This window comes from Bifidobacterium aquikefiri, assembly GCF_002259795.1.
In the GTDB taxonomy this organism is placed as follows: domain Bacteria; phylum Actinomycetota; class Actinomycetes; order Actinomycetales; family Bifidobacteriaceae; genus Bombiscardovia; species Bombiscardovia aquikefiri.
Genome location: NZ_MWXA01000001.1, coordinates 1 through 57,671 on the forward strand (window position 1 = coordinate 1; position 57,671 = coordinate 57,671).

Below are 57,671 nucleotides of genomic sequence, written 5' to 3' on the forward strand. Positions count from 1 at the left end.
GGAGGGCATGAAGGAGGATTCGGCGAGCTGGAACAGCTTCGTCTCCTCGCTCATCTCGCGTGGGCTTACCGGCGTGCGCCTGGTGACCGGCGACCGGTGCGCCGGACTGGTGAACACCGTCAGTGAACTCCTGCCACAGGCCCGCTACCAGCGGTGCATGGTGCACTTCATGCGCAACGTGCTCTCGAAAGTCTCCCCTCGTCACACCCGATGGGCCGGGGACGCGCTCAAGGCCGTGTTCGCGATGGAATCACGCGAATCGGCGTTGGCCAAGGCCGAGCAGGTCGCCACCGAGATGGAGGAGCGGAAACTCAGGGAGGCCGCCAAGTGCCTGCGCGAGGGCATCGACGAGACCACCACGTACCTGCTCAAGGATTACCCGGTCGAGCATCGCCGGCGCATCCGAACGAACAACATGATCGAACGGTTGAACCGGGAGATCCGCAGGAGAACCCGCGTGGTGGGCGCTTTCCCGGATGGTAGATCGGCATTGATGCTCATCACTGCGAGAATCCGCTACGTCACCGGCAACCAGTGGTCGACCCGCCGCTACCTGGACATGTCCCGACTCCACGACACCATACAGGAAGCGAACTGACAACGCACACAGGAAACAAAAACCAAAGTGCGCAAGAACCCGGGCACTACCTGCACGCCATAGGCAAAGGTAATCAGGGGAATTGCCGTCACAATACCCGCTCCCATGAGGAGAATAATGACACCAAGGTCTTGATGAACGATTCCAAACCCCGGCTGCCATAGGATCCAGAGGAACGCCAATGGTGTGACGACCGCCGTTTCGAAGGTGATGGATTGCCATGAGTCGAGAGGCACGACCCGTTTGAGCAGACCATATCCGCAGAAGCTCAGTGCCATGATCAGACCCAGCCAGGGGACGCCACCACTGCCAGCGATGAAGATGCACACGCCAACTGCAGCCAACACCAAGGATGCCCAGCCATAGACATTGGTCCGCTCTCGTAGCACAATCAGGGCAATAAGCATGTTCATCACGGGCATCAGAAAGTAAGAGGCCGATGCCTCCAAGGTCTTGCCAACACTCACAAGAATGATGTAAAGCAACCAGTTCGCGCTGATGAGCAGTGCAGCGATAACGGCCAATATGAAGAGCCTCGTATTACTCCACAGTTTCGGGATGGTGGCGAAGAAGTGCCGGTGCCTGCGCAACACCACCAACAGCAGCGCCATCGTGACCACCGTGGTAATGATGCGATAGGCGAGGACCGTATTGGGCTGCACACTGTGCAGAGCATTCCAATAGATGGGGAGCAACCCCCAGGTAACGCTGGAGATGGTTATGGCAATCAGACCGCGAGGTGTCTGCGCGACAGGAGGAGCCGTAGGCATAGCTGCAATATTACCTGCGGTGTGTGAGCAACACTTTTCCACGGCAGGCTTTGCATCGATGATTCTTCGCTCCAGATCTGCTTCAGCATTGCTGCTTATCTTGAGTTTTCAAAGTCTTCAACGTGGAAGGTGAACAGCCGCCAGAGAATCGCAGTGAGATATATGCCCTGCTGTTTCTTGAAGATTCGTTGCGCCCCACCCGTTGCAAACTCAATTACAAGCTCAACCTGCACAGTGCACCATCACACTGCGAGCTGAATCAATCTGCCTGCATGGAGTCTGAGTTGCATTCACAATATTCCGACTCTTCTGGCACACCCCGTTCGTATTTCTAGAGATGTGCTGGTATGCTGTTCGATTGTTGCCTCCTTAGCTCAGTTGGCCAGAGCAGCCGCCTTGTAAGCGGCAGGTCGTCAGTTCGAATCTGACAGGAGGCTCGAATATCTTGAAGAAAGAGCGTTCAGCCCCTCTCAGGCAACCACTTTCGGCTTCAATCCCCTTGAATTTTCTACAGCACTCGTTTGGCCACAGATTGCAAGGAAGTTCGCCAACATTCGATATCCACCCTCAGTCATCACCGATTCAGGATGGAATTGAACCGCATACAACGGCAGTGTGCGATGCTTCAAACCTTGAATGATGTGATCGTCCTGTGTCCATGCAGTGACTTCGAGCTCGTCAGGGACGGTGTCGCTCTGCACGGCAAGCGAATGATATCGTGTAGCCACCATGGGGTTGGCTATGCCAGCAAAGACCAAGTCATCAATGTGCTCGATACGGCTGGTTTTTCCGTGCATGATCTTGGGCGCGTGCCCAACCTTGCAGCCATATACCTCGGCAAGCGCCTGAAGCCCCAGACAGACACCGAACATGGGTGTCGAAGTGCGAGCGCACATGCGGATCGTGTCTTCGCTCATTCCTGAGTCGGCCGGAGCACCCGGTCCTGGAGAAATCAAGACACCATCAACGCCGTCAAAGGCATGTTCGCTACTGAGATCCACATCGTCGTTTCGACGCACGGTTACCGTTGCGCCAAGCGTCTTTAGATAGCCGACGATGGTATAAACAAAGGAATCATAATTATCGACTACCAGGATGCGTGCAGAATCGCTCATTTCCCCTCCAGAGATCGTACGAATATTGTGCCATAAAAGTTCATTGAATATGCAACGATCAGTTATAGGCGCTGATTGTTGCATTGTGAAAAGCCGCTTAATCGTGAATGTTGTTGAGTTATTGAGTTATTGAACCGAAACGTAATTTGACATCAGCTGCAGATACGGCACATTGCTTGCCATCCACGGAAACAGCCATTCAAACATGGCAGTTGCCGCCGCCACTGCGAGAATAAGCAGGAGCAGCCACCGGATTGGAGCTATGCCTGACTGATGCCGATAGAGCGATCCATAGAAGCTGAAATCGGGGCGAGGTCGAGAACCATGGTGAATTGCCCTCAACGCCGGATAGCGCCACACTGCGAGTGCTGCACAATATATGACTGCGTACGCAAGCAGCAGCACAATCACAACCGGACGCAATGAATTGAGACGAGCCAGGACAGATCCCTGATTTTGCTCCTTGAAGGTGACTGCGCTGGTTCCGCTTGAATTGGCCAATTCCTTGGGAATGCCGTCAGAGACCTTTGCCCAGTAATCAAGTTCGCCCCAGCTGATCCAGCGGTGTGTGGCCTCCGTGTATCGAGGTTCACAGGTTGTCAACGTAATCATCCGCTTCACCGCAGCTGCAGATGGATCCACCGGGTTAGGCGCAATGACGCCAATATCGGTCGGGAGCACGATCTTCTTGGTTGTGTAATGATAGACATACCAGTAATCCTTGGTACGCACGATGATCGCATCGCCCTCTGTGAGCGTGTCGACATGTGCCAAAGGTTCGCCATATCCTGCCCGATGCCCAGCAACTGCAAAATTACCCACTTGGCCGGGCATCTGCGTATTCGTATAGTGGCCTACACCGTGACGCGCCAATTGTTCGTTTGTGGTTCCCTGAACCACGTTGCGTGACCATGCTGAGCCAAATCGTGGAATATACAGCTGCGCGATCAGATCTCCAACCTGTGCACTGGCTGGCTCCTCTGGTGGATTCCCCTTCTGAGCCTGGGCAATGGAAATCCTGCCGTTGGCATTGCCTGGATCCGTCCATGACGAACTTTGTCGGGTGGCGAGCTGTGTGTGCTCCGATTCGACTCCCGTCCACCACAATTGCCACGCAATGTACAATGCGCATACAACAGCCAGCGTGACGAGAATCTCTCCAACCAATCCCATGGCAACGAGCAGTGCATGCCTTGGTCTGCGCGGCATTGGCTCCTGTGCATCCTCAGCTTCCGACGAGTTGTCGTCAAAGTACGAGCTCGAATCCAGATCTTCAAGTGACTGGCTTATGGCATGCCGCCCAATATAAGAAGCGTTATGTCTACTCATTGGCTTTGGCCTTTTCATCTACTTTCGCATACTGCAGGGGTTGGAGCACAGCAGTTGCCTTCGGGAATGTCAGTGAAGCGGACGTTTCAACTTTCCATCCTAGACCAATGGAACTCACGTACTGCTGGTAAATCTGAATAGTTGGCGAATTGTCGAGTGCATCGATCATATCCTGTGTTGGCCCGATTGCAGAAACCGTATATGGAGGTGAGAATTTCTTGCCCTGAATGAGCAACACGTTGCCCACGCACCGCACGGCAGTGGTCGGCAATACACGCTGATTCTGAATCTCCATGGATTCCGCGCCGCCCGCCCAAAGTGCATTGATCACGCCTTCGAGGTCCTGCTGATGCACGACATAGTCATTGATGGTCGCTGACGATCCTGATTCATCGAGTTTCTGCTCCCACAATGGCGAATCATCAAGGGTCACCGTCACTCCCGGACCCTTGACAGCCGGAAGCACCGTACTTGATCCTGGATCATCGCTCTCTGCCTTGTTTGTCTCGCTCGTACTTGACTTCAGCGAATTGATCCGAGAACTCAGACGGCTCACCTGCGAACTCAGTGAATTGACCTTATCTACTCGCTCCTCAACCAAACCCGCTGTATCGGAGGTCACAGTGACGGAACGATTAACTCGGATGTTGGTAATCAACAGATAGCCTGTAAGGGCAAAAATGACCGCAACGGCAACCATTCCAGGCAACGAATGATGGATTTGATGCTTACCGGTGTGCTGTGCCATATCCGACCTTTCTTGACTGTCGAAGTGGTTACTTTAGAATCTAACCATTATTATGACTTATAGCCTATCGAAGGAGACTACACTCATGGCAGATCAAGAGCTGCACGAAACCGACGCTGACGCGTTGGATTCCGGGCAACAAGAGCCAGTTGAAGAACAGCTGACCACGGAATCACAGGTCTCGGAACACACTGAAAGCGAACATGACACAGCTCTGGACACTGATGACAGTGAAGATTCCGAAGATACCGATGCTACTGACAACAATGATTCAACCGAAGACACCGATGAAGATGAAAACTACGGCGTTTCCATGGACAAGGTTCAGGCCGTGCTCAACCAAACCGTTGACAAGGATGCGCTCACGCCTCAGATGAAGCGCATGATTCAGCGTCAGGAAGAGAACACGAAACGCGTTGAGGAATCGATCAAGGGAACGAAGGCGAATTCGAGCTGGTTCGTCCCAGTCATGTGCGCGTTCATGATCATCGGCGTGATCTGGTGCGTAGTGTATTACCTCAACAGCGGCTACCCGATCCCTTCGATTGGAGCATGGAATCTTGCCATCGGATTCGGCCTCATCATGATTGGATTCTTCATGACCATGGCTTGGCGCTGAGCTACCGATATTGCAGCCATTGGGCAGCATTGGGCAGAGCTCCACACCATACTTGCTCAGAGAGATGTCCCACGCCTACTGCGGCGTGGGATTTTTTGTGCCATATTCGATATGCGACACACCGATTTGTTTTATACAGTTTGTATATTAATATAAGAGTCTGTTGGAACTCATATTTTTTACTGGGTAAGTATCCAGAAGTCTTCCCCCCAACAATGACTTCTGGTCACCGATGGGTCGAGCTATCCCCCAACCTGCTCGTCCCGTTATGGGGGCGGGAGCATCCCCTTCATTCCCGCCCCTCATTCTTTTCTTGTGATCAATTCTCTTCCTTCATGGTTCTTGCATGTGCGCATGGTGTGCTCTTGGGCGGTTTGCGGAATTACAGGCACAAAAGGGGTTATAGGCAAAAAGCGTGTCCCGCCATCCCGAGTCCCATTGCTCCCCGTCATTTCGAGTGTCATTCCTCCCCGTCATTTCGAGTGTCATTCCTATCCCCGTCATCTCGAGCGGAGCGTAGCGGAGTCGAGAGATCTCACCTCAGCGATGCCGACAGATGAGATCCCTCGACTCCGCTCGGGATGACGAGGAGGAATGACACTCGGGATGACGGGGATAGGTCGGGATGACGGGAATAGGAATGAGGCTCGGGATGACGGGGATAAGAATGCCGGGTTATAGACATGAAGGGGTTTCGGATTGTTTTCTGGTTGACCTAGTGCGTTCGTGCTTGCTGACGTGGTTGCACTCAATGGGTGCAACCACCACTAGAAATTGTCTTTTCTACGACGCTGATTGGGAAAGATCGTAGATCGTCACACCATCCACGGTTGTTGCTTTGTAATGCGCGGCCACCCAAGATGCAATTTTCGATGCGGAGCCAGAGCCACCCATTTGCGTTCCGCCCATTGAGGAAGACGCGATGTAATAGTGAATCAACCCTTTCTTGACATACTGCTTGAACTGCTTGAGCGTTGGGGCAGGATCCGAGCCATTGAAGCCTCCGATCGCCATCACGGCCTTCTGTGAGGAGAGCTGGTAGCCTGCGGCATTTTGTGAGCCGGTAGTTGCAGCAGCCCAACGGTATGAACTTGATGACTTTTTCAACATCGACACAATCTTCGAGCTGGCAGAGCTTCCGCCCATGCCCATGCCTCCCCCCATACCTTCATTGGAAGAGCCTGCTTCCATGCCACCCATCGAGGCTGCTCCACCCTCTTGCGTGGAACCCTCATTCATGGCTTCGCCAGACCCAGAAGTACCGCCCGGCCCTGAACCTGAGCTCGGAGGCTGACCCATTGCACCATCACCCATTGCGCCACCGCCCATGGAACCTTGCTCCATTGAACCGCTGGGCATTTCGGGAGCTTCCCCCGAATTCTGCCCCGAAGCACCTGAAGGAGCTTCGGCGTTCGAAGCGGATTGTTGGTTGCTGTTCTCAGTTTCCATAGTTCCCGATGCTCCTGACGCACCGCCTTGACCACCGCCCTGATTACCTCCCGGGCCACCGCCCTGGCCGCCACCCATGCCTCCCATGCCGGTGGAAGAGGTCACATTGGGTCCGGCAAGAACGATCGACCCTGTGTGACCTGTGCTGATGGTGTAAGCCGTCCATGCGAAAGGACCGGAAAACAGCGACACCGCAGAAAGCGCGAAGCCCACCAGCGCAATGCGCTTGGACGACGACAGTGCTGCAACGATCAACACCACGGCGGCAAGAATTCCAACGCCGAGAATGCACCACTTCAACCAAGGCAGCCAGGTGCTTCTTCCGGCAAGCGTGAAAGCCCAGTATGCAGAGGCGAGCACCAACGCGGGCGAGACGATTTTCGCCCAAAGCGACTTGCGTGCAACCCACAAGCCCATGACCGCAACAGCTGCAAGCACGGCAATCGCAGGAGACAGAGCAACCGTGTAATACTGATGGAAAATTCCTGCCATGAAGCTGAAGGTCAGCCATGTCACGACGAGCCATCCGCCAAAGACGATCACGCTTGCACGTCGAAGATCCACACGGGAGGCACGTCCCAGCACGATGAATCCGATGATGATTCCGGCAAATGCAAGTGGCGCGAGCCAGGCGATCTGCGTGCCATATTCGCCATCGAACAACCGGGCCCAGCCTGTCTGCCCCCACATGCCACCGCCGGTTCCGCCAGTGGACGAGCCACCGGGCACGACCGATCCTTCCTCACTCCCTGTCAGACGGCCGAAACCGTTGTATCCAAAGGTAAGCTCCAGGAATGAATTATTCTGCGACCCACCGATGTAGGGACGTGAACCCGATGGGACGAAAACCGTCAGCAGAACCCACCAGCCTGCAGCGACGACGATGCCGACCATGGCGACAAGGCCGTCAACGATGCGACGCATAAAACCTGTTGGTGAAGCGATGAGGAACGCGATAGCGAATCCTGGCAACACCAGAAAAACCTGCATCTGCTTGGTGAGGAAGCCAAATCCGATCATCGCTCCAGCAGCGAGCATCCACCATGTGCGGCGGCGGTTTCCTGCCTTCGTCGCAGCGTATTCAAGCGAACGCAGAACAGCATGCGCCGCCCCCATCATCAGCAAGATAAGGAGTGCATCGGGGTTGTTGAATCGAAACATCAGAGCCGCCACTGGTGTGAGAACAAAGACGAGTCCTGAAATCAGGCCGGCCGCATTGCCCCAATACCTGCGTACCGTGGCATAGAGCAGAAGGGTGGTGAGCACGCCCATGATTGCCTGAGGAAGCAGTATGGAGAAGGAACTCAGACCGAACGCACGCACCGAAAGCGCCATGATCCAGATAGATGCCGGCGGCTTGTCGACGGTAATTGCATTTCCGGAATCCAAGGAGCCCCAGAGGAAGGATTCCCAGTTGACCGATCCTGCCTGAACCGCCGCCGAATAGAATTCATTGGCATAGCCGGAAGCCGTGAGATTGACGAAGAACGCCGCGCCAGCGAGAGCCAGCAGGAGCCCCAGCAGAATCCAATCCGAAAGTCGTCTCTTTGGCAGACGATACATCGTGATCCCCACGCGAGATGCATGCCGATTCCCTGACAATGCTGTTCGCTCATGCCGTCCCACCCTCGCGCTGTGAGGGGCAGCGGCTGTCGAGGCGAGAGGAGTTCTGATTTGTTCGCTCATTATGCGCTCACTTTCACATTGGCGAGTTCAATCAACGACCCGCGTAATTCATGCTGGCTTTGGGCCCCCCAACCAAGGGATGCGTATGGGTTCGAAATGCGGCAACCGATTTCCTTGCGTATGTCTTGCCGCATTCTTCGCATGCCTGATATGTCCTTGCTCACCGTGTCGGGAATGTTGACCCTGCTGTCGCTGTCTTCCACCCAGGTCACGGGAATCTCATAGATGTGCATGTTGCGTCGTTCTGCCAGCACCAGCATCTCGGTGTCGAAAAACCATTCGTCATCCTTGATTCGAGGCAGCAAGATGGAGGCAGATCGGGCAGTCAGCGCCTTGAAACCGCATTGAGCATCATGGAACTTGACGCCAAGATACGTTCTGAGCATGAGGTTGTATGTTCGTGAGATGAATTCACGTTTCGTCGACCGTTTCACGTCTGATTGTGCGAGAAGTCGTGAACCTATCGCCACATCCGCTCCTCCTGCGAGCAGTGAACCGACGAGAGTCCCCGTGAAACTGATATCCGTCGACAAATCGACATCCATGTAGGCAACGACGCGAGCGTGGGATTCGGACCAGGCGTTCTTCAATGCGGCTCCGCGTCCCTTGCGGCCAATGCGCACCGCTCTGACCATGCCGGCATATCGTTCGCAGAGTCTGCTGGCTACCTGCCATGTGTTATCCGTGCTGGCATTGTCTGCAATGACGATATTCCAGGTGAAGGCACTCACCGGACCTGTCTGGCCTGAAAGATATGCGCCAAGTTTCTCGATACACGCTTCCAGCGTGTGTTCCTCGTTGTATACGGGGATGACGATATCCGCATCGACATAATGTGGATATCCTCGACGCTCGACGATTTGCGAATGTTGCGATGTCTGCCCGTCTTGCGTCGGGCCGCTGTTGATAATCTCATGTTCTGTGCTCATGCCTCTATGAAAGCGCTGCAGTCTTGTCGTTTTCTTCGCGCAACGTAACAGTTCCATACAATGCAAGGGATGATTCACTTAACGTTTTCTGAACGTTTTCTGCACACAGTCGACCTCATTGTTTGATGCATGCAACATCAAATGTAGACATTTCCCGCTAACTTCCACGCATGGACTAACCTTCTTCAGCTTCTGCCGTTACAATCGCACCATAGATAGGGAGCTATGCGGAAGATGAGGGAGCGCTGATATGGCTAGACGTTGGACACCTCGACAGTTCCTCATCCGTAGACGCATACGCGTTGCAGTCTGTGTTGTTGCAGTCATGGCAGCATCGTTCACCGCTTTTGGCATTGGAGCAAGAAAAACCGTTGCCCTCGAGATTAACGGCAATACGAAAATCGTTCAGACCTATGCAATGAGCATCAGCCGTCTATTGCAGGAGCAGAAGATCGATGTGAAGACGCACGATCTTGTTGACAGCACATCAGGCAACGATCTGACCAATCATGATGTGGTTCGCGTACAAAGCGCATACCAGACGACAATCAACATCGACGGCCAGCAGGTCCCCTTCTGGACAACCGCTACGAGCATGCAGCAGTTGCTTGCATTCTTCCACGAGAACCAGCAGAACGCCGTGAAGGTTACCGTAGACATTCCCAATGTATACAACCAGCTCACCGGCGGGTTGGTCATCAATAAAAAGGGTCCCGTCACCGTTATCGCCGATGGGAAAAGTTCCGTCGCTCCCAACGGCGAGCTTCCCGCTGCCTCGATTCTCGATTCCAAGGGAATTGTCCTTGGCAAGAATGATCGCGTCAGCGTCGAAACGGACAATGGAACGACGATCCTGCGCGTTCGGCGTGTGAAATACACGCAATCCACAAAAACCGTAACCGTGCCCCATGGCACACAGACCATCGTGGATAATTCCCTCGCAGCAGGTGAAACCAAGGTCGAGCAACAGGGTAAGGACGGCGAAAAGCGGGAAACCTTTGACAATACTGTCGTGGACGGCGTTGTTGAGTCCTCGAAGCTGGTGAAGAACGAGACACTGAGTGTGGCGATCGATACGATCATCGCCGTGGGACCGCAGAAAACCGAAACTCAGGATTCCAACGGCAGTGGCTCTGGGTCGGGTTCTGGATCTTCCTCAGACGGCTCATCTTCAAGCAGCAGCGCTTCCAGCTCTGACAAGTTATCATCGTCAAGCAGCTCGTCGAGCGCTTCCGAATCGTCGAAGCAATCTTCCAGCAAACCCAGTGCAAGCAGTTCATCGTCAAGTACCGGCACATCAACGACCAGCGCTGCGCCGAAGCCGACTCCCACTTCCAAGCCCACGACGAGCACTCCGACACCCAAGCCAACCACCACAACTCCTACACCGACGCCTTCGACAGGCAGCGGCTCAAGTTCTGGCAGACTGTGGCACCCGACAGTTGCCCAGGCTCAGACGTATGCCGCTGGCGCAGCGGCACAGCGCGGATGGACTGGGGCACAATGGGATGCCATAGTGTGGATTTGGAATCATGAATCAGGCTGGAGTTGGTCAGCAGCAAATTCAAGTGGTGCCTACGGAATCCCGCAGGCACTCCCAGGAAAGAAAATGGGAACAGGCTGGCAAGATGATGGTGCCGTCCAGATTGACTGGGGACTGAGCTATTTCGCGCAACGTTACGGAACACCGCTCAAGGCGAAGGCATATTGGCTCGCAAACGGCAATTACTGATGAGCCACAACACAACTCACCCGATAGGGTGCCATACACGCTCTCGAAACATGACTGGGGAAACTTTGCACGACACACACCACCACGATTCTCGCTTGCTCGGAGCCTCTGACATCCGAATGCTCGCCGAACGGGCAGGTATCACCCCGACGAAGAAACTCGGCCAAAACTTTGTCATAGATCCAGGTACGGTCAGACGCATTGTGCATGAGGCTGGTATTCAGGCCACTGATTCGGTTCTAGAAGTGGGACCAGGACTTGGTTCTCTGACTTTAGGGATTCTTGAAACCGGTGCAATGGTGAACGCAATCGAAATTGACCGCTCCCTGGCGCGACAATTGCCATCAACCATCCAGGAATTCATGCCCGAGGCTGCCGGACGGTTGCATGTGCTCAACAAAGATGCATTGCAGGTCACTCCATCCGACTTGCCCACGCTGGACAATGAACGTCCATTCACTCTGGTTGCAAACCTGCCCTACAATGTTGCGACCCCTGTAATTCTCACGTTGTTGGAGCGTTTCAGCTCGCTGAATTCATTGCTTGTCATGGTGCAGAAAGAGGTTGCAGATCGTCTGGTCGCACAACCAGGAACCAAGATCTATGGCGTGCCCAGTGTGAAGCTTGCCTGGTATGGCGAAGCTCATCGCGCGGGGCTGGTGGGACGAAACGTATTCTGGCCAGCACCCAATGTCGATTCAGCGTTGGTCAGATTCCAGCGAACTCGAAACATGCAGAGCAGCAACAATGCAACCGGCATGTTTGCAATCATTGATGCGGCTTTCCGCCAACGCCGCAAGACACTCCACGCTGCATTGAAAGGCATGGTTCACGATTCGGCATATATTGTGAGCGGAATCGATCCAAAACGACGTGGGGAAACATTGACCGTCGATGAGTTTGATGCACTTGCGCAGGCTGAATCAGACCGACCTTTTCAAGAACAGCACAATACAGGGGCGTCTGGGTCAGACTATGACGCTAAGCTGAGTTAAGTCAATTTTGCGGAAGGGTTGGAATATGACGGTTCCCAAGCCATTCGATGAACGCCAGGCGCGTAAGCAGTTTGTACGCAGGCGCCAAAAGCTGGTTTTCACCATAACGGTTGTAGTTCTTGTTGTAGCCATGGTGTTTTCCCTGCTTTTTGCACTTGGTGATCTCGGAAAAACGGTTAAGCAATCGGTTGCCAACAAACCTAACTATGGTGTTGCCGTACCCTGTGCACCCTCCAATTCCACCTATGTCAACCATCCCAACGTAACGATTCGTGTTCTCAATGGCACTGATAAGTCCGGTCTGGGCACGGCGGTCATGGAAGCTCTGAACAACGACGGCTTCAGCACACAGGGAGCGGCAGATTTCCCAAGCTCTCATGAATTCACGCGCACCGAGATTCGTTTCGGCAAGAATGGCATCGCCAATGCCTATACCGTTTCCACGGAATTCAGCGATGCCATTCTTCGCATGGACGATCGTTCCGACAAGCTTGTCGATGTGATCGTCGGTTCAACCTTCAACAATCTGAAGAAGACCACCACAAAGACCGCTTCCGGGCAGAAGATTACTTCGATCGAAGGCTGCGTCACTGATCCTTCCACGATGAAGAATCTGCCAAAGGCCAGCAGCCACACAGCCGTCAACTAGCACATACCGTCATGATTGTAAGGCCGCACAGCGTTGTCTTGATGACTGCTAAGCGGCCTTACAACCGTGGGAACCGTAGCGAGATGGGAATCATAGCGGGCACAACTACGCCAGCTCACCCCTCCTGCTCATGCCACCAGCGCGTGAGCTCTGCAGTTGCCGTCACTGTGTCAGACGGCCCATTGTCAAGACGGAACGCAAGCATGTGCTTGTATGCCCTGCCAACCTCGGGACCTGGCTTCAGATCCAGAATCCGCATGATCTGACTTCCATCAAGGTCTGGACGCAAGGCATCGAAGTCTTCCCTCTTCTTCAGTTCCTTGACACGGGCTTCCATCTCGTCCATGGCTCGCTCGAACAAATGAGCCTTGCGTTGATTCTGCGTCGTGGCATCGGCACGCGTCAGACGGTTCAGGCGCTCATAGAGGTGTCCAGCGTCCTTTACATAGCGTCTCACTGCAGAATCGGTCCATGGCTCGTCAACATAGCCGTGGAAGCGCAGGTGAAGTCCGACGAGCTCGCTGACGTCCTGAATCATATGGCGGTCGAATCGCAATGCCCGCATGCGCTTTCGTGTCAGCTTTGCACCCACGATGTCGTGATGATGGAAGCTTACCTTGCCTCCGGGTTCAAATTTTCGTGTCGCCGGCTTGCCAATATCATGCATGATTGCCGCAAGTCGCAAGGTCAGGTCTGGTGCCGGTACCGGTCCATCATCGTCGGTTTCCAAGGCGATGGCCCGTTCCAAGACCATCATCGTGTGCTCGAAGACGTCCTTATGGCGATGATGCTCATCCATCTCCAGCTGCAGAGCGGGAATCTCAGGGAACACCACATCGGCAAGACCGGATTCGACAAATGCTTCAATGCCGAGGCGTGGTCTATCCGAGAGCAGCAGTTTCACAAGTTCATCACGCACACGTTCGGCAGAGACAATGCTCAGACGCTGCGCCATATCAGCAATGGCCACAGCAGTGTCCGGAGTGATCGAAAATCCAAGCTGCGCCACAAATCTGACTGCACGCATCATGCGCAATGGATCATCATCGAAGGACTGCTCAGGGTCCACAGGGGTTCTCAACACCTTTTTGCCCAAATCCGAAGCACCACCGAATGGGTCGATAAACTCCAACGATGGCACGCGAAGAGCCATTGCGTTGATCGTGAAATCGCGGCGAGAAAGATCCCCGAGCAGATCGTGGCCGTATGCAACCTCAGGCTTACGTGAATCGGGATCGTATGTGTCACTGCGGTATGTGGTTACCTCGACACGCACTTCAGTGCCGTCTTTTCTATGTTGGACGGCTCCCAGCGTTCCGAACTTGCGGCCCATGTCCCAGAAGCCATCTCCCCAGCTTCTCAAAATGGGTTCAAATTCCTCAGGTCTAGCGGATGAACAGAAATCCAAATCATGCGAACGCCTATGTAGGAGTAAGTCTCTCACTGGTCCGCCAACAAGCGATAGTTCATAGCCATGCGTCGCAAATAATTGACCTAATTCGATCGCTTCCGGCCAAACTTCAAAATCCACGAGTACCCTTCCAAGTAACCCTTACGTATGCATACCAGCATACCGTTACCCCACCTGCACAATAACTTACGTAAAGTGGAACTATGATTACGCCCGCAGACTTCGCACGCATGCTTGCGCATGAGGCCGATGTTGCGGAGAACTCTGCCCAAAATATCATCGAGGCAGACACACTGCTATACACCTCTCAGAGCATGCAGCAGCACACCGACTACCCTTCAGGCAACACACCGGAAGGGGAACGCGACGATGCCTCTGGAGTCCCTACGCCAGCAATCATGGCGCGGCGAAGAATCGTCGGAAGCCTGGCCAGCTTTGCCTCTTTGGACAATCAGGACCTGCCAGTCGTGCGAGAATATTCTGCTGGCGGCTTGATATTCAATGAAATGCAGCAGGTTGCCATTATCGCCCGTCATTCACGATCAGGTCATCTTGAATGGTGCCTGCCGAAAGGCCATATCGAGAAAGGCGAGACTCCGGAACAGACAGCAGTTCGAGAAGTGCATGAAGAGACGGGCATTCTCGGCGAGGTCCTGGAATCGATTGCAACCATAGATTATTGGTTCACCGGAACCAACCAGCGCATTCACAAGCTTGTCCATCATTTTGTGTTGAGGCAGACCGGAGGCTATCTAACCGTCGAAGGTGACCCCGATCATGAAGCCGAACAAGCGGCATGGGTCAGCTTCAATGATTTGGAGAGCGTTCTGAGCTATCCTAATGAACGCAAGATCGTTTGGCTGTACGCAAAGAAACTGAAGAAACAAGGATGATGGACTGGCAGCACACAGGGCGTTATCACGTCACATCGTCGGCACGCATGTCGCATATCGCAAGCGCGCTGATTGCGTGTATCACGGCAGTATTCATGGTTGCGGTAACGACCATGACCGCCATGCCAGCGCACGCTGCCGCCACTGACGCAGCAAAAACCACCGTTTCTCAATCCACGGATGCAACAGATTCCTCATGCTCCGATGCTGAGGTTGGAATCTGCATCAAATCCGCTACAGCAGTGCTGACGAGCACATCAGGGTATACCACTGCTGTAACCATCTTCAATTCAGGCGATACGGCATTGAAGGCAGGAACACTCACAGTTGCCATGAATGCCAAGTATTCATTCACCTCTCGTGTTGACATGCAGGACTGGGCAAATGGCGATGCGCATATTCCTACACCAGATATTTTGGGAACGGTTCAGGTTCCTCAGATTCAGGCTGGCCACAATGCCAGTGTCAACATCAAGGTTCCGGCTGACGACAGTCAGCTCACATCTATATTCAGCTGGGGCCCGAAGCCACTTCAGTTTGACTTTTCCAATGGCGTTGACAAGGACCATGCAAGCGTGAATTCCTTCGTCACACGTTCGACAGATGGCTTGAAGAATGCCGATACACCTCCACTTTCCGTAACGGTCGTTCTTCCCCTGACAGCGTCGAGTTGGAGCGGCAATACCGATGCAGTCAAGGAATTGCAGGTTGGTGCAGATTCAAAGCCCTCGACTTCGAGTTCGGGATCTGCAAGCACCTCGAAGCAGCCAGAACCAAGCCAGACCAATTCAGAGACGAATGATACGAATTCATCCTCAGCATCCTCATCTACGTCATCATCGTCATCATCTCCTGAAAACGACAAAGAGACCTCGCAATCCGATGACGAACATTATCCAAGCATCGTTTCCATCGGCGAGAAGGCCGCAAATATCCAGCGCAGGCAACTCGAGCTGCTCAAGAAATATCCAATGATGCAATCCATCGCGGACCCACTCTACCTACAGGACTTCGCCATTCCGCCGCAAACGACAGGCATCATGCAACCGGCGGATTTCGACATCACTGCCTATGCTGCAAAAGGTTCTTCGGCATATACGCAGGCGGGAATCAGTGATTCCATGTGGAGCGAATCATTGGCGCAGAAAGCCCTGCAGACCGCCACAGGCAACCTCAAGTCCACGTCGCAGGCCTACGCTTGGCAAGGTCGTGGGAACTGGACTCAAAACGCCTTGGACATTGCCAAGAAACAAGGATATTCCACAGCGATCTCACTGACCGACTTTGCGTCCGACGACGATTCGGCTTCCGCCCATACGAGCAAATACATCGTAGAGACTGCAAGCGGGAATATAAATGTGCTCGTTGCTCAAAAGCAGCTGAGCCTTCTCGCACAGAATGCAGCGACGACAAAATCTGCGGACGCTGAAACGACATCGGCAGGTCGTCTTTCGCGTCTCATGGCACAGAGCGCGCTCTATCAGATGGAACAACCCTATGCCGAACGAGTGTTGCTCATAGCCATGAAAACTGCCGAAGACTTGTCATATGCCGACCAGGTGATGTCCAATCTGAGCCAGGCTTCATGGCTCACCATCAGCGACTTGGCAACTCTGCAGAAAGCTGCGGCGTATAAAAGCGGGCAGGCGGCAGCACATTCGATTCCAACAAATGCCGGTTTGAGTAATGCGGAACTGGCAGCTCTAAATTCATCGCTGAGCGCTCTGGCAGCGAGCAAAAATGATATTTCGCGCTTTTCTACCTCTATTCTCTCTTCCAAGGAGCAATCAGGATCTTCGTCAACCACATCGGGGACTTCCGACGCACAGGCGCTGGCACGAGGAGATGCGGCGCAGACCGGTCAGCAGAGTGATGACGCTTCGGGTTGGATCAGCCAACTCAGTCTTGCACAGAGTACCGTTGCAATTCATTCGCTCGATGGCACAGGTCGTAATGACACACTCCCTGCCATAGCTGCACAACTTACCCAGGCATTGCTATCAGGCGTCCATATCACGCCATCGGAATCAGTCACGGTGGTTACTGAAACGGCTAGCCTGCCAGTCACCGTAAGTAATGACCACCCATATGCGGTACACGTGATTGTGAGTTCAAAAACGGATTCGGCGGAAATCGTGACTGCTCGCGAGGCCCAGGTTGAGATTCCGGCGCATGCCGAGGTCCAGGTCACCTTGCCAATTCGCGTGGCAGCCGCCGGTCGGGCCAACGCCTCTTTGGTGCTGCTGGATCGTAAGGGGCAGGCTTTTGGGATCACCCACAATACGCGTATAACCAGTAGCCTGCGTTTAAGCGATATGAGTGGGCTTGCAATTCTCGTCGTCGCGGGTATCTTTGGAATGCTTGGCCTTTGGCGCCAATTTAATCGTAAGAAGGATCCAGACGAATGAACTCTGTCGGGCGTAACTCTCTCATTATGGCGTCTGGCACAGCAGCTTCCCGAATAACGGGGCAGATACGAACGATTCTGCTTGCTGCCGCGCTGGGCACAACGGGAACCGCCATCAATGCGTACCAGACCGGTGCAATGATTCCACAGGTCATGTTCACGCTGATTTCAGGGGGTATCTTCAACGCCGTTCTCGTGCCGCAAATTGTGCGCACGCTCAAGTCGGAACATGCGCAGGAGCGGCTCAACAAGCTCATCACAACTGCAATTGTGCTCCTGCTTGGGTTGACGGTGCTTCTGATGTTTGGCACCTCTCTCTTGACTTCAATCTATCTCGATTCGCGATGGAATGGCCCACAGCGAGCTCTTGTAAACTCATTCACGCTCTGGTGCATGCCTCAGATATTCTTTTACGGTCTGTATACGGTTCTTGGCCAGTTGCTCGCAGCAAAAGGCAGATTCACGGCATATGCGTGGAGTTCGGTAGGTGCAAACATCATCAGTTGCGCCGGATTCATCGTTTTCATCGTCATTTTCGGTAATGCTCAGTATCGGGACCTGGAGTTCTGGACACCGATGAAAACCGCCCTGACGGCAGGAACCTGGACCATAGGTGTCGGCTTTCAGGCGTTGGTGTTGTTCTGGCCTTTGCTTCGCAGCGGTTTCAAGTTCAGATTCACATGGGGCATACGTGGCATCGGCTTACGGTCGATGGGCCCAATCGCGGCCTGGAGTCTGGGTGTCGTAGCTGTGAATCAGCTTGCGAATGTCATCAATGCGAGAATCACCAACGGCGCGCCGCTGGCGGGTCATGATCCATTCGGCATTGCGGGCAATGGCTCATACCAGAACGCCTATGCCCTCTATATTTTGCCGTATTCTCTGATAGCCGTTTCAGTGACCACTGCAATGTTCCCCAAGCTTTCGAAGGCCATCGCGGAGCATCGTATCGGCGATGCCCGAAGCGACCTCAGCCAGGCTCTGCGCAATGTTGGCCTGCTGATGATGTATTTTACCGTGGCGCTCATTGCCATGCCTGTACCCATCACCCGTGCCCTGCTGCCATCCGTTGACGTGCGAGAGGCAATTCTGATAGCACAGCCACTTGTGGGACTTTCCTGGGGACTCGTGGCGGTGAGTGCATTCCTGCTCATTCAGCGCACATTCTATGCCTTTGAAGACGGAAGGAATCCGTTCATCTTCGCGCTCTTGTTCAACGCGTTGCAAGTCGTCATCGTGCTGGTTGCCACCACCCTCATCCCACCGACCGAGTGGACAAGCTGGGTTGGAATTTCGCTCTCACTGGGAGTCGTGATTGCATTCCCGTTCCTTGCCATCATGCTCAGAAAACGTTTCGGCGGCCACATGGACGGCAAACGCATCTCGTTGACCTATATCAAATCGATTGCGGCTGGCGCAGTGGCGCTGATTGTCTGCAAAGTGCTCTATACCCCCGTCCTTCATCTCGTGGGTTCCGATGTCACGCGTTTCGACGGCCATATGAGCTGGTTGCAATCCATAATCATCTGCATCATCCTTGTCGCGATGCTTACGCTGGTATACGGCGGATTGCTGGTAATGCTCAAAACCGAGGAGTTCACGAGCATGGTGGTGGGTGCGAAGAGCCGAATCTCATCGATGCTTGGCTCGGCATCCGCCTCGAAAGGCGTTGTTTCGACTGATGATGTGGGCGCGGAAGTTATCAACACCATTCCAGCACCCGATGTCATGCCTTCTTCAATACCAGTTTCGAGAGCTCGGGCACAAAACACGTGGGAAACATACACAATTCCTACGGAAAATTCTCAACCTTCGGGTAGTCACAACGTTAGAATGGCGAGAGAACCGGTTGGCAAAAAATCGGTGGGGCATTCAGAAAGAACAGGGAGCATGAAACCAAAAGTTGGTGATACGTTCATTCACCGGTATACCTTGGTGGCTTCCTTGCGTGATGAACCGGGTCTGCAGGCATGGAAGGCGACCGACAGAGTTCTTGCACGCGACTGCCAGCTCTTTATCGTCACCGACGAGACTCTGGTGTCTCAAATCAATACTTTTGCTTCAGGTCTGGCACTTCGTCACAATCGCCATTTCACGCCCGTCTATCACTTCAGCACACAGCAAGGTGTCGGGCTGCTCGTCACCGCACTCGATCCAGGAATATCCGTGTCCGATTATCTCGCTGGACCGGAAATGGCGACGCTGAGCTTCGAGGCCATGCGCACCATCATTGGTGAAGCCTGCGATGCTCTGATCAGTCTCAAGCAGGCTCATCTGATTGATGCGGCGGTTTCCGCAGATACCATTCGTCTCTCTGAATCAGGTATCTCTCTGGCTGCAGCTCCCATCAATACGATGCTTGAACATCCACTGGCGCGCGTCTCAACACGTGAATCCTTCGAAGAGCTTGCAACCCGCCAATTATCAGGCGTTCTCTATGCGTTGCTCACACGAACTCCTGAAATTCGTGGCATGAAGTTCACCGAAGATTCGTTGCCATCAACCATGCCTGACGAATTCGACATCATTTGTAGACGCGGATTGCACATTACCGGTTCCGATGGTCGCGAGCCGATTCCCCTGATTACGCTCGCCGAGCTCTCGGCTCTTCTGGGAACATGGAGCCCTACAGCAGAGCTTTCAGACGAAGATATCGTCTGGCCCAAGGCCATAGGCCGTCAATCGATCGAGCAGGTCGGCATCGTTCCAAGCCCCGATCTTCAGATTCTTGAGATTCCTGATTCCTTTGCACCTAAGGACGAAGCAAACAAAGAGTCAGTGGAGCCGAAATGGGCCGCAAACCAGCTGCTCTTCCCTGAAAGCAGCGAGGTGCAGCTGGTGCAGCCAAAACCCAGCGACGGGGATTTATTCTCTGCCTTTGATGACGGCGTCGGTACCCATCCACGAGCTTCCCATAGAACCAACCCATATGATGTCTCTCAGATCCGCGGTGACTCGCTCTCCAACACAGGCGATATTCCTGCAGACACTGGCAGCCTCGATCTTGGCGACCTTGATGACGGTTATGAAAGCGCGGACCGCCAGCGTCAAGTCGAACGGGTGCTTGACGAGCAAATGACTGCCACCATGCAGCCGCTTCCGCCAAGCTTTACACCAAAACCACGCGATTACACTCCTCGGGAGAAGTCTGAGACCCAATTCCGAGCTGAGCCAGAAGCACCAACAAGCGATGATTCATCCAGCGGTAAGATCATGGGCTTCCTCACCATGCGATCCATGGCGATCATCGTCGGCATCATTGCCATTCTTGTAGCTCTGTTCTTCGCGGTCAATGCACTGTTTGGCAATGTTGGCAGCGTTGGTGGATCGACTTCAGACACCAATAAATGGCCGGACATGTCGAATGTCACCTTACCGGGTGTATCAAGTCCGACCGCCTCGACCAGTGGCTCCGGAAAATCGTCTGCAAGTCAATCATCAAGTGCTTCCTCAAGTGCAACAACTTCGAGCAAGGCTTCCAGCACCGCATCGAAGTCGAGCTCTGCTTCCAGCTCGGCAACTGTCGAGGCTGTGACTCATGCCGACAAGAATGCCAAGAAGGTTCCAGACCCCGCGGTTCAAAACACCACTGCATATGCAACAGGAACCGAGACCTACATCAATCAGCCAGGCGGATTGCAAGGGCGAGGATGGTATATTCACCTCACCCAGGCCGAGAAGGTGTCTCGTCTGGTAATTTCGATTCGCCAATCAGGTGGCCAAGGCCAGATTTATGCGAATTCCACGTCGACGGCTCCAAATCAGGGAAGCCCTGTTGCACAATTCACCTTCGATGCGAGCGGAACAACCGAAGTCAAACTGGCCACGCCGGTCACCACTCAGGATCTGGTCGTATGGGTACCGCTGACCTCAACTCCTTCCGGCGGGCTCTTCTTCAACTCCGTCAAAGTGTACTGAAGTCGTAATAGCTTCCTTGCAGAGTCCCTGCGACCTGCAGTTTGTAATACAGTATGAAATCAACGTGTGGCATCATGCTTGCAAGCATCGGGGTCCTGTATTTCGCAGTCTCGTTGCGATGCCAGCAATGTGCCAAGTCTTAAGTGGGAAGGCCAGCAATCATGTCGGATAATCGAGATATCCCATCGAAGGTCATCAAGAACGACCCTTGGTTCGGTAGTTACGCCGATCGAGCAGAAGCGATGCGAGCATCCGAAATCCGAGCCCTGTTTGCGGTGGCCAGCCGCCCTGAGGTGGTCTCTCTGGCTGGTGGCATGCCCTATCTTGACCGTATGCCTTTCGATGAATTGGCCCCTCTCTTGGCAAAAATGCTCAAGGACAAGGGAGACGTAGCATGGCAATACGGCTCCGCACAAGGTGATCCGCATCTGCGTGAAGACGTGTTGCAGATCATGGAACTTGAGAATATCACCGACGCGCAGCCTGATGATGTGGTCATCGTCAATGGTTCGCAATCTGGACTTGATCTGATAACAAGAATCATGTGCAATCCTGGCGATTCCATTTTGGCCGAAGCGCCAAACTATGTTGGCGCTCTAGGTGTCTTCCAATCGTTCCAGGTTCAAGTGGTCAATGTGCTGCTCGATGAGAATGGTCTGATTCCTGAAGCCTTTGAACAGGCAATCATCGAACAGCGAGCACTTGGGCACCCCGTTAAATTCCTCTATACGGTACCGAACTTTCATAACCCCGCCGGTGCCACCATGAGCATCGAACGCCGTCCAAAGGTGCTTGAGATCGCTCGCAAATATCACGTGCTGATCGTTGAGGACAACCCCTATGGTCTGCTGAGCTTCGAAGGCAAGACCTATCCTGCACTTCGTTCGATGGATTCCGAGAATGTCGTCTACCTGAGCAGCTTCTCCAAGATCATAGCTCCGGGAATGCGCGTCGCCTGGATGGTGGCTCCTCCGGGAATCCGCCATAAATTGGTGCTTGCGAATGAATCTGCAATTCTCTGCCCGTCGAACATGAGCCAGATGACCATCACTACCTATCTTGATAACTTTGATTGGAAGGCTCAGATCAATGACTATCGTGGCATGTATAAGGAACGCTGCGATACCATGGATGCTGCGCTGAAGAAATATCTGCCGTATTGCTCCTGGCACAAACCCAAGGGTGGCTTCTACATCTGGCTCAAGATTCCAGAAGGACTTGATTCGCGGGCGATGCTGCCTCGTGCCATCACCGCGAAGGTCGCCTACGTTGCCGGCACGGCATTCTATGACAATGGCGAAGGCACGGATCATATGCGCCTCTCATTCTGCTATCCAACTCCAACCCGCATCACCGAAGGGATTCGCAGACTTTCCACCGTCATCGATGCAGACAGGGAGACGGCGGAACTCTTTGGAACCACTGGCAAGCCAGATCCCGATCCACGCGATGTGGAATATCCAGGTCCTGCAGCCCACTGATCGCTTGAGTCATAGTCATTAACAATTTCGAATAGTTTTTGTGAGGAAACAGCCTAGAAAGGCAAAGGTCATGGTCAACAGGGTAAGCAAGCCGGATGCCGCACACACCGATGCAGTGCATGCTGTAACTGATGGGGACTCAGAGAAAGTCGTGGCTTCCGCCGCGAAGCCATCACATCATGTACTTTCCGCGGAAGAACGGAAAAATAGCTCTATTCTCGTTATTTGCGGCGGTTTGAGTCACGAACGCGATGTGTCATTAAGTTCAGGTCACCGAGTTGCGGGCTTTTTGGAAGACGCTGGCTGGACAGTTCAGCTTCACGATATGGACAGCGAGCTACTCGATTATCTCAGCAACCCAGAAACACACCCCGATGTTGTCTGGCCACTCCTGCATGGTGCGAATGGTGAGGACGGGTCTATACGCGACATTCTCGAAATGGAGGATGTCCCCTACGTAGGTTCGCGAGCCAAGGCTTCGAGAACTGCCTGGAGCAAGCCAATTGCCAAGAATGTTGTGCGTAAGGCCGGCTTGCACACACCTCATTCGGTTACCTTGCCAGAATCCATGTTTCGTGAGCTTGGTGCCACGAAAGTCATTGACCTGCTTGTCAATTCCGTTGGGCTTCCGCTCTTCATCAAGCCCACGATGGGTGGTTCCGCTATGGGATGCACACTGGTCACGGATGCTGAGCAGCTTCCCCAGGCCATGGTGAGTTGCTTTGCCTATGGGAATGTGGCACTCGTCGAAAAGGCTGTCGTAGGTACTGAGGTTTCCGTTTCTGTGCTCGAAGTCGATGGGGATGCCGTCGCTCTTCCACCTCTCGAGATTGACACGCCCAACGGCACCTATGACTATGATGCTCGCTATACGCCTGGTCCCACTGAATTCTTCATTCCAGCGCGCGTCGAACGTTCGATACTGGATGAATTGCGAGCTGAAGCATTGACAGCTCACAAGGCATTGGGGCTTCGTGACATTTCAAGAACGGACTTCATTGTCGACAAGGATGGCGTGCCACAATTCCTTGAGTCGAACGTGACGCCTGGCATGACGGATACCTCACTACTGCCGGAATCGGCGCTTGCGGCGGGCTACCATTTGGCAGATCTATATTCGAGCATGGTTGAATCCGTTCTCTCTCAAAATCGCCACAGGGGGGCATAGAAGGTCTTACGGGCTGTCTTCGTGTCGATCCCAAGCATCCATACCTTATTCGTCGAGTAGACAACATTGATATACTTCATATGAGCGTTATGGCTTTCACGCTGAGCACATCACTGTCGACGTAGAGAAATGCGGTTATTGTTATGGTCATGACTGAAGAATCACGCGACGTAATTATAATTGGATCCGGGCCTGCCGGGTACACCGCTGCACTCTATCTCGCCAGAGCAGGCCACCGTCCCTTGGTTCTTGCGGGAGCTCTGACTCCAGGGGGCCAATTGGTGAATACCACCTCGGTGGAAAACTTCCCGGGGTTCCCCGATGGCATTCTTGGGCCGGATCTTATGGACAGGATGCACGATCAGGCAGAGAAGTTTGGGGCGCAGATCGAGTATGAGGATGTCGTTTCAGTCGATTTTGCTGCAGCTGACGGTTTGAAACACATCACAACCGACTCGGGGACGAGCTATGCGGCACGCGCTGTTGTGGTGGCGACCGGTGCCCAATACAAAAAACTCGGGATTCCCGGAGAGATCGAATATTCTGGCCGTGGTGTCTCATACTGTGCCACCTGCGACGGATTCTTTTTCAAGGACAAGCCCATCGTCGTCGTCGGAGGCGGCGACTCTGCGATGGAAGAGGCGGACTTCCTGGCCGGCTATGGTTCTTCAGTGACGCTTATCCATCGCCGGAACACGTTCCGCGCATCGACAATCATGGCGGATCGGGTGATGAACAACCCCAAGATCACCGTCGTCTATGACAGCATCGTGAGCGCAGTGCACGGCGATGAGAGCGGCGCACACAGTGTCGAAATCACCAATGTTGTCAGTGGAGAGACCAGCACCATTGAGGCGAATGGCGTATTTGTGGCCATTGGAAGCACTCCAGAGACGGCATTCCTCACAGGCGCGCTCCACACGGATGCCGATGGATATATCACCGTCGAACCTGATCGCACTCGTACATCCGTACCTGGCGTTTTCGCAGCGGGAGATGCCGTCGATCGCGTGTATCGCCAGGCTGTATCTGCGGCAGGGATGGGTTGCAGAGCCGCCCTTGACGCACAGAACTATCTCAATGGCCTTCCCCAGACCGGCAGCGCCAAGAACGCCAAGGCTGGCGTTGGAGGCAACGCTGAAGTGGCTGCAGAAGCCAGTGCAAATGCGACTGCTGCATGACTACTGCTGCATGTTGAGGGTTGACGTGCGGTCACGCGTATGCTGAGGCAATGCCAAGCCAGGTGTGGCGGTTGCGCCACCAACACCATCCGAGTTTGGGTGCACCCCGGCGTTCGCGCCCATCGCGCCCCGTTCCTGAGCTGATCCACAGTGCCGGTGTACGCGAGTCGTAGACAACCTCGCCTGAGCGCTGGATCCGTTTGACCTTGCGCGAACCGATCGTCATGAAGCATGAGTTCGCTTCAATGATTGCGGGAGTGCTCAGCGCCCAACTCAGTCCCTCCTGAAGCGTGAGAGGGCGCCGGTGTGAAGCTTCAAACTGAACAAGTGCCTCTTGGGGAGAGACATTGTGTAGGTCGTCACCACGTCTCACTCCACGAACCAGATACAGCGGAGCATCTGGTAGGTTGATTCCAGCCGGAGTGAACTCGTCCACGTCAGTCATGTCTCCAACGACGAAACCCTTCTTCCCGTTGAGTGTCAGCAAGGGAGCAAGCTCAGACGCCGCGAACCACCGCTGGTGCAACGCAACCAGTCCCTCGGATCCCTCGGCCCGCAATGCTGCGACGGCAGTGCGCACGTCGGCTTTATTGTTGTGGGCGAACGCAAGAACCCCCGCATTTTCGAGAACATCCAACTGCTCAGCAATCGTACGCATAGGTATCATCGCATTCTCCTTCCTTCTCTTCGCTTGCCACCATCACGGTTAGGCAAAATCGTGCAAGCCTGCGATACGAACGACCCTCAAGAGGCGCGAAGACTATAACTGTGGCTTGAATCAGTTACCAACGGCCGGACCAGAACCAGAGAGCAGCACCAGTTACTGAGCCAGTTACTCGACCTCGGCCCCAGGAGCACCGCATGGTATGCGGCACATGTCGGCCCGACGGTTTCAGTTCCTGACGGCAATTCGCGAGCAAACGTTGCTCACGCAATACCGTTTGGTCACGCAATACCGCTGGTTGCGCAATTTTCGCCGCCACAAGTTTCATAGTGGCTATCTCACTTGACGACCCATATTTCTTCAGAGCTGTGCCGTGCCATATTTCGTTTTACAGTGCTATACAGTGTTAGGTTATAGAGTGCCATTCATTGCTATACTACGTAATATACATTGTATAGCACAAAGGAGCAAGATGGTCAAGCGTTCGGAAATAGACGAGCTGAAACTGGTCAGTCTGCTATGGCGCAATGCCCCTACCAGTCCACGTAGCGGCCTGAGCACCAGTGGCATCACCGAACTCGCGGTTAATCTTGCCGATCGGGAGGGTCTGGAAGCGGTCACTATCCGGCGGCTCGCCTCTGAAGCCGGTGTTACGGCAATGGCTCTCTACCCCCACATCGGCGGTCACGCGGAACTGGTTGAACTTATGCTCGACCACGTGGCCGGAACGACTTACGCCAATACCGAGATTTCCAGTGAAACAGATTGGCGAAACCGTGTCATCGCGGTTGCCGAAGCGAACTGGAACAGTTGCCAAACGCACCCGTGGATCACCGACATCACACCGGGTCGCCCCGTACCAGGCCCTGGCATCACAACGAAGTACGAGATCGAACTGCGTGCCCTCGATGGCATCGGCATGACCGACATCGTGTTGGAGCACACACTGACCGCACTTCTAGCGCTTGTCCAGGGAACGGCTCGAAGCGCGATCGCAGCCCAACGCGAACGCGCGTCCGGCGAACATGACGATATGGGTTGGTGGTCGGGCATCGAGCCCACGCTCACCGCTGCGATCAGCGACCCCAGCCGGTTCCCCACCGCCGCGTGTGTATCCTCGGCACTTGGCGAGGCAACCGGACTGGCAAACGACCCTGAAGGTGCGTACCACCGCGGGGTAGCTCTGTTCCTCGACGGCCTCAAACAGCAATACCCCACCAAGACAAGCTGACCAGATTTCGGCTGAGAGGACAGTACCCTGGCGGGCGCGGCAATCGCCATCATCATAGCCACATCGGCAGCCGCACTACTACACACCCGTGGAACTACATGAAGTGAGAACACCTTTCAGACAAAACCTGAAGCTCAATGATTGTCATCACACGTCAAGGAAACAATCTTGAGCATACCCATTGCAAAAAAAGGATGGTGCCGGAGCCAAACACTCTTATCACGCCGGCAGCGCAGATACAACGGGCATTCCTTCGACTGTCATTTTGTGGTGGTGAGGTGCTGGTTGAGTTGGTTGACTGTATGGCGTGCATGCATCATGCGGATGCTCCAGACAACAGCGTACACAACGAGGAAACCGGGAATGAATCCCAGTATTGGTGCCGGTTCCAGGGGGAACCATCCTGATAGGCATGCCAGCAGGGTAAACCCGAGCATCGTAACGACGAAGTGAATGACGGTTCTCTTGGTTATGCTCCACTCTTCGGCGCTGAAGATGAAGTCGCTGCCAAGCGAAAAAAGCATTCCCATGGCCCACCATAAGAGAGAAGCCACGATTGTCGCTGCCGTGAGCGAGGGGAACTGGGCAACCCATCGTGGAGTGCTGGGCAACCAGGAAGATGCGCCGTTCACTGCGGAAAAAATGGTTGCCATCCAAAAACCGATGAACTGGCCGAATACTATACCTGACACACTGTCTTTAATGACTCGTCTCATGATCCTATGATCCTTCTCTTGATGGCGTCTATATATGAGTCAGTAACTTTATGAATGCTCCCATCGCGCAATATGGCCTGAACAGTTCCCTGCCTGGTTAGATCGAAGCGCACGACGTACGAGAAATTGAGAATCTGCGATTTCGATACTCGTTGAAAGACTTTTCCTGGCAGTGATGCAGTCAGATCCCTCAACGTCCGCCGTACCTTCCAGTCACCCTTTCCACAACGTGCGTACACCTTGCCTGCCTGCGCATACAGGAAAGCCACATCACGCAACGGCACAAGGGAAGTGCCGGATGCGGTATCCACCTCCAGCAAATCAGAGCTGTTTCCATCATCGCGTCGCAACAGCGCCATAATGTGACGGGTGGCATCATCCATTGAGGGTGATCGAACGATGACTACCGGTTCAACCGCCCCGGGGTCATACTCGTACGTAATGTGCATGTGTTTCCTCTCTATGACTAAGAACAGGCTATGCGTTTCACCAGCAAAGCAACAATCACGCGAAATGAAACCACTTAAAACGGCAATCAAACCCACACAGGGTACATACAAGCTAAACTGCGCCTGTTTTCAGTCACCAGCATCCCCGCACGAAACCACTCCCTTCAGCGCCATCGATATTGCCAAGGCACATGCCAACAACGCAGCCCCATCCAAATATGCAGGCTCACAATTGCGTCACACAATGTCATCACACACAGCCGTCACAGCCAGCACACAGCGAACGACTGATATAGGCCGGGACTTGTCAATATGCTGGGATTGTCGTGGTTAATGTACGTCTCACGCTGTTCGTCTGTGATAGAAGTGAGCGTTATCATATAAGGCAGGGCAATTCACTGATTCCATTGGCTGTGATGTAGAGAAACATCCCACAATCTCTGGAGATCAAGTTCATGGCACAAGCCGTTTCCATGCTATGTCACAGACTGTATCGTGAAGGCATGAGACATGTTCCGTTGTGCCTTCATGATGTTGTGAACAAGCATTGTCCTCGTTGCCTGGTGATCTTTGATTCTATTCCGTGATTATTTTCTCAGTGCAGTTGCCAATGATTTGCTTCAATGTCGCCTTATCACGGTGAGACCCAGTCTCATGTCACGGGCTGATTCACAGCCCGTCAGCTTCACGCCACAGCCAGTCTCACCGTTCTCTTCCGGTGGTTGAATCCAGTGTCAGATTCTCCGACAATCACCCTCACTGTTGTCCACATTGACCGTCGTATCGAAACACTGCATCTTCGATCGGCTTTTTTCTGTCGTGCACCAATGCTGTTATCAAGTCAAGCAGCTCTTGATAGCAATTGCCGATCCTTGCTGACAGCAAACCCAAGAATCAGACCCAACCGTCTTGTTTCGATGTGCTGTCTTGCGTCGCGGGCAGCAACATAGCAATGATGCGCTGCATGTCTTCAGGCGAAGAAAACACTATCTCAATTTTCCCCTTCTTTTCCGAACCCTTGATGCTGACCTTGGTTTCAAAATGATTTTCCAGATTATTTCTGACTTCGGAATCAACCCAGACGTTGGATCTACCGTGCCGTGCATTCTTTTGCGAGTCTGTTCTATGAATTGCCAAGGCAACGATCTCTTCGGTCGAACGGACCGAAAGACCCTCAGCAATTATTCGGTTGGCAAGGGATACCATCTCATCAGCAGACGATAATGCAAGCAGAGCCCGAGCATGACCTGCTGAGAGCACACCCGAAGCAACTTTCTTTTGCACAACCCCAGGTAACTGCAATAGACGAAGCATATTGGCAATCTGCGGCCGGGATTTGGAGATTGATTGAGACAACTGCTCCTGTGTCAATCCAAATTCCTCAATCATTTGTTGATAGGCTGCTGCCTCTTCAAGAGGATTGAGAGCAACTCTATGTAGGTTTTCCAATAACGCATCGCGTAACATCTCATCATCTGGGGTGGTCTTCACGATTGCAGGAATCTCTTCGACTCCTGCAAGATTCGAAGCGCGCCATCTCCGTTCACCCATAATCAACTCATAGGGCTGCTGGTGTGCTTCGTTGATTTCCTCGAGATCGCGCTTTCTTACGACAATTGGCTGCAATACGCCAACTTCTTGAATTGAATGAGACAACTCAACAAGCTCATCCTCATCGAAAATAGTACGAGGCTGATGAGCATTCGGAGAGATCTCGCTGACCTTCAGAGATGTGAGATATGCACCCTCTACTGGTTTCAGTGCACTATTGTCGTTCGAAGTTTCTTCTGGTATGCTCTCTGCCCGCTCAACACCCTCACTTGGCAGAGATTTCGCATTGATGCGACCGTCTTGCTCGGTATAAGTCCCTTGTTCTACACGCGATGTTTCACGTGAAACATTAGTTGCGTCTGACGCTGAGACCGAACTACTGTTGTTTTGAGATGTCCGCGTGCTATCAGACTTCGAGCTATCAGCGTCCCCTGTTTCCGTTGTTCGATGAACATTCTGCAATCCGGCATCGTGAAGATCCACACCGTCATTGTTCGTCACAGCACCGTCGTCCGTCACAGCACCGTGCTGATTACTACGTGGTCTAGTGTTTGATGAATCAGACCGAACAGGTGACAACGGTTCACCGAAGAACAGGTCGCTTGGATGTGCCAAGGCATCAAGATGCGGGACGCTGGTTCTTCTGCTCTTGGAAGACGACCGCTCCTTTTTCGTGGAACTATGCGAAGTCAATTTCGAATTCTTGCTTTTATCTTCCGACTTGGTGCGTTTCGATGAATCAGCAGGTTCAGAACTTACGTTTGATGGTTGTACGGCGAGGTTTGTCGATGTTTCACGTGAAACATTCCCCGAGCCATTCGGGCTATTGGGGATATCTTGTCCGGTGGGTTTTGAACTGGGAGCCGAGGACCTCTTGTGAGATTCATGCACCTGTGGGAGATCTGGGAACAATGCTCCAAGGCCCTTACCTAAACGAGATCTTGTTGCCATTCCTCACTCCTCATTTCCTGCTTGTTCGTTGAGCTGCCTCAACACATCCTCAGACCGCGAATTCATTTCATACGCCGCTTCCCCATAAGCAACGGAACCAGCACCACGCGGGTCATACGTGATGATGCTTTGCCCGAAACTTGGTGCTTCAGATATCTTAACCGACCGTGGGATGGTCGTGTTCAAGACAATCCCCTTATAGTGGCGTTGAATTTCATCAAAAACTTCCTTACTTAGCAAGGTTCGTTTGTCATACATGGTTATCAACATGGTCGAAACCAAGAGCTGCGGATTGAAATTTCGTTGTACCAGACCAATCGTATGCAAGAGCTGCCCCAGCCCTTCGAGTGCATAATATTCAGCTTGAATGGGTATGAGCACCTCGCGAACAGCACAGAGTACGTTGAGAACGAGAAGTCCTAGACTTGGAGCGCAATCGACGATCACATAGTCATATGCATGTGGTGAATCAGTCAAGAGTCGATGCATTGCAGCATGAAGCAGAGCGTTTCTATTCGCCAGGGTTGCGAGCTCCATTTCTGCGCCTGATAAATCAATTGACGCAGGTACCACATCGAGATGTGAAAAATGTTCGGACTTGGATTTCACTTCAGTCAATGAAAGCCGTCCCTCAAGAACGTCATACACGGATGGAATGCCTTCAGCATGATTGACACCCATGGCTGTTGATGCATTACCTTGAGGATCCATGTCAATCAATAAGACTGACAGACCATGAGACGCAAGCGCACTGGCAATATTCACGGCTGTCGTCGTCTTGCCAACCCCGCCCTTCTGATTAGCCACAGCCATCAATCGTGTCTGAGAAGGCTTTAAAAATTCCATAGCATCAAGCTGTTGCGCTTTCTCAGAAAGATTGACCATTTCCAAGCCCATTGAACTGCCCTGTTCCTGGGTGCCAAAAATGCGCTGAAGTACCTCAGAGGCTTTCTCGATATGGTCGTCTTCGGCAGCAGCGGATAAGTGATTGTTTGAAACCGTCACTCTATACTCACTTTCCTAAATTGTTGAATACGCCACATCAGAGTCATATCCACTGAAAATGTCCCCAAACAAAGAACCAATCAACTGCCATATGAAACCGACAACATATTCCAGTTTCATCATCATGCTGGACATAATCACTTTGTCGTAAGGTACACCGCTCAGGTGTGTAAAAGTGGATAACTGTGCATAACTTATGTGGACAAATAACATATACGTAATTTTTATCCACCGGGTTTACATTGAAATAGCAACGAAAATTGAAAGCAATTTACTTTTCATCACTTGCATGTAATACATGTGCATAACTCGCGTTCATATGTGGATAACTCGTTTACCGAAGTCGTGGAACGTCTTGAATGTTTCACGTGAAACACTGCTGCTACTTGAAGCATTCTTTGCTGTCTATCAATCGTTGAGCGTCTCAGATTCGTTCTTTCTAACTTTGAGAATCGACGTAGCTCTCGTAAGGTCAGGAGCATAAGGTGCCGCTTACAGAAAAATCCTTTTTGAATATTCACTTTCAACGGCCTTCATCCCACTCCCCTTGTTTACAAGTCAAACAGGGCCAAGAGACTAGATGCCAAATCATACCTCGTCACAGGTGAAGAATTACAAGAATCGAATGTTTCACGTGAAACATCAGAGCACAGATTGGGATATCTTCATAGCTTGCAAATGTATTGAACAGATGGGCACTGAAAATAGATATTGAGAAAGCAACCTCATTGTTGTTAACTCAGCTGTTCAGCACGCCAAGTGAAATACGATGTAGATATTGAAATCAGCTGTGACACCAAATAACGAAAGAAAGAAAGGTGAGCAGAACAGCAGAATCCAATCACTGCTTATCTACGATAACCACATGTGTACTTTCAAGGCCTTCGCCGACGGGTGCTTCCACAACACGTGCATGGTGTCCATGCATTCGTTGAATATTCTTAGCAGCCTTCTCAATTTCGGTCTGTGCCGACTTACCTTTTAATGCAACGAGCTGTCCTGAATGCTCTAAGAACGGAAGTGTCCAACCAACAAGCTTATGAAGAGGTGCCACTGCCCTACAGGTAACGAGAGAACATGGTTCTATGGACTTTGTAACCACATTCATCGAGGATTGGCCGTCTTTGTGATGATTCTTAGACTTATGCGAATGACCTGGGTGAGATGCACGTGCTAGAGCAACGGGAAAAGCTTCTTCGGCACGAGCTCTCAAGACAGTAGCGTTGTCTAAGTGCAGCTCAGACTTTACCAATTCAAGCCATTCGACTCTACGTTCCATTGGCTCAATGAGCGTGATAGGGGTATCAGGCAGCATCGCCGCAATCACGATTCCCGGGAATCCACCGCCAGAACCTATATCCGCAATACGCCCTGATCCATGGTGAGTGTTGAGATGTTGCTTGATAAAAGGCACTACCGCTGCTGAATTCAGTATGTGCCTTTCCCAAATGATGGAAACGTCACGTGGTCCAATCAGACCTCTGACGAGACCCTCACGCTGAATCATCTCATGGAAACGAAGCATCTGAGGATAGGCGTTGCCAAGAACAGCTTGCACAACATCAGCTCCGTTCAAAAGATCGATTGCCGATGTTTCGTTGTCCGAAGCTACAGTTTCAGATTTCTGCAGTGAAGGGTTGTCTTGCGTCACTCCGGATCACTATCTTCGGCATCATCGTAACCGGCATCATCAACGGTGTCATCAGCATCTTCTTCAAGACTGCTCAAATCAGTGTCGGAACCGGTATCGTCCGTTTCATCATCATCGATATCTTCATCCTCATATTCAGAAGCCACAATGGAGGAGCTTGCCGAACTGACTCCTCTTGAATCTGCTTCGTCGACATCTTCGTGGATTTCATCGCTCTCTGTATCTTCGATCTCGTCGATCTCGTCATTCTTGCGCATATAGACAGTCACATATCGGTGTGGCTCTTCGCCGTGTGAGCGAGATTTCAAACCTTCTTCACGCACAATGTCGTGGATCACCTTACGTTCGAAGGAGTTCATCGGGTCAAGATCAACTGCCTCACCGGACTCTCTTGCATCGTCAATGGCATCAAGTGCGAGGTCGCGAAGGTGCTGGCGCTTACGCTTCAGATAGCCGTCAACATCGACTATGAGTCTGGACCGCTCACCCGTCTTTTGTTGCACTGCCAAGCGCGTCAGTTGTTGAAGCGCATCAACGACACTGCCATTCTTGCCGATGAGATTCTTGATATCAGCATTATCATCAGCAACAATTTGGACAAGAGGTCTATCATTGCGAATTCCCATTTCGATATCGCCATCGTAATCGGCGATATCCAGCAACCCTTCAAGATAATCCGCTGCAATATCAGCTTCTTCATTGAGCTGATCGATGGTCTTGTCTCCAGTTTGCGACATATTCGCTCCTTACACGTGCACTTGGTACTTTAGTCTAAGCCAATACCGGAGAACTTGCATACTCGCCACGCACTGCAACTTGCTGCAATGCATATGACTGTTCTTGAGCATCGCACAGTGCAATTCAAGATGCCAGGCATGATCCTCGCAGCAGGCGATGGCATCGGGATGCATGTTCTCTACCTATATAAAACCTATCGCCTTTTCTTGTTCTTCCCTCGCTTTGGCTGCTGACGCTGATGAGAGAGACCGGATTCCAGTTGCTGCACCTGCTCCTCCTTCGCCTTGGTCAGAGCCTCTTCTTCGAGAGATGGCTCGCCCGCCTTGTCTCTACGACGATTTTCACGATCGCGGTCGCGTGCTTCCTTCTCTTCGGCAGCCGGTGAACCAGGTGTTGGCATGCGGCGTACCTGCCATAATGTCTGACCGAGATTCCATGTATTGTTGGTCAACCAGTAAATCAGCACGGCGAAGGGGAATGCCACACCAGAGAAGATGTACATGACAGGGAAGATGTACGCCATCATTTTCTGCATGCGATATTGAGAACCCTCCATGGAAGCGCGTGGCATGTTCTTTCTCGTGTTATGGAACTGGGAGTAGAACATCGTCAGGCACATCAATGCAATGAAGATAATGATGACGATTTTACTTGCACCCTGAGCGGTCGTCAGGTTGTCGGAAATGTGAATGCCAAAGATCTGCGTTTCCTCGAATTCCTTGGCGACCTTAACGGTGAAGGCTCCCAAAGGTGCACGTTTGCCATTGGCAATGTACGGCACTGCTGAAAGCACATAGAACATTGTCATGAATATAGGGCTCTGCACCAGAGCCGGCAAACATGATCCCGCTGGATTAGCATGATTGTCCTGGTAGAGCTTCATCATCTCTCGACTTGAAGCCTCTTTGCTGGCCTTGTCGGTCTTTCCCTTGTACTTGTTCTGTATCTTGCGCATCTGCGGCTGAATAGCTTGCAATCTTCTCATCGACATCATCTGTTTGATGAACAACGGAAGAATCAGCAATCGAACCAAAACAACGAGAAGAACCACCGATAGAGCCCAGGCAACACCAGAGCCACTTGAGAAACCGATGAACGTCAAGAATTTATGGCAATAGACCATGACATAGGTCATGACCCATTCGATTGGCCGAAGAATTCGGTAGAAAAATCCGAACAGGCCGGAATCAAAAGTAAAGTTTTGCGAAATCATTGTCTCAGGCAATCTCCTTATCTGAGGCAGTTGCGGTCAGACGAGGCTCCTCATGTGCCTTCGACCATGAACAACGATAAAACAACGAAAAATGCTGTGGAACATCATCAATGCCGCCATTGCTCCACGGGCGGCAGCGCAACAGCCGAAATGCTGCAAGGACTACACCACGAAATGCGCCAAAACGGTTGATTGCCTCAACTGCATATCGTGAGCACGTTGGATAATACTTGCAACGTGGAGTGGTCTGGGGTGAGATTTGTTTCTGATACCAACGAATCGCGCTCAACATCCATATGGACGGAGCACTTGGATGATGAGCATGCACATGCTCTGAATTCATGCGGCTCCCCCTTGTGTGGCGTTGCATACGTGGTGCTGATCATACTTCTGTGCAACTTCTGAAAACAGTTCAGCAACTTGTTCGTCCAATGAAGCATATGACTGTAGCGCTGCATGCGGTTTGGCTCTCATGACCACATCGCAGACAGTTGGAAGCAGGTGTTCGCTTGAGGAAGCCAGTTGGCGGAAACGCCTTTTGACACGGTTGCGAGTCACGGCATTCCCCACACTTTTTGCAACGGCCAGACCCAGTCTGCGACGATGCATAGGTTGTTCACCACCAGTAGGAACGTCACCACATGATTCCGATGAATTCTGGCACTCACCAACTCCGGCATGTGCCGGGGATGCAGAATGGACAGTCGCTTCCGGTTTGGACACAGCGGTAGCTGAGATACTCGCACTATCGGCAAAAAAGCGATAATGCAGAACGATATCTCTACTGGTGACCCTGCTTCTTTGTTTCAGCACGGCCACAAAATCGCGATGGCTCTTAAGCCGTTCCACCTTCAAATGAATTTCGAAATCAGATGTTGAGCTGAAAACTTTCAGGCTGAAAGTGTCTTGCGACCCTTTGCACGGCGACGGTTGATGAGCGCGCGGCCTGAACGTGTGCGCATGCGCAGACGGAAACCGTGCTTCATGTGACGGCGACGGTTATTCGGTTGGAATGTCCTCTTCATAATTTATAACGCTCCTGAATTTTCAGCCATGCAAAAGCACGGCTCATGGTGAGTCAAGCTATACCAAACTACACAGCTTAACGCAATCAGTCAAAGTAGAAGAAAATTTTTCGTGTTTTTCCGACATAATCATGAGTCGAAAAACAAGGAAAATGCTGGAATTACAATGCTTCATCACGGGGGAGTTATCCACAAATTACATGCTTGTTATTCACAAATGAGTCATTTCAACACGCAATACTGTGGATAACTCAACAAATACGGTGTAAACATGACCTATTGCCTGTTAATAATGATGTGCATGGTGAAATGGGGAAGAGGGAAAGATGGTACAGAGTCCAGAAGCTGCATCGCTGGAGGCGAAGCATATTTGGGATTCTGTTTTGCAGCTTCTGCGCAAAAGTAACACATTAACGGCCCGTGACAAGGGTTGGTTGGAGGATATTTCACCAGAAGCTGTTTTCGGCAGTACGATTGTTCTTTGCGTCTCCAATAAGGCAGCGCAGGAGGCCGTCCAAGACACCTTGAACGGCTCGCTTCTCGATGCATTGCAAGCCGTGAGCGGAGTTGCAATGTTTCCGGCCATTAAAATCGTCAAGCAGCTGCAGCCCACTTCCAAGGTTGAGCAAACAACATCGATGCCGTCAGCTCAACCATCTGCGCTTGCGCAGGCTGACGGGCAATCAGACTCGAATATCGATACTTCGGATGTCACTGCTTCCAAGGATTCGGACACAGACCAGCATCATGACATATCGGGCCAGAAATCCGAAGATACTGAATTTACCTTGGCTGACCCCATCATCGTTCCCGAACACATCAAGCTTGCACCTGCAGACGACCGCATGTCCACGTCGGCAAGTGTGCACACTGCAGCTCAGTCCACTTCACTTCAGCATCCTGACATCTCTGAAGAACCTGCCCATACCTTCGATGGACGCACTCCACTGCCTTTTTCAATGCCTAGCTTTCCGGTCGGTCAGCAAAAGGTGGAGCGCGACCCCGAGACACATCTCAATACCAACGCCACCTTCGATACCTTCGTTCCTGGCGATTCCAACAGATTTGCTCGAACCGTCGCCTTGGCCGTTGCCGAAGGCTCAGGACGCGATTTCAATCCTTTATGCATCTACGGCAGTTCTGGGTTGGGCAAAACGCACCTGCTGAATGCCATAGGAAACTATGCCTTGGTCAAGGATCCATCATTGAAGGTTCGGTATGTGAATTCAGAGGAGTTCACCAACGAATTCATTGATGCACTGCAGAATTCCGCGCATGGCAGTGGCCAGATTGCAGAATTCAATCATCGGTATCGTCAGGTCGATGTATTGCTCATTGATGACATTCAGTTCCTCGGTGGCAAGGAAGCCACTCTGGATCAGTTCTTCCACACCTTCAACGCCTTGCATGATGCCAACAAGCGCATCGTCATCGCTTCGGATGTGCAACCAAAGAATCTCAAAGGTTTCGAGCAACGGCTGATCTCTCGTTTCGATTCAGGTCTCACCGTGGATGTGAAGCCGCCGGATCGTGAAACTCGCGTGGCCATTCTTCGTATGATGTCTTCAAACAGCGGGGCAAGGATTCCCAACGAGGTTCTTGATCTGATTGCCGAGCGCTTCACTGAAAATATCAGAGAGCTCGAGGGAGCGCTGACACGAGTCACGGCAGTGGCCAGCCTGAATGGTCAGAATGTGACCAAGACCTTGGCAGAGCAGACATTGCAGGACTTTTTTACGACAGATGTGGAAATCAAACCGACTGACATCATCACGCAGGTTGCCCAATATTTCCATCTCACCTTTGACGATCTTGTGGGCAGGACACGCACAAAGAACATCGCGCTGGCGCGTCAGATCGCCATGTATCTCGGGCGAGAAATGACCAGTATGTCCTTGGTTGACATTGGCGAGGTATTCGGTGGGCGCGATCACACCACAGTCATGCATGCCTATACACGTATTTCCGGCGAAATGCAGGAAAAGCGTGAAATCTATAACTATGTGATGGAACTCACCGTCAGATTGAAGCAGCATCCAATCGAATAGTTGCTGCACTGCCGCGAATATTGTAACGATGCAGTCGTCACTACAGGCATGCATTATCTCTATGCATTTTCGAAATTTATAACCAAACACGCCCAAAAGGAAAATTATGGTGAATAAAGTTATCCACATGTTTATGCACAGATGTGGGATAAGGTTGGGAATAACTGCCAACTTTAGGTGCATAACTTGTGTATCACTTATTGATATACGCAAAGAAAATGTTGATAACTTTTATCGTACTTTTCGATTGTGGATAACCACCCATGTTATACACATTTTCCCACTGCCTTATCCACAATCCATCAATGCTTCAACGATGTGGAAAACCAAGGAATGCGGCACTTATCCACATTATCCACAACCCTTATGAAGATGATTACAGACACACATACATACTTCATCACCACTGCAATAACGAAACTGCACATGAAATGAAGAAAAATCACGAGACCTTGGCTAGAATGAATCCAGCAATCTTACTATGAAGGCACATTATGAAAGTTGAAATCAATTCATCGGCACTTGCCGACGCCGTTGCATGGACGACTCGCGTCATCCCTGCTCGCCCCGCATCACCAATCCTTGCCGGGATCAAACTCGAGGCAATCGATGGAACATTGCAATTGAGCGCATTCGATTATGAAGTATCAGCCCGTCATCATATCGAAGCAGGCATCGATGAACCTGGAACGGCTCTCGTGCTGGGAAAACTGCTGGCCGACATCACCAAGTCGCTTCCTTCCGAAACGACGTACCTGACCACAGACGACTCCAAGATGACGATAAAGTCTGGAAAGTCGACCTTTACCTTGCAGTTGATGCCCGATTCAGAATATCCTGATCTACCATCTGTACCTGCAAACCTTGGGCAAGTTGATTCGCAGACCTTTATGCAGGCCATTACCCAGGCTACGGTTGCCGTTTCTCGCGAAGAAAATCGTCCAGTTCTTACCGGCGTAAAAATCAGTATCGAGGGCGACAAGGTTGTCATGACGGCAACAGATCGTTTCAGACTCTCAAGGTCGTCATTCACATGGACTCCGAAACAGAATGATATCGAGACCGTTACCTTGGTTCGTGGCTCGTTGCTTCGCGACATCGCTCGTTCGCTCGATGAGCATGAAAACGTTGTCATTGATTTCGATCCACAAAACCCATCGTTGCTTGGTTTTGAAAATGCCGGACGCATATCAACCTCTCAGCTGATTGACGGAGAATTCCCTGCGGTTGATCGTCTGTTTGCTGCGGAATATCCAATTCAGGCAGTCCTTGACAGGCAATCACTGATCAACGCCATCAAGCGCGTTGCCCTGGTTGCAGAGCGCAATGCGCCGATTCGTATGGTCTTCTCGAAGCAGGAGCTCATATTGTCAGCCGGCGCAAGTGACGAGGCACAGGCATCAGAAACGCTCGACATTGATATGGACGGTGAAGATATCACCGTCGCGTTCAATCCGTCATATCTGATTGAGGGTCTGACTGCGATAACCGAACCATTTGTGAGGATGAAGATGACGACTGCCGTAAAGGCAGTTGAGTTCAATGGGCAGCAAGAGGCTGATTCCGATGAATCGCTCGATTATAGATACCTGCTCGTTCCCATGCGCTTCACCAACTGATTTCACGAGTAACGTTGCCGAATTCCAGTTCATCGATGCCACAGGAGCACTGCAAGGTTCAGACTGAGCAGAGGAAACAAGCAGGGTGAGGTGAGATTCGGCTCAGGGGATTGGCATGTATATTTCGAGACTGGCGCTGGATCATTTTAGATCCTGGGACGCGTGCGTACTTGACTTCGATCAGGGCATCAACATCCTTCAGGGAAGAAATGGCCTTGGGAAGACCAATATCGTTGAATCCATCGAGGTGCTGGCGACCGGGTCAAGTCAGCGAACCACGTCGATGCTGCCACTCATTCAGCGTGGCAGCAGCACGGCGGTCGTTCGTGCGAATGTGGTCGAAAACGCGTCTGAAAAGCTTCGGGGAGTTACAGGCAACGACAAAACCGTGAATGGGGCTTCACCGACGACATTGGAGATGAGTATTCACGCTCGCGGTGCCAATAGAATGCGTGTAAATGCAGGACATGCTCTCATGATGAAAGATGTTCAGGGGCTGGTATCGTGCGTGAGCTTCTCTCCTCAGGATCAGCATCTGGTGACGGATGATCCGGCTGCGAGAAGGGTTTTTCTGAATCAGGCTGGCATGCAGCTTGACAGGCAGTATGGCGAGATACTACAGAGAACGAGACATATTGCTCAGCAACGGGTCGCATTGCTGAAGCAACTGAGTCGCAATGATCAGTTTCGTAGAGGTGAATCCGGCCAGATGAGTTCCATCTCGAATGGTGCCGATACTTTCAGCCAACCATCGAGTGCAGTAGCCCTGAGCGGATTGGAAGTCTGGACCGGCCAATTCATTGAAGCGGGAGTTGAACTGACGAATCGTCGAAAGGCGATCATCGAGGAGCTGAACAAAACATTTCCTGAGATATATCGACAATTGTCTGGAAGTCCAACCATCCCAGGTCAGGGAGAAGCCCAGTTGGCGTATAAGCCATCATTCTCGGAAGTGCTCGATCAAGAACATCCCTTTGACGACATCAGTGCCCATTTTGAGCGCATCTTCAGGGGAGAGCTGGCTCGCGGATTCAATCTGATTGGGCCTCAGCGAGATGATGTCGAATTCATGCTCAATGGTTTTCCAGCTCGAGAATATGCTTCCAATGGGGAGCAGTGGACCCTAGCGATAGCCTTGAAAATGAGTCTGTATCAGGCATTGGTCGGTGAAAGTGGCAATGAGCCTATCATTGTGCTCGATGATGTGTTTGCACAGCTGGACGAACACCGCAGGGCGCAGATCATCCACTTCGCGAGTCAGCAGCATCAGGTTTTGATCACCGTTGCCGCTGCCAGCGATATTCCAGAATTTGCGGATGCGCATATCATTGATATTCAGCAGGTTTATGACAGGAACCAGTATGACGGCACCATGTTCGAGTCAATGATTCAGACTCCGATAATTCATCGGTCTACGGAAAAGACTTCTGATGAAGGACAGATCGGAGGGGAAGCAGAGGTATCGAGATGAAAGACATTCCCGTGGACATCCTGCTTCATCTCAATGTGAGCAAATTGCCCGAACAAGCTTTCAAACCCTTTGAAATCAAAGGTATGACTGTAAGACGTTTGCGCGAGAGGTCGAAAGAGGCATGGTGGAACTTTGGAAAACCTGGAAGAGATCCCAATAAGCTCGGGGGAGTTCTCGAACAATTTGCACAGCAGTCACACTGGGTTCCGTATTTGAAGATTGCACAATTGGAACGTCATTGGAGCGAAGTGGTGGGAACCGCCATCGCGTCGCATTCCCATGTCGTTGCATACGATCATGGAGTGTTGACCATTCAGGCATCATCTACAGTATGGGCCACGCAGCTGAATTATCTGATTCCACAATTGCAGGGAACGATTGAGAAAAAACTCGAAGGACTGCCCATTGAACGCATCAAGGTAACCGGACCACATTCATATTCCTTCAGAAGGGGAAAATTCGACATCCCAGGTCGTGGAGTCCGAGATACGTACTTCTAAGGGCGTATAGTCCCGCTTTACTAGTATCCTACCTATAGAAGGTTTAAGGCCTTGAAGGGTCGTTTTTTCGCTTTTTAGACTATAATGGCGATGTTGCAGACACCCGATGACGCTGACATTGCTGAAAGGCCAAATAAGCATCAATGTGAGTCGGTTGATTGCAATCGACTGAGAAAGGAATGGTCGTGGCGGTACATGACACGAATTCAGATTCGTTGGATGCGACTTCTTCTGAGGACGATACCAACCCCATCAACGAAGGCAGTGAATTGAACGACGGTAATGAAATAAACGCAGGCAATGCTGAGCATGCTGAAGCTGCATCGGACGCAGATAGCCTCGAGGATGCACAACTGGATGATTCCTTGGCACCAAAGCATTATGATGCAAGTGATCTGCGAGTTCTTGAGGGTCTTGAGGCCGTGCGTATTCGCCCGGGCATGTATATCGGTTCAACAGGTCCGAGGGGCCTGCATCATTTGGTCTACGAGATTGTCGATAACTCCGTTGACGAAGCGCTTGCAGGATATGCAGACCATATCGAAGTGACCATACTGCCAGACAATGGTGTCAGTGTCGTAGACAATGGTCGTGGCATTCCAACCGATGAGGTTCCCGGAGAGGGAGCAAGCGGTGTTGAGGTGGTCATGACCAAGCTTCATGCAGGTGGGAAGTTCGGTGGCGGCGGATATGCCGTTTCCGGCGGGCTTCATGGTGTTGGCATTTCAGTAGTGAACGCGCTTTCAACTCATGTTGACATCGAAGTGCGTCAGAAGGGTTATCACTGGGTTCAGCACTATGTCGATCAGAAGCCAACGGCACCGCTGCAACGTACCGTACCCATGACCGGTAATGAACAGACTGGTACGACCGTTACCTTTTGGGCAGATCCGGCAATCTTTGAATCGACAGTCTACGATTTTGAAACACTGCGCAGCCGCTTCCAGCAGATGGCATTCCTGAACAAAGGATTGCGCCTTTCGCTTACAGATCTGCGCCATGTTGACGAGGCAGGCGATGAAGTCACCGGCGATGGAGAAAATGTGGCTGAAGAGCTGCATCGAACGGTTTCATATCTCTATCACAATGGAATCAAGGATTACGTCGCTTACATGGTCAAAGCCAAGAAGGCCAATCCTGTCGAAGAGGATGTCATCGATATCGAGGCAGAGGATGTCAAGCTTGGTATTTCGGCTGAAATAGCGATGCAGTGGACTTCAGCCTATTCTGAATCGGTACATACCTTTGCCAATACGATTTCTACGACCGAAGGCGGCACTCACGAAGAGGGATTCCGTGCAGCGCTCACCTCGATGGTCAATCGTTACGCCCGCGACAAGAACATTCTGAGGGACAAGGACGATAATCTCTCGGGTGACGATGTTCGCGAAGGCTTGACGGCAGTCATATCCGTAAAGCTCACCAACCCTCAGTTCGAGGGTCAGACCAAGACCAAGCTCGGCAATTCAGAGGCGAAGACCTTCGTCCAGCGAGTCATGACAGAGAAGTTGGGGGATTGGTTCGACGCACATCCGGGCGAAGCCAAGATGATCATTCAAAAGTCCCTTGAGGCGTCCCGCGCTCGCATAGCGGCGAAGAAGGCTCGTGAGAATACTCGCAGAAAGTCCATCTTCGAGACTGCCGGCATGCCCGATAAACTCAAGGATTGCCAGTCCAACGATCCCAGTGAGTGCGAGCTCTTCATCGTTGAGGGTGATTCTGCGGGCGGTTCTGCCATTCAAGGTCGAAATCCTTTGACTCAGGCTATTTTGCCGCTTCGTGGAAAGATTCTGAACACCGAGCGTGCAAGCATCGACCGCATGATGAAGTCCGACACCATCGAATCGTTGATTACGGCAGTAGGTGGCGGTTATGGCGAGGAATTTGACCTGAACAAGGTTCGCTACCACAAGGTCATCATCATGGCAGATGCCGATGTTGATGGTGCCCATATCGCAACGTTGAATCTCACGCTGTTCTTCCGCTACATGCGCCCGATGATCACTGCGGGTTATGTATATGTGGCCATGCCACCGCTCTATCGACTCAAGTGGACCAAGGGTTCGCACGACTTCGTATACACCGATGCGGAGCGTGACCGTGTGCTTGCCGAGGGCAAGGCATCCGGCAGGCAGTTGCCCAAAGGCGAAGGCATCCAGCGATACAAGGGTCTGGGAGAGATGAGCTATCAGGAACTGTGGGAGACAACCATGGACCCTGAGCATCGAGTCTTGAAGAAGATTCATATCGAAGACGCAGCGCAGGCAGATGAAACCTTCTCCATGCTGATGGGTGACGATGTTGAGCCGCGTCGTCTGTTCATCCAGCGAAATGCCCATGATGCCCGATTCATCGATGCCTGATACAGGCAGGCAATCGCAGTATAAAAATCTCAAAATATGAGATTTGTTTTTAATATTTATAATGTGTGAACAGTCCGAGACACTAAGGAATAACAGTGGCAGACGATAACAATACCAATGGATCCGACGAGTTTGGCCAGGATTCTTCTGAGCATTCACAGGAGCCGCTCAGCCCTCAGGAAAGTGACACCACTGACTACGGTCTGCTCAATGGTGAACGGGTGCAGCGCATGGATCTGCAGCAGGAGATGCGTGAATCCTACCTGGCATACGCGCTTTCCGTCATAGTCGAGCGAGCTTTGCCCGATGTGCGCGATGGCATGAAGCCAGTGCATCGCCGCGTCATCTATGCCATGTACGACGGCGGATATCGGCCGGATCGTGGTTATAACAAGTGCTCACGCGTGGTTGGTGACGTGATGGGTAAATACCATCCGCATGGTGACAGCGCTATCTACGACACCTTGGTCCGTATGGCTCAGCCTTGGTCAATGCGTTATCTGCTCGTCGACGGTCAGGGCAACTTCGGCTCGCCTGGCGACGATCCTGCGGCCGCCATGCGTTATACCGAATGCCGTATGGCACCTCTGGCGATGGAAATGGTACGCGACATCGACAAGGACACCGTCGATTTTGCACCAAACTATGATGGCAAGACCCAGGAGCCGACTGTGCTGCCTGCCCGCTTCCCGAACCTTCTTGTCAATGGTTCATCGGGTATCGCCGTGGGCATGGCAACCAACATTCCGCCACACAATATGGGCGAGGTTGCAGAAGGGGTGCATTGGGCGCTGGATCACCCAGAAGCGACCCGAGAGGAGCTGCTTGAGGCTCTGATCAGCATCATCAAAGGACCTGATTTCCCAACAGGTGCAACAATTCTTGGGCATAAGGGCATCGATCAGGCATATCGTACCGGTCGCGGACTCATCACCATGCGTGCAGTCGTCAACACCGAGGAGATTCGCGGTCGCATGTGTCTTGTGGTGACTGAATTGCCGTATCAGGTCAATCCTGACCGTCTGGCTTCCTCGATCAAGGATGCCGTGCGTGATGGCAAGATTCAGGGCATCGCCGACATGCGTGATGAAACCTCGGGTCGAACCGGTCAACGACTGGTGCTCGTCCTGAAGCGTGATGCCGTGCCGAAGGTTGTGCTGAACAACCTTTACAAGCACTCACAGCTGCAGCAGACCTTCGGTGCCAATATGCTCGCGCTGGTCGATGGCGTTCCGCGAACCTTAAGCATTGACGCGTTCATCCGTCATTGGGTAAACCATCAGCTTGAGGTCATTGAGCGCCGTACCAAGTATTTGAAGCGCGAGGCCGAGGAACGCGACCACATCCTTCAGGGCTACCTAAAGGCTCTCGACATGATCGACGAAGTCATTGCTTTGATTCGTCGATCTCCCGATGTCGATGCAGCTCGAACCGGGTTGATGGAACTGCTGGATGTCGATCAGGTACAGGCGGACGCCATTCTTGCCATGCAGCTACGCAGGCTGGCAGCTTTGGAACGTCAGAAGATTCTTGACGAGCATGAGGAACTGATGCGCCGCATTGCCGATTACGACGACATTCTTGCCAAACCGGAACGTCAGCGTGCAATCGTTGGTGATGAGCTTGACGAAATCGTCCATAAGTATGGCGATGAGCGCAGAACCAAGATTCTGCCGTATTCGGGCGAAATGAATGTCGAAGACTTGATTGCCGAAGAGAACGTGGTGGTAACCGTCACTCACTCTGGCTACATCAAGCGGACGAAGGCCGACGAGTATCGTGCCCAGCATCGCGGTGGCAAGGGCATTCGTGGTGCCAAGCTGCGCGAGGATGACGTGGTCGACCACTTCTTCCTCACCAGCACCCATAATTGGCTGTTGTTCTTCACCAACAAGGGACGTGTGTATCGAATCAAGGCATTTGAACTGCCGGAGGGTTCACGCGATTCGAAGGGTCAGCATGTAGCCAATCTGTTGCAGTTTGCCCCTGACGAGAAGATTCAGCAGGTGCTGTCCATCAGTGATTATGATGCGGCGCAATATCTGGTTCTCGCTACCAAGAGTGGCAAGGTAAAGAAGACCAAGCTCACCGAATATGACTCGACGCGTCAGGGGGGACTCATCGCCGTGCGTCTCATGGAGTTCGCAGACGATGGCCAGATTGATGAGGCCAATGCCCAAAGTTCAGACGAGTTGGTTGGTGCCTCGCTGTGCAATGCCGGAGACGACATCATTCTAGTATCCCGCAAGGGGATGAGCGTCAAGTTCTCTGCCGATGATTCGACGCTTCGTCCGATGGGTCGTCAGACCGCCGGCGTTCAGGGCATGCGATTCCGTGAAGGCGATGAGCTGCTCAGCATGGATGTTGTTCCCGAGGAGTCCAATGATGACTTGCTTGTGGTCACCAATGAAGGGTTTGCCAAGCGTACGGCCCTGAGTGAGTATCGCCTGCAGGGACGCAATGGATACGGGGTGAAGGCCATCCAATTGGCCGAAGGTCGAGGATCGCTTGTCGGAGCCGTTGTAGTGAACGAGGATGACGAGATCCTTGCCATCATGAAGTCCGGCAAGGTCATTCGTTCGAATGTCGCCGAGGTCAAGCGCACAGGACGTACCACGCAAGGTGTCACGCTCGCCAAGCCGGATAAGGATGATGAGATCCTTTCGATCGCTCGCAATATGGAAGATGCCGAGGATGACAGCACGGCAGCGGAAATGGTCGAAACCGGTGAAGTCGCTGAAAATGCCCTCGCTTCCGTGCAGAATGCCGATGTGACTGCAGATGGCAATTCTGCTGAGAATGTGGACGATTCAACGAAATGAAACAAAAGACCATAAAAGCTGGTAGCGTCACAACAGAGTTGCGAGGCATATCGATCAAGGAGAAACGATGAGCCAGAATAACGATGAACCGCGTAAGCCTATCGATTTGAACCATGATGAGCTTTTGGGAGGAATGGACGAGAATTCGAATTCCCAAGGCCACAATAGTGAGGCTGAGAGGGTTGATGTGCTGCATGAGGAAATTCAGCATGAGGAGCATGAGCCACGGTCAGCGCGATCCGCACGTTCATTGTCTTCGAATCCAGCGGTGACAGAGACTCAGATTCGTGAGGCACAGTCAGTTCATCCAATGGAGCAGACCCGGGTTTCTTCATCTCATGAAGATGCGAAGGTACGTTCGGCTCAGAGAACACCAGGAAAGAAGCCTTCTGTGCCGAGGGCTCGCAGAATGAAGCTCTCGGTGACACGTGTCGACCCATGGTCGGTAACCAAGGTTTCTTTCCTGCTCGCAATCGCTGGCGGCATTGTTCAGATTGTGGCGGTTGGATTCATCTGGTTCCTGCTCAATTCCATAGGTCTGTTTGACAGTGTGACGCAGTTGGTGTCGAAGACTGGCCTGGATGCCGGAAGTTTCGATCTGGCCAGTGTACTCAGCCTCGGAACCGTGCTGAGCGCAACCACCATATTCTCCATATTTGAAGTGGTTCTGGTCATGGTACTTGCAACAATCGGAGCGTTCCTGTACAACCTGGTCAGCGCCCTGGTTGGCGGGGTGCATGTCATTCTTGGGGATGACTGATTCTGAGATGATGGCGGACAACGCCATTTTCGACTGCAATTGATTCTGCCTTGGGTCTGTGGTGCGGTTGGGTGCGTAATTCTGAAAGCAGTATTGCGCAAAAGATCAGCACGAAGCCCAGGGCAGTTTGCATATTGATGTGTTCGTGGACGAGCACAACGGCAAAGAGTATGCCAAACAGACTTTCAGTGCATAGAATTATTGATCCCTGTGTTGCTGGAATCTTGGAGAATGCGGCATTCTGAAAGGTCTGAGCAACGAGTGTCGACCCCACGATGAGATAGAGCATTGACCAAGAAACCGTTGGCGTAGAGCTCGCGGCAGTGGGGAGTGGCTCGAAGATGACGGCCCCCACGAGAAAAAGTATGCCAGCGATGAAAAATTCATAGAGAGTCAGAATCAGCGGGTCGAATTTTTTTGCAAAGAGACCTTCAAGGACCAGATTCAGCGCGAACAGCAATGCTCCAACCATGGTCAATGCATCACCTGTGCTGAAAGCAAGCCCAAAGCCTGAACCGGGCAGCGAAATGAATCCAATGCCAATCAAACACACGACCGCTGCAATGACATTGCGCATCGTTGGAGGACGGCGTGCAATCACCCAGACGAGGAACGGAACAAGAACGCAGTATGTGGCAGTCAGGAATGCGTTTCGGCCCGGATCTATGGTGGTAAGCCCTTCCATCTGGAATATAAAGGCTGCCCAATAGCTCACTCCAAGCAACAATCCGGCGATCATCATATGCAAGATTTTCGTAGCTCGAATGCGGTGCCAAAGCATGATCGCTAGAATCAGCGATCCCAGCGTGAGACGGATGGCCATCATCCATTGAACAGGTATCGCATCCAAGGCGATTTTAGAAAAAGTGTAGCCACCGCCCCATACGGCAGCTGCTATGAGCAACATAACGCGCGCCATCCAGGGAGAAAGCCGCGTGCGTTCCGGTTCCGCAATATTCACGACTGCCGAGTCTAGTCATCAAGGGCGAAGAACGGTCAAAGTGTGGTCGGAGGGCATCAATCTCAACGCATCATTGCACGCTGCCTCCTCTGTCAGCAATGGTGCTTGGAACTTTGATCAAGCAATCCTAAAGTAGGGTGTGTAACAGAGGTTGGGTAAATATTGAGCGCAACGCCCATATGGGGAGGCAACGTTATGAGATATTTGGTTACTGGGGCATCAGGCGGATTCGGCGGTTACGCATTGGACTGGCTTCTCAAGCTTGCCCCCAAGGAAGATGTTGTCGGTTTGATTCGTGATCCCGGCAAAGCTGGTGATATTGAAGCCAAGGGGGCCGAGGCAAGAATCGGCGACTATGGTGACATCGATTCACTCAAGCGAGCCTTTGAAAGCGTAGATCGTCTGCTTTTCATTTCAGGGGTTCCTGGCAATCGTCAGCAGGAACATGCGAATGTTATAGACGCCGCAGAGGAGTGTGGCATCTCTTTCATTGCCTATACAAGTTTTGCTCATGCGGACTTGGTGCACAACATGCTCTCTGAGGATCATGTATTCACTGAGGCCAGGATTGTGCAGTCCGGGATTGCGCATACCTTTCTGCGCAATAACTGGTATCTGGAGAATGAAACGACATTATTCAAACATGCCTTGAAAACCGGGCAGCTGGTGTATATGGCAGGTGAGGCAACAGTTGGATGGGCGTTGAAACGCGAATATGCCGAGGCGGCGGCACGAGTGATACTGGCAGGGAACCAGCCTGAGGTTATGGAACTTTCTGCAGATCCCACGCGCTATAGCGAGTTGGCACAGGCATTGGAAGCCGCAACTGGCAAGGCAATCGATGCCGTTGACATGGATGAGGCGCAATTTATTGAGGCGCTTCGAGATGAAGTACCAGAACAGGCGATTCAGGGCATGATAGGGATTCAGCAATTGATTGCTCATGGTGATCTGGAAGTGAAGTCTGATGATTTTGTGCTCGCCCTGGGACATTCCCTTGTTGGATTGGAAGATGCAGTGAAAGAAACTCTCGGCTCCCAGCATCTTCTGTGAAGGGCTGAATTACGGCGATTTGCTGATCAAGGTGTTAGAATTTGCTAGTCCGGGCTACGGTTCATAGGGCTTGTTGAGACTTTGAATTTACGGCAATTGATATGAGAGGGGTGGTTTACGATGTTGGGATTGGTTCTTGTACTTCTGATTCTCTGGATTATTGGTGGTATCGCTGGAATCATGCTCAAGGGATTGCTATGGCTGTTCTGGGTTTCTCTTGTGCTGTTCGTCATCACTGCGGTATTTGGATTCGTAAGAGGATTGTTCAGCGGAAAACGTTCGTGATTAAACATTAACGATATCAATCGAACAAGTGGGGGCCACATTGCATGCGATGCGGCCCCCACTTGTTGAGATTTCGAGTTTTGCGACAATTCGAAGGTATCGATGCCGAAAATGGTTGGAGTATTGGTGTCTTTTGTGAGATATTGCCCTGAGATACTCAGGAATTGCCGCAAAACTCGAAATCTCAATATAATCTTCCTGCGTTCGTTACTCCTCGCCGCTGTAGATTGCCTTTTCAATGCGAATATCTGGAATGATCCACAGCAAGGCGACCAGAACGTATATTACATACGACGCAATTGGTTGTATGAATGCAACACCTGCCGCAATGGCATACCCCACCATGGAAACTTTGCCCTTATAATCCTTGCCGAGGGTCTTACCAAGCTGTGATTCCTTGCCCTGCAGATGGATGATCAGGTTTTGCAGAATGAAATAGGCAACGGAACACATCAGCAGGATTATGCCATACACGCATGCAGGAGCAGTGGTCAGAGGATGTTCGTCTGACCAGGCGGTCGAGGCGGGAATCAGGGAAAGCCAGAATAGTAGGTGAAGGTTCGACCATAGGATCTGCCCATTTACTGCATCCACCATCATGATGAGATGGTGGTGATTCGTCCAATAGATGCCGATGTATATGAAGCTCAGCACATATCCGAGAAAAACGGGCAAATCAGTTTCCAAAGCAGTGAAGGATGCGCCTCGAGGAACTTTCAGTTCCAGAACCATAATCGTGATGATGATGGCAAGCACTCCATCGCTGAAGGCTTCCATGCGATTTTTTCCCATAAGAGCTCCTTATCGTTGCAGCTTATTGTCGCACGCATTGAAAACAAGAGATGCAGTGTCAATTGATTTTTGTCTGAAAGTTGTTGTGCGTTCACCCTGCAGTTGTAAGTTGGAATCATGCAGGTTAATCTTCTGGACGAGCGTCACTATGCGCAAACAATGCGAGAGACAGTGCTGCCGGCGTTGGATGCATGTCGATCGCAGGGCTGGCTCACAGCTTCCGCGGGTTCACATACCTTGCGGCAGAACAATGCGGGGAAGATACATTACGTATGTTTCGATGCCCACGCTTTCGACGAATTACATATCAGCGGCGCAACGGCAAGATTTCGCGGTGCGGTGGTCATATCCCATGGCATCACGGAGTTTGCGGAGAAATTCAATGAGGTTGCCTGGTATTTCCTTCTCTCAGGGTATTCCGTGTGTATTATCGAGCATCGAGGTCACGGTCAATCGGCACGAGATGTGACTGATCCCAATCTTGTTTGGATCGATGACTGGAATAGATATATCGAAGATATGTCCCATTTCTGCTCCCAAATCGCACAGGAATATGCAGATGGTCTGCCGCTCTGCCTTTTTGGACATTCGATGGGTGGCGGCATTGGTGCCGCTGTTCTGGAACAGCATCCGACCATTTTTGACAAGGCGGTGCTGTCTTCGCCAATGATTGCTCCTCGAACCGGCCTGCCCAACTGGCTTGCTACGGCGTTCATCAGTTCGGCATGCGCCATAGGGTTCTCCAGGCGCATGGCTCCAGGACAGCTGCCTTTCGTTGCCGCAGTGCGTGCGCAGGACTATGCGAATGCCAGTGTCTCACGCGTGAATTGGTTTCACGCGTTGCGCATGAACGATATGCGACGTCATACCAGTGCACCCACATATTCATGGGTGCGGGAGGCGTTGAAACTCTCCCATAGTGTGCTTCAACCCCGTATGTGTGAGCGCATTGAAACGCCTTTACTGCTCTTTCAATCTGGTAACGATGACTATGTGCTCAATCCGCCGCAGAATCGATTCGTTCAGCAGGTGCGCGATGGCGGTTGCCCAGCAGAATTGATTCGAATTGATAACGGTCGTCATGAGCTCTTCGGCATGCCCAATCCGGCGATGGGTCCTTACATCGACAGAATAATATCGTTCTTCAACGATCCAATCCGACTGTAGTCTTTCACGCTTGGGGTGCAACGTGCCTTGAGCAAGGTTCTGATATTTTTCCTGGAATTCCATGCATATTGACTCATGCAAAGAATGTGTGCGGGAACATGCATGCCATGGCTATGCATCCACGGTGTTTGCCATGGCACCGAGTTCCCTGATGGACGAAATAAGGGAATGCTGGAGCGTTTGTGTGCTGCGTACCTCTTCGTTGCTATCGATATGCGCTACCACCTTCAATGCTGCGATAAGCAGGGAAATCGCGAGACGGGCCTTGTGCGGATCGGCGGTGCGCTGTTCTGCAAGAATATGCAGACTCTTGAACAGCTCCTTGAAATGGGACCCTAGCTCGGTAAATGCCACGGTGTCGCAGTGAGAAAACTGTTCATGCAGCATGATCGTGTCGTTCGATAGTATGATGCACGAAGCGACCAGGGCACATAGATCAGAGAGCAGGTCACCCTTGCTATGGAGGAACTGCTCTCGTTGCACCTGCGTCAAGGGATGCAACGAGATACCGAAAATCGCATCTGCCTTGGATGGATAGTAGTTGAAGAAAGTTCGAGCCGAGATGTTGGCTCCTGTACAAATTTCTTCGACGGTGACCTCTGCAAAACCACGCTCACGCGCCAGCTTCACGGAAACATCATGAATGGTGTCGCGTGTGAGTTGTTTCTTGCGCTCGCGTAAGCCGAGAGTCTCCATGTCGTTCATAACCACTTTCTATTCCTATATGCTCTTCCTTGCAGTCTGTTTTCGCATGCTTGTGAGTATTCAATCACCGTATCACGGTGTTCCGTGCGTGTGCCATTCAAGTGCCGGAAAGTCGTGTTTTCAACGCATCGCTCGGCGATGAAAGCAATCGAGTTGAGGAATACGCTGTGCCTGTGCTGAGTTTGTGCGTTCTATCTCGCTTCATCCTTAAGCCGTTGTGCCGCAGCCTGATCTGCCGCCTGCTCTTCCAATGCCGAGCGTTCCCTGAGTGGCGGCACGCGGAACATGCTGGTCAGGAGCAGTGCGAAGGTGAGCACGCTTCCGCCTATCCAATACACCGTGCGTGCCGATGCGTCAAAACCGTTGATGAACGGTTGAGTCAGTCTGCCATCAGCACCATTCAAGAATGACGTGTCGCTGGTGGATGACGATGATGATGTGAGGGAACCGCTCGTGCCGCTGTTCTTCTTCATGGAGTCGGAGAGCTTGGGAACAACCTCTTTCACCACAGCCTTTCGTTGTGATGCATTGGCATAGTCAATGCTTAGCTTTCCATTGACGATGCTGAGATTGCGCTTGGAGGCAACCTCCTTCAATGCCTGAGTCTGGGCTGCTGGTGTTGCCGCTGCCACTTGCTTGTCGATCATGGATTGCACCACGGTGGTGTCGGTGATCCCCATTGCTGCAGCTTGCTGCTTGACGACGGCACTTACCTTACTTTGAACGGCAGCGCTTGCCGCGGCATTGACCTTGGTCGTTGCCGCATCGAGCGATTGCTGTGACTGCTTCTTGATCTGCGAGACGATTGGATTCCAGATCTGCTTCATGACTGCCTTGTTTCCCGAAGCGTTGGCAACGCTTGGCGTCAATGCGGCATTCAATCCGGTGCTCAAGGATGTCTGATCGGACATGGCATTGAGGATATTGGTCGGCATGACTGAGAACAGTACGGACAGCAATACTGCCGTGCCCATCGTTCCGCCAATCTGGCGGAAGAAGGTAGCTGAGCTCGTTGCAACGCCCATATCCTTGCTTAAAACGGCATTCTGACTTGCCTGGATCAGTGCCTGCATCAGGAAACCGATGCCAAGACCAAGCACAAACATGCCCAGCATCATGGCCTGAAGCGGCCTTCCGATGGCCCATATCAGGAATCCGAATCCGATCACAGCAATGGCAGTGCCAACGGGCGGGAACCATTGGTATTTTCCGGTGCGTGAAATGATAAGTCCTGCGGTGATTGAGGAGATCATCAGACCAATCACCATAGGAATCGTTGCGAATCCGGATTGGGTTGGAGAAAGGCCTTCTGCAATCTGCAAATAGAGTGGAATGGTCAGCATTGCTCCGAACATGCCGAAGCCGAGCAGCGCGCCCAGAATCGATGCCATGGAGAATGACTTGGAAATGAAGAGGCGCAGCGGCAGAATAGCGTCGTCACCCATGTGCTGTTCGATGACGATAAAGGCAATCAGACCGATGGCTGAGATGATGTAGCAGACAGTGGAGCCTGTGGATCCCCATCCCCATTCACGACCTTGCTCGGCAACCAGGAGCAGCGGAACGAGCGCGACTACGACTGTTGCTGCACCCCACCAATCGACGCGATTTCGGCGCCTGTCACCAAAGCGGGGAAGGTGCAGGAATGCGAAGACCATGCCAAAAGCCAGCAACCCAACGGGAACATTGATCAGGAAAACCCAACGCCATCCTGTGATGCCAAGGATGTTGCTTGCGTTAGCAAAGATGCCGCCAATGAGGGGGCCAATTACGGTCGAGACACCGAACACGGCAAGGAAATAGCCCTGATATTTCGCTCGATCGCGAGGAGCCACGATGTCACCGATAATGGCAAGTGGCAGTGACATGAGGCCGCCTGCTCCAAGACCCTGGAAGGCTCGGAAAGCCGCCAGCATGATCATGGATGTCGAGAAGCTCGACATGAGCGAGCCTGCGATAAAGAGCCCAATCGAGATGATGAAAAGCGGTCGGCGGCCGTAGATATCCGAGAGCTTTCCATAGAGTGGCGTGGTGATCGTTGATGTGATCAGGTAGGCAGTGGTAACCCATGCCTGTTCGTTGAGGCCATGGAGATCATCGCCTATGGTTCTGATTGCAGTGCCTACCACAGTCTGGTCCAGAGAGCTCAAGAACATCGCCGTCATCAGGGCATAGATCACCAGCATGATCTGACGCTGATCCATAAGGCTGTGTCCGCCGGATGCATGCCCGCTTTGCCGACGGGACGTTGCTGCTATTTCAGATGCCATGGGATTCCAAGTTCCTTCCGCCAGGAAATGTGTAACGTACGCGAATTCCCCAATGATGCAGGTTCATCGTGTATGTGCCGGGCGAATTCAAGAGAAGCGCTCGAAACAAAAAGTTACACTACTATAACTTTGCAGAGATGCAAAATTATGCTGTCGGTAAGTGAAATTCATTTGACATGCGAGTGTGATTACCGTTTAAGCGAATCTCATGAGTATGATAATATCAAAATTGATATATTACTTTCGATGGGGTGGTGATGAAACGGTTTTCACTCAACTTTTATTCTTCGGAGGACGGGCTCAAGCCCATCGAGATATTTCTCGACAATATTTCAGACAGAAAATTATTAGCAAAGATATTACGAGATTTCAGTTTGCTTGAAGATTTTGGTAATAAATTGCGATCTTCGCATTCGAAATATCTGAGAGGAGGAATATTTGAGCTTCGCAGTAAGCAATCGACCAATATAGTCCGTTGCTTTTATTTCTTTCAACATGATAATCAGATAATTCTTACTCATGGAATCGTCAAGAAACAAAACGCTGTACCAGCCGAAGAAATCGTAAAAGCCATGAATTATAAGACAGATTGGGAAAAGAGGAATCGATGAGCGATTTTCATAAGTATCTCTCTAAGAAGCTCAAGGACCCTGAATTTGCGCAGGAATATGATGCGTTGGAACCAGAGTATCAGGCTGCAAGAGTGGTTATGCAGGCTCGCATAGATGCTGGTCTGACACAGCAGCAGCTAGCGGATGTAACTGGCATTCGAGCGTCAAACATCAGTCGCTTGGAAACCGGCGGTTCGATGCCGAGTCTGCGAACACTGCAACAACTGGCGAAGGGGCTGCATAAGACGTTGAGCATCCAATTCGTCTGAGAAGCACGACATGGGTCACCGCATCGTTCTCATAAGAGCCTCAGTCTGTAACACGTTGTGTGGGTTGCGGTAATGTTGCATGTCTAGCATGACGTTCATTCAGAGAGAAGAAACCGGTGTGAAGCCGTGTTGTTTCGAACTTTTTCACGATGCATGTGCTTAAGTGAAATAACCGCTCAGTTGCTCACCGTTCGACTAGGGAATGGAGCAGAATATGTTAGAATCCAATGCACGTGAACTTGCAGGCGAATTAGTTGGTCGGCGAGAATCCATCAATCGTGAGCTCAGTCGCAACGGGGTCCGCTTCGGAATCTACTCCAAGGGTCATTACGAGGATCGGCTCTTTCCCTACGATCCAATTCCACGAATCATTGAATCGGCTGAATATGACAACCTTGAACGAGGACTCAAACAACGAGTCAAGGCGCTCAATGCATGTCTGCGTGATATCTATTCTGATAAACGGATCATCAAGGATGGTGTGATTCCCGAAGAATATGTCTACACATCCGTCGGGTACTATCCACAGGTCAATGGAGTCACACCCCCAGGGGGTGTCTTTGCACATATCGCCGGCGAGGATCTGGTCCAGGGAGAGGACGGGCAATGGTGGGTTTTGGAAGACAATCTGCGCATTCCGTCTGGTGCGAGCTACCCTCTCTTTGTCCGTGACATTGAACGACGCATCTATCCAACACTCTTCCGAGATGTGCATATACGAGATAACCGTGCATATCCTCGTCTGTTGCGCAAATCAATGGACTTTGTCTCTACCGAGGGAATAGCCGTCCTGCTTACGCCGGGCAGTCAGAATTCAGCCTTCTTTGAACATGCGTATCTGGCAGAAAAGACCGGGGCGACACTTGCCTTTCCGGAAGATTTGGAAGTCGTGCAGAATCGCGTGTACTTCGTTGACTATGCGGGCAAACGCCAACGAGTCGGCGTAATCTACAGACGTTTGGCTGACGAGTACCTTGATCCTTTCAGTTTCAATCCTGATTCAGTCATAGGCGTTCCTGGACTGCTCGCAGCATATAGTGCCGGGAATGTGGCCATCATGAATGCGCCAGGCAATGGCGTGGTTGATGACAAGGCCATGTATTACTTCGTGCCTGACATGATCCACTATTACCTGCATGAGGAACCGATTCTCCAGAATGCGCCGACCTATATGCCGATGTTCGAAAAGGACAGAAAGATCGTGCTTGATCGTCTTGGCGAGCTTGTCATCAAGGACGTGGCCGAAGCCGGTGGGTACGGCGTGGTCTTTGGCTCAAGTCTCAATGCCAAGGAACGCGATGATATGGTGGATAGAATTCGCGAAGATCCGCGCCGATTCATTGCCCAAGAGGTCATTCAGTTCAAGGACATCGACATCGTCAATCCAAAGACGGGCGAAAGAATGCCGCGAAAGGCTGATTTGCGAGCATTTGTGATATCCGGCCAGCATACGCACGTCTGGTATTCGGGATTGACGCGATATTCGTCGTTCAAAGGCGAGATGATTGTCAATTCGTCCCAGGGCGGTGGATTCAAGGATACGTGGATTCTCTCGCCGGAACATTCCGAGGAATTGGATGAGAAAACTCAACTCGATGCCGTGAATCTGGTTGGCAATTATTCGAAGCATGCAGCGACGTTGGTTACCGCAGCCAAGGCTGACAATCTCTATTGGCTTGGCCGCTATACCGAACGCGTGTTCA

The 57,671-nt window shown here is 51.9% G+C and carries 45 protein-coding genes, 1 tRNA gene and 2 pseudogenes (1 of these 48 running past the window's edge); 26 read left to right on the top strand and 22 right to left on the bottom strand.

What is annotated here, in order from left to right:
* Positions 1-598: IS256 family transposase (locus BAQU_RS00005; protein ID WP_211277054.1), on the top strand; the 598-nt coding region annotated here is incomplete at its 5' end.
* On the opposite strand, the gene rarD is transcribed toward BAQU_RS00005, so the two are convergent.
* Positions 550-1,368: an EamA family transporter RarD gene (gene rarD, locus BAQU_RS00010; protein ID WP_094692036.1), complete on the bottom strand. Its 819-nt coding sequence runs from the start codon at positions 1,366-1,368 to the stop codon at positions 550-552. The genes BAQU_RS00005 and rarD overlap by 49 nt on opposite strands.
* A 363-nt stretch (positions 1,369-1,731) precedes the next feature.
* Between rarD and BAQU_RS00020 the strand changes: the two genes are divergently transcribed.
* Positions 1,732-1,805: transfer RNA gene (locus BAQU_RS00020), tRNA-Thr, on the top strand.
* 33 nt (positions 1,806-1,838) lie between these two features.
* On the opposite strand, the gene BAQU_RS00025 is transcribed toward BAQU_RS00020, so the two are convergent.
* The 3 genes from BAQU_RS00025 to BAQU_RS00035 form a co-directional block, all read right to left on the bottom strand.
* Positions 1,839-2,483 (bottom strand): anthranilate synthase component II, encoded by a 645-nt coding sequence (locus BAQU_RS00025; protein WP_094692038.1) that lies wholly within the window; start codon positions 2,481-2,483, stop codon positions 1,839-1,841.
* A gap of 126 nt (positions 2,484-2,609) precedes the next feature.
* Positions 2,610-3,692, bottom strand: coding sequence for a class E sortase (locus BAQU_RS00030; protein WP_094692167.1), 1,083 nt, complete (start codon positions 3,690-3,692; stop codon positions 2,610-2,612).
* Positions 3,693-3,804: 112 nt separating this feature from the next.
* Complete coding sequence (locus BAQU_RS00035; RefSeq protein ID WP_094692039.1) at positions 3,805-4,560, bottom strand: DUF881 domain-containing protein; 756 nt, start codon at positions 4,558-4,560, stop codon at positions 3,805-3,807.
* Positions 4,561-4,645: 85 nt separating this feature from the next.
* Here BAQU_RS00035 and crgA point away from each other — a divergent pair, with 85 nt between their 5' ends.
* Positions 4,646-5,179 (top strand): cell division protein CrgA, encoded by a 534-nt coding sequence (crgA, locus tag BAQU_RS00040; protein ID WP_094692040.1) that lies wholly within the window; start codon positions 4,646-4,648, stop codon positions 5,177-5,179.
* A 783-nt stretch (positions 5,180-5,962) separates the two neighbouring features.
* Here the strand turns inward: crgA and BAQU_RS00045 are convergent.
* Together BAQU_RS00045 and BAQU_RS00050 are read right to left on the bottom strand one after the other, a co-directional pair.
* Positions 5,963-8,314, bottom strand: coding sequence for an ArnT family glycosyltransferase (locus tag BAQU_RS00045; protein WP_094692041.1), 2,352 nt, complete (start codon positions 8,312-8,314; stop codon positions 5,963-5,965).
* A complete protein-coding gene (locus BAQU_RS00050) occupies positions 8,314-9,243 on the bottom strand; it encodes a dolichyl-phosphate beta-glucosyltransferase (RefSeq protein WP_094692042.1) in 930 nt (309 codons plus the stop codon). The genes BAQU_RS00045 and BAQU_RS00050 overlap by 1 nt, the downstream gene beginning before the upstream one ends.
* A 250-nt stretch (positions 9,244-9,493) precedes the next feature.
* Here BAQU_RS00050 and BAQU_RS00055 point away from each other — a divergent pair, with 250 nt between their 5' ends.
* The 3 genes from BAQU_RS00055 to BAQU_RS00065 are packed head-to-tail and all read left to right on the top strand — an operon-like array spanning position 9,494 to position 12,619.
* Positions 9,494-10,975, top strand: a complete 1,482-nt coding sequence (locus BAQU_RS00055; protein WP_094692043.1) for an aggregation-promoting factor C-terminal-like domain-containing protein — start codon at positions 9,494-9,496, stop codon at positions 10,973-10,975.
* 50 nt (positions 10,976-11,025) lie between these two features.
* Positions 11,026-11,970 (top strand): 16S rRNA (adenine(1518)-N(6)/adenine(1519)-N(6))-dimethyltransferase RsmA, encoded by a 945-nt coding sequence (gene rsmA, locus BAQU_RS00060; protein ID WP_094692168.1) that lies wholly within the window; start codon positions 11,026-11,028, stop codon positions 11,968-11,970.
* 25 nt (positions 11,971-11,995) lie between these two features.
* Positions 11,996-12,619, top strand: a complete 624-nt coding sequence (locus BAQU_RS00065; protein ID WP_094692044.1) for a LytR C-terminal domain-containing protein — start codon at positions 11,996-11,998, stop codon at positions 12,617-12,619.
* A gap of 115 nt (positions 12,620-12,734) precedes the next feature.
* Here the strand turns inward: BAQU_RS00065 and BAQU_RS00070 are convergent, their stop codons facing one another.
* Positions 12,735-14,150: a CCA tRNA nucleotidyltransferase gene (locus BAQU_RS00070; RefSeq protein ID WP_094692045.1), complete on the bottom strand. Its 1,416-nt coding sequence runs from the start codon at positions 14,148-14,150 to the stop codon at positions 12,735-12,737.
* Positions 14,151-14,233: 83 nt separating this feature from the next.
* On the opposite strand from BAQU_RS00070, the gene BAQU_RS00075 reads away from it, so the two are divergent.
* The 6 genes from BAQU_RS00075 to trxB all read left to right on the top strand — a co-directional run bounded on the left by BAQU_RS00075 (position 14,234) and on the right by trxB (position 25,078).
* Positions 14,234-14,923 (top strand): NUDIX hydrolase, encoded by a 690-nt coding sequence (locus BAQU_RS00075; protein WP_094692046.1) that lies wholly within the window; start codon positions 14,234-14,236, stop codon positions 14,921-14,923.
* Positions 14,920-17,331, top strand: a complete 2,412-nt coding sequence (locus BAQU_RS00080; RefSeq protein WP_143241920.1) for a DUF6049 family protein — start codon at positions 14,920-14,922, stop codon at positions 17,329-17,331. Before BAQU_RS00075 ends, BAQU_RS00080 begins: the two co-directional genes overlap by 4 nt.
* A 26-nt stretch (positions 17,332-17,357) precedes the next feature.
* A complete protein-coding gene (locus tag BAQU_RS00085) occupies positions 17,358-21,248 on the top strand; it encodes a lipid II flippase MurJ (protein WP_158215571.1) in 3,891 nt (1,296 codons plus the stop codon).
* A gap of 161 nt (positions 21,249-21,409) precedes the next feature.
* Entirely contained in the window at positions 21,410-22,729 is a 1,320-nt protein-coding gene (locus tag BAQU_RS00090; RefSeq protein ID WP_094692049.1) for an aminotransferase-like domain-containing protein, read from the top strand.
* Between the two features lie 70 nt (positions 22,730-22,799).
* Positions 22,800-23,897: a D-alanine--D-alanine ligase family protein gene (locus BAQU_RS00095; RefSeq protein WP_094692050.1), complete on the top strand. Its 1,098-nt coding sequence runs from the start codon at positions 22,800-22,802 to the stop codon at positions 23,895-23,897.
* A gap of 149 nt (positions 23,898-24,046) precedes the next feature.
* Positions 24,047-25,078, top strand: a complete 1,032-nt coding sequence (gene trxB / locus BAQU_RS00100) for a thioredoxin-disulfide reductase (protein ID WP_094692169.1) — start codon at positions 24,047-24,049, stop codon at positions 25,076-25,078.
* A 31-nt stretch (positions 25,079-25,109) separates the two neighbouring features.
* Here the strand turns inward: trxB and BAQU_RS00105 are convergent, their stop codons facing one another.
* Positions 25,110-25,745, bottom strand: coding sequence for a DUF5701 family protein (locus BAQU_RS00105; RefSeq protein WP_094692051.1), 636 nt, complete (start codon positions 25,743-25,745; stop codon positions 25,110-25,112).
* 469 nt (positions 25,746-26,214) lie between these two features.
* On the opposite strand from BAQU_RS00105, the gene BAQU_RS00110 reads away from it, so the two are divergent.
* Complete coding sequence (locus BAQU_RS00110) at positions 26,215-26,973, top strand: TetR/AcrR family transcriptional regulator (protein ID WP_094692052.1); 759 nt, start codon at positions 26,215-26,217, stop codon at positions 26,971-26,973.
* A 260-nt stretch (positions 26,974-27,233) separates the two neighbouring features.
* On the opposite strand, the gene BAQU_RS00115 is transcribed toward BAQU_RS00110, so the two are convergent.
* From BAQU_RS00115 to rpmH, 10 genes and pseudogenes are all read right to left on the bottom strand, one after another.
* Positions 27,234-27,689 carry a DUF3021 domain-containing protein gene (locus BAQU_RS00115; protein WP_094692053.1) on the bottom strand — a complete coding sequence of 152 codons (456 nt, stop codon included), beginning with the start codon at positions 27,687-27,689 and terminating at the stop codon, positions 27,234-27,236.
* Positions 27,686-28,138, bottom strand: a complete 453-nt coding sequence (locus BAQU_RS00120) for a LytTR family DNA-binding domain-containing protein (protein WP_094692054.1) — start codon at positions 28,136-28,138, stop codon at positions 27,686-27,688. Before BAQU_RS00120 ends, BAQU_RS00115 begins: the two co-directional genes overlap by 4 nt.
* A gap of 894 nt (positions 28,139-29,032) precedes the next feature.
* The gene (locus BAQU_RS00125; protein ID WP_462906223.1) at positions 29,033-30,523 is read right to left on the bottom strand and encodes a ParB/RepB/Spo0J family partition protein; all 1,491 of its coding nucleotides are present in this window, start codon (positions 30,521-30,523) and stop codon (positions 29,033-29,035) included.
* Between the two features lie 120 nt (positions 30,524-30,643).
* Positions 30,644-31,537: a ParA family protein gene (locus BAQU_RS00130; protein ID WP_094692170.1), complete on the bottom strand. Its 894-nt coding sequence runs from the start codon at positions 31,535-31,537 to the stop codon at positions 30,644-30,646.
* A 949-nt stretch (positions 31,538-32,486) separates the two neighbouring features.
* Positions 32,487-33,275, bottom strand: a complete 789-nt coding sequence (gene rsmG / locus BAQU_RS00135) for a 16S rRNA (guanine(527)-N(7))-methyltransferase RsmG (RefSeq protein ID WP_244568378.1) — start codon at positions 33,273-33,275, stop codon at positions 32,487-32,489.
* A 227-nt stretch (positions 33,276-33,502) separates the two neighbouring features.
* Positions 33,503-34,033, bottom strand: a pseudogene (locus BAQU_RS00140) (Jag family protein); the annotation flags it as partial.
* Between the two features lie 194 nt (positions 34,034-34,227).
* Entirely contained in the window at positions 34,228-35,247 is a 1,020-nt protein-coding gene (yidC, locus tag BAQU_RS00145; protein ID WP_094692057.1) for a membrane protein insertase YidC, read from the bottom strand.
* Positions 35,248-35,251: 4 nt separating this feature from the next.
* Positions 35,252-35,539: a membrane protein insertion efficiency factor YidD gene (gene yidD, locus BAQU_RS00150; RefSeq protein WP_211277059.1), complete on the bottom strand. Its 288-nt coding sequence runs from the start codon at positions 35,537-35,539 to the stop codon at positions 35,252-35,254.
* Between the two features lie 47 nt (positions 35,540-35,586).
* Positions 35,587-36,096 carry a ribonuclease P protein component gene (gene rnpA, locus BAQU_RS00155; RefSeq protein ID WP_143241921.1) on the bottom strand — a complete coding sequence of 170 codons (510 nt, stop codon included), beginning with the start codon at positions 36,094-36,096 and terminating at the stop codon, positions 35,587-35,589.
* A gap of 41 nt (positions 36,097-36,137) precedes the next feature.
* The gene (gene rpmH / locus BAQU_RS00160; protein WP_055427958.1) at positions 36,138-36,272 is read right to left on the bottom strand and encodes a 50S ribosomal protein L34; all 135 of its coding nucleotides are present in this window, start codon (positions 36,270-36,272) and stop codon (positions 36,138-36,140) included.
* Between the two features lie 326 nt (positions 36,273-36,598).
* Here rpmH and dnaA point away from each other — a divergent pair, with 326 nt between their 5' ends.
* From dnaA to BAQU_RS00195, 7 genes and pseudogenes are all read left to right on the top strand, one after another.
* A complete protein-coding gene (dnaA, locus tag BAQU_RS00165; protein WP_094692060.1) occupies positions 36,599-38,320 on the top strand; it encodes a chromosomal replication initiator protein DnaA in 1,722 nt (573 codons plus the stop codon).
* 494 nt (positions 38,321-38,814) lie between these two features.
* Positions 38,815-39,939, top strand: a complete 1,125-nt coding sequence (gene dnaN, locus BAQU_RS00170; RefSeq protein ID WP_094692061.1) for a DNA polymerase III subunit beta — start codon at positions 38,815-38,817, stop codon at positions 39,937-39,939.
* A 115-nt stretch (positions 39,940-40,054) separates the two neighbouring features.
* Positions 40,055-41,410: a DNA replication/repair protein RecF gene (recF, locus tag BAQU_RS00175; RefSeq protein WP_094692062.1), complete on the top strand. Its 1,356-nt coding sequence runs from the start codon at positions 40,055-40,057 to the stop codon at positions 41,408-41,410.
* Positions 41,407-41,910 (top strand): DciA family protein, encoded by a 504-nt coding sequence (locus BAQU_RS00180; protein ID WP_094692063.1) that lies wholly within the window; start codon positions 41,407-41,409, stop codon positions 41,908-41,910. Before recF ends, BAQU_RS00180 begins: the two co-directional genes overlap by 4 nt.
* 344 nt (positions 41,911-42,254) lie before the next feature.
* A pseudogene (gene gyrB, locus BAQU_RS00185) lies at positions 42,255-44,273 on the top strand (DNA topoisomerase (ATP-hydrolyzing) subunit B); the annotation flags it as partial.
* 95 nt (positions 44,274-44,368) lie between these two features.
* Positions 44,369-47,095 (top strand): DNA gyrase subunit A, encoded by a 2,727-nt coding sequence (gyrA, locus tag BAQU_RS00190; protein WP_094692065.1) that lies wholly within the window; start codon positions 44,369-44,371, stop codon positions 47,093-47,095.
* Between the two features lie 67 nt (positions 47,096-47,162).
* Positions 47,163-47,855 carry a DUF3566 domain-containing protein gene (locus BAQU_RS00195; protein ID WP_244568374.1) on the top strand — a complete coding sequence of 231 codons (693 nt, stop codon included), beginning with the start codon at positions 47,163-47,165 and terminating at the stop codon, positions 47,853-47,855.
* On the opposite strand, the gene BAQU_RS00200 is transcribed toward BAQU_RS00195, so the two are convergent.
* The gene (locus tag BAQU_RS00200) at positions 47,836-48,816 is read right to left on the bottom strand and encodes a DMT family transporter (RefSeq protein WP_143241922.1); all 981 of its coding nucleotides are present in this window, start codon (positions 48,814-48,816) and stop codon (positions 47,836-47,838) included. The two genes, BAQU_RS00195 and BAQU_RS00200, sit on opposite strands and share 20 nt — an antisense overlap.
* 195 nt (positions 48,817-49,011) lie before the next feature.
* On the opposite strand from BAQU_RS00200, the gene BAQU_RS00205 reads away from it, so the two are divergent.
* Both BAQU_RS00205 and BAQU_RS10330 read left to right on the top strand, forming a co-directional pair.
* Positions 49,012-49,869: an NAD(P)H-binding protein gene (locus tag BAQU_RS00205; RefSeq protein WP_094692067.1), complete on the top strand. Its 858-nt coding sequence runs from the start codon at positions 49,012-49,014 to the stop codon at positions 49,867-49,869.
* A gap of 120 nt (positions 49,870-49,989) precedes the next feature.
* Positions 49,990-50,154 carry a hypothetical protein gene (locus tag BAQU_RS10330; RefSeq protein WP_158215572.1) on the top strand — a complete coding sequence of 55 codons (165 nt, stop codon included), beginning with the start codon at positions 49,990-49,992 and terminating at the stop codon, positions 50,152-50,154.
* 207 nt (positions 50,155-50,361) lie between these two features.
* Here BAQU_RS10330 and BAQU_RS00210 read toward each other — a convergent pair whose 3' ends face one another.
* The gene (locus BAQU_RS00210) at positions 50,362-50,946 is read right to left on the bottom strand and encodes a TMEM175 family protein (RefSeq protein WP_094692068.1); all 585 of its coding nucleotides are present in this window, start codon (positions 50,944-50,946) and stop codon (positions 50,362-50,364) included.
* 117 nt (positions 50,947-51,063) lie between these two features.
* Between BAQU_RS00210 and BAQU_RS00215 the strand changes: the two genes are divergently transcribed.
* The gene (locus BAQU_RS00215) at positions 51,064-52,113 is read left to right on the top strand and encodes an alpha/beta fold hydrolase (RefSeq protein ID WP_094692069.1); all 1,050 of its coding nucleotides are present in this window, start codon (positions 51,064-51,066) and stop codon (positions 52,111-52,113) included.
* A 111-nt stretch (positions 52,114-52,224) separates the two neighbouring features.
* On the opposite strand, the gene BAQU_RS00220 is transcribed toward BAQU_RS00215, so the two are convergent.
* Positions 52,225-52,818 carry a TetR/AcrR family transcriptional regulator gene (locus BAQU_RS00220; RefSeq protein ID WP_094692070.1) on the bottom strand — a complete coding sequence of 198 codons (594 nt, stop codon included), beginning with the start codon at positions 52,816-52,818 and terminating at the stop codon, positions 52,225-52,227.
* Between the two features lie 191 nt (positions 52,819-53,009).
* Positions 53,010-55,088, bottom strand: a complete 2,079-nt coding sequence (locus tag BAQU_RS00225; protein WP_211277055.1) for an MDR family MFS transporter — start codon at positions 55,086-55,088, stop codon at positions 53,010-53,012.
* 257 nt (positions 55,089-55,345) lie between these two features.
* On the opposite strand from BAQU_RS00225, the gene BAQU_RS10725 reads away from it, so the two are divergent.
* From BAQU_RS10725 to BAQU_RS00240, 3 genes are all read left to right on the top strand, one after another.
* Complete coding sequence (locus BAQU_RS10725) at positions 55,346-55,699, top strand: type II toxin-antitoxin system RelE/ParE family toxin (RefSeq protein WP_094692072.1); 354 nt, start codon at positions 55,346-55,348, stop codon at positions 55,697-55,699.
* Positions 55,696-55,968, top strand: coding sequence for a helix-turn-helix domain-containing protein (locus BAQU_RS00235; RefSeq protein ID WP_094692073.1), 273 nt, complete (start codon positions 55,696-55,698; stop codon positions 55,966-55,968). Before BAQU_RS10725 ends, BAQU_RS00235 begins: the two co-directional genes overlap by 4 nt.
* A 214-nt stretch (positions 55,969-56,182) precedes the next feature.
* On the top strand, positions 56,183-57,671 hold the 5' portion of the coding sequence (locus tag BAQU_RS00240) for a circularly permuted type 2 ATP-grasp protein (RefSeq protein WP_094692074.1). Its footprint extends 692 nt past the window's final position; 1,489 of the gene's 2,181 nt are visible here — the first part of the coding sequence; it begins with the start codon at positions 56,183-56,185; the stop codon falls past the right edge of the window.

Bases quoted from the DNA above. Each gene is read 5' to 3' on its own strand.
- BAQU_RS00130 (WP_094692170.1), bottom strand. From the start codon at position 31,537: ATGGGCTTGGAAATGGTCAATCTTTCTGAGAAAGCGCAACAGCTTGAT.
- BAQU_RS00110 (WP_094692052.1), top strand. From the start codon at position 26,215: ATGGTCAAGCGTTCGGAAATAGACGAGCTGAAACTGGTCAGTCTGCTA.
- rsmA (WP_094692168.1), top strand. From the start codon at position 11,026: ATGACTGGGGAAACTTTGCACGACACACACCACCACGATTCTCGCTTG.
- BAQU_RS00080 (WP_143241920.1), top strand. From the start codon at position 14,920: ATGATGGACTGGCAGCACACAGGGCGTTATCACGTCACATCGTCGGCA.
- BAQU_RS00090 (WP_094692049.1), top strand. From the start codon at position 21,410: ATGTCGGATAATCGAGATATCCCATCGAAGGTCATCAAGAACGACCCT.
- BAQU_RS00195 (WP_244568374.1), top strand. From the start codon at position 47,163: ATGAGCCAGAATAACGATGAACCGCGTAAGCCTATCGATTTGAACCAT.
- BAQU_RS10725 (WP_094692072.1), top strand. From the start codon at position 55,346: ATGAAACGGTTTTCACTCAACTTTTATTCTTCGGAGGACGGGCTCAAG.
- BAQU_RS00030 (WP_094692167.1), bottom strand. From the start codon at position 3,692: ATGCCGCGCAGACCAAGGCATGCACTGCTCGTTGCCATGGGATTGGTT.
- BAQU_RS00085 (WP_158215571.1), top strand. From the start codon at position 17,358: ATGGCGTCTGGCACAGCAGCTTCCCGAATAACGGGGCAGATACGAACG.
- BAQU_RS00065 (WP_094692044.1), top strand. From the start codon at position 11,996: ATGACGGTTCCCAAGCCATTCGATGAACGCCAGGCGCGTAAGCAGTTT.
- BAQU_RS00105 (WP_094692051.1), bottom strand. From the start codon at position 25,745: ATGATACCTATGCGTACGATTGCTGAGCAGTTGGATGTTCTCGAAAAT.
- BAQU_RS00050 (WP_094692042.1), bottom strand. From the start codon at position 9,243: ATGAGCACAGAACATGAGATTATCAACAGCGGCCCGACGCAAGACGGG.
- trxB (WP_094692169.1), top strand. From the start codon at position 24,047: ATGACTGAAGAATCACGCGACGTAATTATAATTGGATCCGGGCCTGCC.
- BAQU_RS00095 (WP_094692050.1), top strand. From the start codon at position 22,800: ATGGTCAACAGGGTAAGCAAGCCGGATGCCGCACACACCGATGCAGTG.
- BAQU_RS10330 (WP_158215572.1), top strand. From the start codon at position 49,990: ATGTTGGGATTGGTTCTTGTACTTCTGATTCTCTGGATTATTGGTGGT.
- BAQU_RS00210 (WP_094692068.1), bottom strand. From the start codon at position 50,946: ATGGGAAAAAATCGCATGGAAGCCTTCAGCGATGGAGTGCTTGCCATC.
- dnaA (WP_094692060.1), top strand. From the start codon at position 36,599: ATGGTACAGAGTCCAGAAGCTGCATCGCTGGAGGCGAAGCATATTTGG.
- BAQU_RS00055 (WP_094692043.1), top strand. From the start codon at position 9,494: ATGGCTAGACGTTGGACACCTCGACAGTTCCTCATCCGTAGACGCATA.
- recF (WP_094692062.1), top strand. From the start codon at position 40,055: ATGTATATTTCGAGACTGGCGCTGGATCATTTTAGATCCTGGGACGCG.
- crgA (WP_094692040.1), top strand. From the start codon at position 4,646: ATGGCAGATCAAGAGCTGCACGAAACCGACGCTGACGCGTTGGATTCC.
- BAQU_RS00035 (WP_094692039.1), bottom strand. From the start codon at position 4,560: ATGGCACAGCACACCGGTAAGCATCAAATCCATCATTCGTTGCCTGGA.
- BAQU_RS00180 (WP_094692063.1), top strand. From the start codon at position 41,407: ATGAAAGACATTCCCGTGGACATCCTGCTTCATCTCAATGTGAGCAAA.
- rarD (WP_094692036.1), bottom strand. From the start codon at position 1,368: ATGCCTACGGCTCCTCCTGTCGCGCAGACACCTCGCGGTCTGATTGCC.
- BAQU_RS00205 (WP_094692067.1), top strand. From the start codon at position 49,012: ATGAGATATTTGGTTACTGGGGCATCAGGCGGATTCGGCGGTTACGCA.
- yidD (WP_211277059.1), bottom strand. From the start codon at position 35,539: ATGTTGAGCGCGATTCGTTGGTATCAGAAACAAATCTCACCCCAGACC.
- dnaN (WP_094692061.1), top strand. From the start codon at position 38,815: ATGAAAGTTGAAATCAATTCATCGGCACTTGCCGACGCCGTTGCATGG.
- BAQU_RS00025 (WP_094692038.1), bottom strand. From the start codon at position 2,483: ATGAGCGATTCTGCACGCATCCTGGTAGTCGATAATTATGATTCCTTT.
- BAQU_RS00045 (WP_094692041.1), bottom strand. From the start codon at position 8,314: ATGAGCGAACAAATCAGAACTCCTCTCGCCTCGACAGCCGCTGCCCCT.
- BAQU_RS00215 (WP_094692069.1), top strand. From the start codon at position 51,064: ATGCAGGTTAATCTTCTGGACGAGCGTCACTATGCGCAAACAATGCGA.
- BAQU_RS00115 (WP_094692053.1), bottom strand. From the start codon at position 27,689: ATGAGACGAGTCATTAAAGACAGTGTGTCAGGTATAGTATTCGGCCAG.
- yidC (WP_094692057.1), bottom strand. From the start codon at position 35,247: ATGATTTCGCAAAACTTTACTTTTGATTCCGGCCTGTTCGGATTTTTC.
- BAQU_RS00075 (WP_094692046.1), top strand. From the start codon at position 14,234: ATGATTACGCCCGCAGACTTCGCACGCATGCTTGCGCATGAGGCCGAT.
- BAQU_RS00220 (WP_094692070.1), bottom strand. From the start codon at position 52,818: ATGAACGACATGGAGACTCTCGGCTTACGCGAGCGCAAGAAACAACTC.
- BAQU_RS00120 (WP_094692054.1), bottom strand. From the start codon at position 28,138: ATGCACATTACGTACGAGTATGACCCCGGGGCGGTTGAACCGGTAGTC.
- BAQU_RS00235 (WP_094692073.1), top strand. From the start codon at position 55,696: ATGAGCGATTTTCATAAGTATCTCTCTAAGAAGCTCAAGGACCCTGAA.
- BAQU_RS00225 (WP_211277055.1), bottom strand. From the start codon at position 55,088: ATGGCATCTGAAATAGCAGCAACGTCCCGTCGGCAAAGCGGGCATGCA.
- rpmH (WP_055427958.1), bottom strand. From the start codon at position 36,272: ATGAAGAGGACATTCCAACCGAATAACCGTCGCCGTCACATGAAGCAC.